Origin of the sequence: Brevibacterium luteolum (assembly GCF_025147615.1) — a bacterium.
GTDB lineage: Bacteria > Actinomycetota > Actinomycetes > Actinomycetales > Brevibacteriaceae > Brevibacterium > Brevibacterium luteolum.
In genome coordinates, this window is sequence record NZ_JALXPM010000013.1 from 1 (window position 1) to 55,853 (window position 55,853).

The window sequence follows — 55,853 nt, forward strand, 5'->3', positions numbered from 1 at the left end:
AGATCCGGCCAGCGGAGAAGGTATCGCACGCGGCGGGATCGCCGTCCTCATACCCGCGCATGAACCAGGTCTCGCGCTGTTCGGAGGACCCGTGTGTGAAGTTCTCCGGTGTCACCCGGCCCTGCGCCTTCTCCTGGATCCGGTCATCGCCGACCGCCTCGGCGGCCGAGACCGCCGAGCGGATGTCGGCGGCCGTCAGCGGCTGCAGATACGGCTGCCCTGTCCCGGAGTCCTTCGTCTTCGAAGCATTCGACGCCCACACCCCGGCATAGCAGTCGGCCTGCAGCTCCAGGCGCACCGCCGAGGACTGCGGGCCGGTGTCACCCTGCTGGGCACGGTTGATGTCACCGGTCAGGCGCTGGATGTGGTGGCCGAACTCATGGGCGATGACATACTCCTCAGCCAGCGGACCCTGACCGGCGCCGTACTGGCTGCGCAGCTGGTCGAAGAACCCGACGTCGAAGTAGGCTGTCTCATCAGCCGGGCAGTAGAACGGGCCCATCGCCGAACTGGCCGCGCCGCAGCCGGTCTGCCACGAACCAGACGTCAGTACCACCTCGGGCCGGTGATACCGCACCCCGAGCCGGGAGGCGCCGCCGTCCCAATAGGTGTTGAGCGAATTCACGGTGCCCACGACACGGCACTCGATGTTGCGGTTGGCGTCCTCACCGGTCTGGCACTGCTCGGCCAGTGACTGTCCGCCGTCCTGCTCACCGACCTGCGAGTAGTCGTAACTTGAGCCCTCGCCGAGGCCCTGGTTGATGAAACCGGGGCCGAAGAGAATGACGCCGAGGATGAGCACGGCGATCGAGCCGATGCCACCGCCGACCTTGATGGGACCGCCCATGCCGCCGCCGGAGCGGCGGGAGACCTGGGAGGTGTCGAGCTGACTGCCGGGATTGAAGGTCATGGCAGTAGCATAGTGTGGGCATCGCGCGCCGGGAATAGGCGCTTTCTGGCCTGACCAGCAATTTCGGAAGGACACATACGTGACGATCACTGTCGCCGTCGACGGTTCCGCCCTCGGCAACCCTGGGCCCGCTGGCTGGGCCTGGTACATCGACGACGACTGCTGGGATGCCGGCGGCTGGAAGAAGGCGACGAACAATCGCGGTGAGCTGCAGGCGGTCATCGAGATCCTCAACGCAACTGCGGATGCCGGCACGCCGCTGCATATCCTGTGCGACAGCCAGTACGTCATCAACTCGGTGACGAAGTGGATGCCGAACTGGAAGCGCCGCGGCTGGAAGAAGGCCGACGGCAAGGACGTGCAGAACCGCGACCTCATGGAGGCCCTCGACGCCGCGCTGGCTGGCCGGAGTGTCGAGTTCGAATGGGTCAAAGGTCACAGCAACCACACCCTCAACGATGCCGCCGACGAGCGCGCCCGAGCTGCCGCTGCTGCGTATAAAGACGACACGCCCGTGCCCACCGGCCCCGGCTTCACCGGTGCCGCACGTAAGTCACCGGCTGCCCCTGATACTGCGCCTGCCGCTCCCGAGGCGGTGGCCGCCGCGCCTGCGACCGTCCAGGTCTCATGTGAGCTCGAGCGCGATCTCGCTGACCGCATCGTCGCCGCCGCCCGGGCAGCCGAGCGCAGCCCGCAGGACGAACTCGCCCGGCTCATCCGCTCGGGCGCCCAGGCTGCCTACGGAGAGGACACGCGATGATCTCCGTGCACGATCTTGAGGTGATGGTCGGTGCCCGCACGCTCATGACCGAGGTGAGTTTCCGGGTCGACAAGGGCGACCGTGTCGGCCTCGTCGGCCGCAACGGTGCCGGCAAAACCACCCTGACGAAGGTGCTCATGGACGAAGTGCAGCCCAGCGCCGGCACCGTCTCACGCACCGGCACCGTCGGATACCTGCCGCAGGACCCGCGCACCGGCAATCCGAAGGCCACCGCCATCGAACGGATCCTCGCCGCCCGCGAACTCGACGTCATCGCCCGCCGGATGCGCAAAGCCGAAGCGCAGATGTCGGATCCGGACCCCGATGTCATGTCCAAGGCGATTGAGAAGTACCCGCGCATCGAAGCCGAATTCATCGCCGCCGGCGGGTACGCCGCCGAATCGGAGGCGCTGAGCATCGCCGCGAACCTCGGGCTCGACGAGGCGACGATCCGCCAGGAGCTGCAGACACTCTCGGGCGGTCAGCGCCGCCGCGTCGAACTCGCCCGGATCCTCTTCGAGGCACCGGACACGATGATCCTCGACGAGCCGACCAACCACCTCGACGCCGAATCGGTCGCCTGGCTGCGCGGCTACCTCAAAACGTACTCCGGTGGGCTCATCATCATCTCCCACGACCTCGACCTCATCGACGAAGTCGTCAACACCGTCTTCTTCCTCGACGCCACCCGGCAGTGCATCGACATCTACTCGATGACCTACCAGCAGTACCTCAAGCAGCGCGAAGCCGATGAGCGGCGCCGGCGCCGCGAACGCGCCAATGTCGAGAAGAAAGCCGCGGCACTGTCAGCGCAGGCCGACAAGATGCGAGCCAAGGCCACGAAGGCCGTCGCCGCCCAGCAGATGGCCAAGCGCGCCGAGCGGATGCTCTCGGGTCTGGAGTCCGAACGCCAATCGGAGAAGGTCGCGCATCTGCGCTTCCCGGCACCGACTGCCTGCGGCAGGGTGCCGCTGACGGCTGAGGGACTGTCGAAGAGCTACGGATCGACCGAGGTGTTCACCGGCGTCGACCTGGCCATCGACCGCGGCTCACGGGTCGTCGTGCTCGGCTTCAACGGTGCCGGCAAGACGACCCTGCTGACCCTGCTGGCCGGGCTTGAGAAGCCGGACTCCGGTGAGGTCATCGCCGGCCACGGCCTCAAGCTCGGCTACTACGCCCAGGAGCACGAAACCCTCGATGTCAACAAGACCGTGCTGGAGAACATGGTCGCCCACGCCGATCACCTCGATGACACGGCGGTGCGCAATGTGCTCGGCTCGTTCCTGTTCTCCGGCGACGACGTCTACAAGCCGGCCGGCGTTCTCTCCGGTGGTGAGAAGACCCGCCTGGCGCTGGCCACCCTCGTCGTCTCGAGCGCGAACGTGCTGCTGCTCGATGAGCCGACGAACAACCTCGATCCGGCCAGCCGCGAGGAGATCCTCTCAGCGATCCGCCGCTATGAGGGTGCGATCGTGCTCGTCACCCACGACGTCGGTGCTGTCGAGGCGCTGAATCCCGATCGGGTGCTCCTGCTGCCGGATGGCGATGAGGATCACTGGAGTGCCGACTACCTCGACCTCGTCACCCTCGCCTGAGGCGATCAGAACAGCCGCTCAGAAGCCCTGCTCGTCGAGCAGCGCGTCCTCAGCATCTTCAGCCGAGCCCTGCTTGCGACGCGCTGACACGGTTGTCGCTCCGGCCCGCAGACTGGCGGCTGCTGCGCTGCGGCGGGCAGCAGCTCTGGGCGGGCCGGCGCTGCCATAGCGCGAGGCACGGCCGGCTGGGGTGCTGGCACGCCCGCGGGAACGGCCGGCGGCAATCGTGTCCTTGTCGACGACGACGTACTCCGTGCGCGGAGCCCGGCCAGCCTGCTCGGCGGCTTCGAGATCACGGCTGATGCGCTCCCGGCGAGCGGCGTAGAAGACACCACCGAGGATCATGATCCCGAACACGATCCATTGGAACGTATACGACAGGTGGGAACCGGGATCGGTGCTCGGCGGCGGCAGGGATGTCAGGCGCTCAGCCGGGGCCGGGTCCTCGCCTTCGAGCTGCGCGTAGGCCCCGGTATACGGAGCGCTCATGCCCGGCACGATCGCCGGGTCGATGCTGCGGATGGTGTTCTCAGAGGCCGTCTCTCCCGAGGCCTCCTGCGGTGTGCGCAGCCAGCCAGTGATGCTGACCTCCCCAGCCGGGGGAGCAGGAAGAGCGGAGACGTCCGGGGCCTCACCCGTCTGGCCGGTGGGCACCCAGCCGCGCACGACAGCCAGCTCGCCTCCGGCCTCGGTGACCAGCGGCACGAGCACATAGAAACCTGCCTGCCCATCGAGGCTGCGGTTGCGCACGAGGATCGTCGAGGAGGCATCGTAGGTGCCGCGGGTCTCAAAGCGCTTCCAGTCGAGCTCATCGGGCAGCGCGGCATCACGCTGAGGCAGGATCGCTGAGAGCGGTTCGGCCTCGCCGTGGTAGTTCGCATTGATGTGGGCGATCTCAGCGTCGCGGGCCTCACGGCGGTTGTTCTGCCAGTTGGCGAGGAATCCGCAGGCGATCGCAGCGACAACCGCCAAGGCGATGTAGCGCAGCCAGCGGGAGGAGAGGATGAAGCGGTAGGAGCTAGCAGCCATTAGCCAGCCCCTGCTGGGATCTCATCGACCGGCACGTCGTCCTTAAGCAGGCCGCGCAGCTGCAGGTACTCGTGCAGGTAGGTCCGGTGATCATCACAGGCCAACCATACTTTTCGCCTCTCCGGGGTGTGAACCCGGGGGTTGTTCCACAGCATCGCGAAGGCCGCCGGGCGACTGCAGGCCCGGGCAGAGCAGCGCAGCTCACTCACGGGTCTCACCGTCCTCCTCACCGGCAGGCGGAGGAGTACCATCCGCATCGGGTTCGACCACTGTGCCCTCCACGACATCGAGCGTTTCCTCGTCGTCGACCTGCCCGCTGTCATGTGCGGGTGTGGAGGCGCTGCCGGGCGAGACCGTGTATCCGCCGATGACCTCCGCGTCGACGACGTCGGACTCGGCACGCCAGGCGCCTGCCGCCTCGGGACCGGAACCAGCGGCAGCATCGCTGCGGCATGCCTGCAGCTCCGGCAGCGGCGGCGCGTCGATCTGCGCCGTCTTCGTCCGGGTGATGTTCTCCTTGCCGGCATTGGCGATCTGCACAGCGATCCACGGGAGGAACACCGCACCGGCCACACACGCCCAGCGCACCCAGCCGGTCGTGACGATGGCCAGGACAAAGCAGGTGATGCGGATGGCCATGGACAGCAGGTAGCGGCGGGAGCGGGCGCGGGTGTCGGCTTCGTGAGACTCGTCGGCATCCGTGATGTGCGTGCGTGGTCTCTTCTGTGCCATAGCCTTCCATGACTCGTGCTTTCAGATACAAAAGCCTACCGCCCTATTGTCTCCCAGATACTTAAGGACTTCATCTGTACGTTAGGTTGGAGACATCACACTGCCCGCGCCGTTCCCACGCGGCGATCGCACGAAGAAGGAGCCTCCACACGTGTCTGAATCACGCGTCGTCCTCGTCACCGGCGGCAACCGCGGCATCGGCCGCACCATCGCCGAGGAATTCATCGCCGCAGGCCACAAGGTCGCTGTGACCTCCCGCAACGGCGAAGCCCCCGAGGGCGCGCTGGCCGTCAGCGCCGATGTCACTGACACGGCCTCGATCGACGCGGCCTTCACGCAGGTCGAAGACGAACTCGGCCCGGTCGAGATCGTCGTCGCCAACGCCGGCATCACCAAGGACAACCTGCTCATGCGCATGGACGACGAGGAGTTCGGTGCCGTCATCGACACCAACCTCACCGGCGCGTTCCGCACCGTCAAGCGCGGCATCACCTCGATGATCCGGGCGAAGTACGGCCGCATCGTGCTCATCTCCTCGGTCTCCGGCCTCCTCGGCGTGGCCGGGCAGGCGAACTACTCGTCCTCGAAGGCCGGCCTGGTCGGCCTGGCCCGCTCGATCACCCGCGAGCTCGGTTCGCGCGGCATCACCGCCAATGTCGTGGCACCGGGCTTCATCCGCACCGATATGACCGATGAGCTGCCGGAGAAACAGCAGAAGGAATACCTCGCGCAGATCCCGGCCAAGCGGTTCGCCGAAGCCGAGGAGGTCGCTCGCGTGGTGCGCTGGGTCGCCTCCGATGAGGCCGCCTACATCTCCGGGGCCGTCATTCCGGTTGACGGCGGCCTGGGTATGGGACACTGAACAACGGACTGACCACGGCAGCCTGGCGGCAGGACGCCGGCTGCGAGATCTTGAGAAGGATTGGGGAACATGGGAATTCTTGACGGCAAGCGCATTCTCGTCACCGGCGTGCTGACGGAGGCGTCGATCGCCTTCGCCGCCGCCCGGCTGGCACAGGAGCAGGGCGCAGAGGTCATCCTGTCGTCGTTCGGACGGCAGATGAAGATCACCTCGATCATCGCCGAACGGCTGCCGAAGCCCGCTGAGGTCATCGAACTCGACGCCACCAACGACGAGGACCTGGCCGCACTGCCCGAGCGCCTCGGCGGCAACATCGACGGCATCGTCCACGCGATCGCCTTCGCCCCGAAGGACGCCCTCGGCGGTGTCTTCCTCGAGACCCCGTTCGAGTCGGTCGCCAATGCCATGCAGGTCTCGGCGTTCTCGCTGAAGTCGATCGTCGTGGCCGCCAAGCCGGTCATGAACCCCGGCGCCGGCGTCGTCGGCCTGACCTTCGATGCAACCGTCGCCTGGCCGGCCTACGACTGGATGGGCGTGTGCAAGGCAGCACTCGAGTCGACCAACCGGTATCTCGCCAAGTACCTCGGCAAGGACCAGATCCGCTGCAACCTCGTCTCGGCAGGCCCGCTCAAGACGACGGCTGCCAAGTCGATCCCCGGCTTCGACGCCTTCGAAGACGTCTGGGGCGACCGGGCACCGCTCGGCTGGGACCAGACCGACACCGAACCGGCCGGCAAGGCGATCGTCGCGCTGCTCTCCGACTGGTTCCCGGCGACCACCGGTGAAATGGTCCACGTCGACGGCGGTCTCCATTCGACCGGCGCCTGATCACACGCTGGCCGGCCGACTGCGACCGGCTCAATGGCAGCGCCCGGAAAGCTTGTGCTTTCCGGGCGCTGTCGCGTGCACAGGCGAGGATAACTCGCGTACCGTGGGAATCACCTGCTCGTCTGTGAAAGGACACCATGCCGTATCTGGTGATCGGCCGACATGCCAAGGCCGACCGGCCGCCGGTGGACGACTTCGACCGCCCGCTGACCGACGGAGGCTTCGCCGAAGCCGCCCGACTCGGTGAGTTCCTCACCGACTACCCGCTCGACTGCCTCATCAGTTCCGCTGCGCTGCGCACCATGCAGACCGCACAGGGTGTCGCCGAAGCCTTCGCACAGGCCGGGACCCCGCTGGAGGTCCGTGCCGACCGAGCGCTGTACGATGCCGACGTCGATGACTGGGTGGAGGTCATCAGCACGATTCCGGCCGATTCGACCGGCGCCTACATCGCCGGGCACGAGCCGACGGTCTCGGAGGTCATCACCGAACTGTGCGCCGACTTCGAACTGAACACGAAGTTCAGGCCGTCGTCGATCGCGATCTTCGATCTTCCGGCCTGGGGAGTGGCCGCCGGCGGCTTCCCTCAACCTGAGATCCACTGTTTCCGCGACTGAGCGGGGCCTCGCTCAGTTCATGCGGCCGGTGACCGCTGCCCAGACGGCGTCGAGCCGGCGCACGGACACGGTCGCATCAGCCACCTCGGCCAGGGCCGGTTTTGGGCAGAACGCAATGCCGAGGCCGGCCTGCTGAACCATGAGGGCATCATTGGCGCCGTCGCCGATCGCCACCGATTCCTCGACCGGCACTCCGGCCGCCTCGCAGAGCTGCCGGAGGAAGCGGCGTTTGAACTTCGCGTCGACGACGCGGCCTTCGACCCTCCCGGTGAGCTTTCCGCCGGAGATCTCCAGAGTGTTGGCCGCATAGTCGGTGATCCCGAACTGCTCGGCCAGCGGCCCGAGGATCTGGGTGAAGCCCCCGGAGACCAGACCGACCCGGCCGCCGTTCGACTGCACGAGGCTCACGAGTTCGGCCGCCCCGCCGGTCGGGGTCACGGCTGCACGGACTTCGTCGAGGACCTTCTCCGGCAGGCCCTTGAGCGTCTTCACCCGGGCGCGCAGGCTGTCCTCGAAGTCGAGTTCGCCGCGCATCGCCTTCTCGGTGACCTTGGCGACTTCCTTCGCCGCCCCGGCCTCGGCGGCCAGCAGATCGATGACCTCGTCTTCGATGAATGTCGAGTCGACGTCCATGACGACGACCTTGGGTGTGGTGCGCGCCAGGGGAGCCGGGACGAGAACGACATCAGCGCCGTCGGCGATCTCATGTGCCCGGCTGAGCTGAGCCGGCAGCTGGTCGTCGGTCACAAGCTTGGAGGCAACGGAGAAGGCCGGCTCCTTGCCGCCTTCAACCGTGCGCACGATGCTGATCCTGTGCATGCGCACCAGTCTACGCACGCCAGCATCCGCGCTGTCAGGGAGCCGAGCCTTGCCTGGGTCCAGGGGCCTCGGCGGTCACCGCAGTGACAACCTCGACAGCGGCGGCGTGGACGCCGGCCAATGCGGCACCGAGCCGCGGAGGCTGCACGGTAGCCGGGACGAGGACACTGCGCATCGCCTCATGGATCTCAAGGGCGGTGATGAGCTGCTGGGCATCTGCCGGGTCGGGCACGAACGCCGCCACCGCCTCGGCGGCGGTCGGCGGGCCGGTGAGCTCGGCCTGCCAGTCCCGCCACTGCCAGCCACCGATCCCAGCCGGTACCTCAGGCAGGGACTCGACGGTCGCCAGCGCCTCCATCGTCGCCTGCCGCAGCTGCCGGGACGCCTCGGCGGCGCTGACCGCCCCGAGCCCGGCGGCGCGCACCGGGGCGCACGGGATGAAGCGCATCGCAGCCTTGGCATCGATGACGATGACCGCGCGAGCCTGGCCGCCAGCTTCGGCCACCGCCACCGACTGCGCGCCGGCCAGCAGCCGCCGGTGGGCCCGGTCGACCTTCGGGACGGTGATCGGCAGGCTCGGGTGGATGAGCACACAGCGGACCCGGTCGATGCCAGCTGCTCTCAGCCGCGGCAGGGTCAGGAGCATCCCAGCCGGCACCTCGGCGCCGGGATCGAGGGCGTCATCGGCGATCAGCAGCGGCACCGGGTGCCCAGATGTGAGGAACGCCTCAGCACAGTCATCAGGGCTCGCCCGCCCGGCCAGCCACGCGCTGGCCGTGAGCGCGAACAGCAGGCTCGGCAGGGTCGCATCGAGTTCGGTACGGGAGTGAGCGGACATTGTGCACACTGTAGAACATGCCCCTGCAGAGGCGAGGAACGGCAGTGTGTTCTGTACTAAGGTTTGGTCTATGAGCGATGTTCTGGTCCTTGACGATGTCCGTGTCCGCCGTGGGGAGAACCTCCTTCTCGACGGTCTGTCCCTGCAGGTGAGCGAAGGGCAGCATTGGACGATCCTCGGCCCCAACGGAGCCGGCAAGACCACCCTGCTCGAACTGGCCTCCGGGCGCATGCACCCCAGTTCGGGCTCGGTCGACATCCTCAGCCACCGCCTCGGGCGCGTCGACGTCTTCGAACTGCGTCCGCGCATCGGGTATGCCTCGCAGCATCTGGCTGCGCGCATGCCCAACTCCGAGAAGGTCATCGACATCATCCTCACCGCTGCCTACGGCGTCCTCGGTCGCTGGACCGAGGCCTACGACGAGGTCGACACGTCCCGAGCCGAGGACCTGCTCGCCGCCTTCGGGATGGAGCGGATGAGCGAGCGCCGCTTCGGCAGCCTGTCCGAAGGTGAGCGCAAGCGCGTACAGATCGCCCGGGCGCTCATGACCGACCCTGAGCTGCTGCTGCTCGACGAGCCGGCCAGCGGCCTCGACCTCGGCGGGCGCGAGGAGCTGCTCCAGGCGCTGACCGAGATCCTCTCCGCCCGCTACGCCCCGACGACTCTCATGGTCACCCACCATGTCGAGGAGATCCCGCAGGGCATCACGCATGCGCTCCTGCTCAAGGACGGCGACGCGGTCGCCGCCGGGCCGATCGAGGAGACCCTGACGGCGGAGAACCTCTCGGAGACGTTCTCGGTGCCTGTCCGCATCGGAGTGGAGGACGGCCGCTACCACGCCCAGGCACGGTACTGAGCCGCCGGCATGGAACTGCATCACATCCTGCTGACGCTGCTCGCCGGCGTCGGCGCCGGAGGGATCAACGCGATCGTCGGCTCCGGCACCCTCATCACCTTTCCGGCTCTCGTCGCCTTCGGCGTGCCCCCGGTGACGGCGACGATGAGCAATGCCGTGGGTCTCATCCCCGGCAACATCGCCTCCTCGTTCGGCTATCGCACGGAGCTGGCCGGGCAGAAGAAGCGGATGCTCCAGCTCATCCCGGCCAGCCTTCTCGGCGCGCTCACCGGTGCCTACCTGCTGCTGCACCTGCCCGAGGATGCGTTCATCACGATCGTGCCGGTGCTGCTCGTGCTCGCCCTGCTGCTTGTGATCTTCCAGCCGATGCTCCAACGACTGCTGCGCGACCGGGCGATGCGCTCAGCCGAGGAAGCCGCACCGGCACCAGAGGCTGCGGGGCATACCGGAACGCCGCCGATGTCGATCGGCCGGCACATCGCCGTGTTCATCGCCGTCTACGCCACAGCCGTCTACGGCGGATACTTCGCCGCCGCCCAGGGCATCATCCTCATCGCCCTGCTCGGCATGCTGCTGCCGGAGACCCTGCAGCGCATCAACGGCGCGAAGAACGTCCTCGTCCTGGTCGTCAACACGGTCGCGGCCAGCATCTACGTCATCGTCGGCTTCGACCGCATCAACTGGATGGCCGCCGGTCTCATCGCTGCCGGCTCGCTCATCGGCGGCTACCTCGGAGCGCGGGTGGGCCGGAAGTTCTCACCGGTGCTGCTGCGCAGCGTCATCGTCATCCTCGGCCTGGTGGCGCTGTGGAACATCCTGCAGATGTGATCCTGGTCCGAGGAATCTCGTCATGAACACTCCGCGCAAGGCCGAACCCACCGAAGCTGAGATCCGTGCGCTGGCAGCCGCATGCGGCATCGATGCTGGCCGCCTGCGGTTCTTCGACGATCTCGACGTCCCGGAGCTGGCCGCGTACACGCAGCTGACCGATGTGCGGCTGCGCTCAGCGGCCGAACCCGAATGGGGCATCTATCTGGCCGAGAGCACGAAGATCATCCGCCGTGCCCTGGCCGCCGGGCATAAGCCGCAGTCCTTCCTCATGAGCCGCAAATGGTTCGCCGGCATGACCGACATCCTCACCGAGACGACCGGGCCGATCTACATCGGCACCGAAGCCCGGATCGAGGACCTCACCGGCTTCCATCTGCACCGCGGGGCGCTGGCGGCGATGGCCCGTCCGGCTCCGCGCACCGCCGCCGAGGTGGTGGCTGAGGTGCTCGACGCCGGTGCGCCCAAGTGCCGGATCGCGGTGTTCGAAGGATTGGTCGATCACACGAACGTCGGGGCTGCCTTCCGTTCAGCTGCGGCACTCGGTGTCAATGCCGTGCTGGTGACACCGGAGTGTGCCGATCCGCTGTACCGGCGGTCGATCCGCGTGTCGATGGGCACGGTATTCCAGATCCCGTGGACGCGCATCGACCCGTGGCCAGCCGGCATCGACCTGCTCAAAGACGCAGGCTTCTACGTCGCTGGCATGTCACTGGGTGAAGGCGCGATCACCCTCGATGAGCTCGTGGCTGCCGAGCATGAGCGGCTGGCGCTCGTCTTCGGCACCGAAGGCGACGGGCTCAAGCGCGGTACCGACCGGAGCCTCGACGCACGGGTGACGATCCCGATGATGCACGGCGTTGACTCGCTCAACGTCGCAGCGAGCTCAGCCGTGGCGTTCTACGCCACCAAGTGAGAGCCCGATCAGCGCTGACGGGATGCGAACGGCCTCGAGTGATCGCTGTTCGGTCTCCGAGGTCGGCGCCTGATGAGCCGGCTGGTGACCAGTGCAGCGAGGACGAAGCAGGCGGAGATGAGCACATTCCACGGCGCATCGAAGTAGTAGAAGATGACGCTGACGAAGACGAACCCAACGGCAGCGAGGTACAGGGTGGTCAGCCATGGTGGCCGGCGCATGTCGAATCACTCCTCTTCTCCGCACGCTAACGAAAGACCAGCGGCTGTGCCATTGCTCGAGAGCATGAGGGCGATGTGACCCCGGTGCACCAGTCGAACGGGTGCCCTGCCAGTCGGCGGTTTCGATAGGCTGAGCTCTGGCAATGCTGACAGAGAAGGAGAGACGTCTGTGACCGAGGAGCAGAGTGTGCCGGCAGCCACCGGAAACGTACCCGGACCGCTGTGCGAGGAGCACCCGGAGCTGGCTGCGGCCCTGGAGGCCGGGCGGATCACCGGCGAGGTCGGCACTCCGCGGGAGAACAACCTCTCCCACATCCACCGGTTCCTCGACCAGGAGTGCCAGTTCGACTTCGGTGTCGAGCTGACCCAGGAGTGGGACTACGAGAAGGTCTTCGCGCTCATGGTGGAGAAGGTCGGGCTGCGTCCAGACCCGGAATTCACCGAAGGCGTCGACACAATCTCGACCGAACGCTGCATCGCAGCGCTGGCCCGCTTCGGCGATGTGCTCGGTTCGGCAGTCGCGGCCCAGGCACGGATCCTGTTCGCCACCGGACACCCCGGCGGGATGCTGCCGGTGCACATGGCTTTCGCCGCATGGGCAGCCGAAAACGGTGCCGAGGTGATCTCACCTGACGGGTATATCGCGGTCCCGGAGATCGGTGGGGACCTGCGGCGCATCAGCGGTGTGTGGGTATGGCACCAGCACGGCGGCGTGCCGCATACGCACTTGGCTGAGCCGATGGGAGCGCTGCTCGATGAGCTGACCATCAGGGGAGAAGATGTCCCGGATCTCGTCGTCGCCGATCACGGCTGGGCCGGATGCGCTGGCACCCGCGGGTTGCGTTCGATCGGGTTCGCTGACTGCAACGACCCTGCCCTCTTCGTCGCTGAGGCGCAGGGCCAGGTCGAGGTCAGCGTCCCGCTCGATGACGATGTCGTTCCGCAGCTGTACCAGCCGCTCATCGAATTCGTCCTCACCACCGCCGCCGGGCACCTCGAGGACTGAGCCGCCGCAGAGCCCGGCCTGCCGCGGGTGGTCAGACCTCGATTGCGAGGTCCTCGACCACCTCGGCACCGGGCAGCGCCGCCAGGGCCTGACCGGAGAGGATGATCTTCGAACCGCGGATGCCCGATCCGATCACCACCTCGGGTTCGGTGACGATGCGTGAGTCGATGAGGATCCGGTAGCCGGCCGGCAGACCGAAGGGTCCGATGCCGCCGTACTCCATGCCCGATTCGGCGCATGCCCGCTCCTGGTCCATGAACGAGGCCTTGCGCACATCGAGCAGCTTGCGCACTCGTTTGTTGACATCAGCGCGAGTGTGGGCGAGGACCATGCAGGCGGCGATGCGCTCCTCACCGGCTCGGGAACCTGCGACGATGACGCAGTTGGCCGAATGCTGGTCCTTGAGCCCATATGCTTCGGTCAGCGCGGCAGTGTCAGCCAGGTCCGGATCGATGGCGAACACGTCGACCGGATGCTCGGCCGGGAACCCGGCCACCGCCTCGGCGGTGGGAGCGGCGAGCAGCTCGGGGTGCTCGCGGGCTGGAACCGTCTCGACGGGGGCAGGAGCATGGGAGAGGATCGTCCAGGATGACATGGCTTCATGACAGCACACCGCCGGCGGGGGCCGGATCGCCGACCGCAGTGCGGACACCCTGCTTCTGCGGGGCCGAATCGCGTCCGGTGGCCGCGACCTGTATAGTTGGCTGGTGGCTCATTTCGGAGTCACACGTGAATTTGGGCACTGGCAGGCGGGGGAGGCTTCCGCATCAGGCGCCCTGACAATTCAAACAAAGGACATTCATGAAGAAGGACATCCACCCGGAGTACCGCACGGTCGTCTTCAACGACCTTGCCTCGGGCACCAAGTTCGTCACCCGCTCCACCGTTGAGAGCGAGAAGACCATCGAGTGGGAAGACGGCAACACCTACCCGCTCATCGACGTCGAGATCTCCTCGGCCTCGCACCCGTTCTACACCGGCAAGCAGCGCATCCTCGACTCCGCCGGCCGCGTGGAGAAGTTCAAGGACCGCTACAAGGGCTTCGGCAAGCGCCGCTGAGTGCGCGATGCGCTCCAGTGCGCATCCTGCAGCACCGTCGGCGATTGCGCCGCGACTTCTGGCCCGTGACACGCTGTCACGGGCCAGAAGTGTCTGCACAGCCGTTGTGTCTGTGTCAGCCGGCATCCGACAGGCGGGCCGTCAGATGTCTGACGGCCCGCCTTTGCAGTGCTTTATAGAGTTCTTACTGACTCAGTGCTGTTCGATGACGATGCCCTCATGCGGGTAGCAGCGGGCGGCCGGGTGCAGCAGTGAGCCGACGCCGGTGGCGTTCGGAACGGCGGCAGCGATGCCGTGGGCGACGGTCTCCTTGGACTTGCGCACCGCCTCGGGCACGGACAGGCCGGTGGCCAGGCCGGCGGCGATCGCGGCGGCGAAGGAGCAGCCGGCACCGTTGACGAGGTCGTTGGTGATCTTCTTGCTGCTGAAGGTCGTCAGGGTCTGCCCGTCGTAGAGGACGTCGATGGCCTCGTCGGTGTCGAGGCGCGCCCCGCCCTTGACGACGACGTTGTCAGCGCCCATCGCGTGGATCGCCTTGGCCGCCTCTGCCATCTCATCGACGTTCGTAAGCTCGGCAGCCCCGACGAGGGTTGCGGCCTCTTCGAGGTTCGGGGTGATGACGGTGGCCAGGGGCACGAGGTTCTCGATGAACAGGTCCTTGAGGTCGACCATCGAGCCCGTTCCCTTGCACACGAGCACGGGATCGAAGACGTAGGGCAGGTGGTTGTTCTTCAGCCGGTCGGCGAGCACGAGGGCGGAGTCGACGGAGCCGACCATGCCGGACTTGATGACGTCGTAGTCGTGGATCGCCAGGGTCGAGTCGAGCTGCTGGCGGATGAAGTCGGCGTCCTGGAACTCAGCGGAGTGGTAGAAGCCGTTGTCCGGGTCGAAGGTCACCACGCAGGTGATGACCGCTGCGCTGAAGACGCCGTACTCCTCGAACATCTTCATATCGGCGCCGAGGCCGGCGCCGCCGGAGACATCGAGTCCGGCCACCGTCAGGCCGCGAGGTGCTGTCATTGGGGTTCCTTTCCATCGGCCGCAGCCTCTGTCATGGCGGCTCCGGCGTATCCGTGCTGTCTCCATGCCTCGTACATCGCAATCGAAGCCGAGTTCGCCAGGTTGAGCGACCGGCGTGCCGGCAGCATCGGGATCCTGACCTGCTGTGCGATATGCGGATCGGCCAGCACATCGTCATCGAGGCCGGTCGACTCCTTGCCGAACAGGAGCACATCGCCGTCAGTGTAGGCGATCTCACCGAAACCGGTCTGTGCGTGCGTGGTGAAGCCGATGACCCGGCGGTCGCCGAGGTGCTCCCACAGGTGCGCGAGATCCGGGTGGACGGTGACGTGCGCGAGGTCGTGGTAGTCGAGTCCGGCCCGGCGCAGCTTGGCATCGGAGAGGTCGAATCCGAGGGGTTCGACCAGGTGCAGATGCGCTCCGGTGACCGCTGCCAGGCGGATGGCGTTTCCCGTGTTTCCCGGGATCTCCGGGGTGTGGAAGACGATGTCGATGTTCATGGCGTTCCAAGCTTAGCGGCTCAGCAGGCCGGTGCTGTGCACCCGTTCGAACAGCATTGCTCGCATTCGAATAGGTGTTCTATAGTTGTGGTTATGTCCGTCCACCATGCCGTCGCCGCCGACCCGCAGGCGCTCCGAGAGCAGCTCAGCCGCCTGCCGGGTGTCACGACCGCGCGCGAGCTCTTCACCGGCCCCGAACCGCTGCCGGTGGACGGCATACTGGCCCCGGTCTTCGCCCGCGGCGGCCTGCCGCGCGGGGAGATCCTCAGCGTCACCGGCACCCTCGCACTGTCCTTCGCGTGCGCGGCAGCAGCGAAGTCCACCCGCGAACAGCACTGGTGCGCAGCCGTCGACACCCCGGAGCTGGCCGTCGCCGGGCTGGCCGACCTCGGCATCGACCTGGAGCACTTTGTCCACGTGCGCACCCCGCCTGCGGACTGGCAGCGGGTCGTGTCGATCCTGCTGGAGACCTTCGACCTGCTCATCATCGCCCCGCCGGCTGCCCCGAGTCCACAGGAGCGTCAGCGCTTAGCCGCCAAGGTTCGCGAACGCCGCGCCAGCCTCATCGCCCTCGGCCCGATGCCCGGCAGCAGCGAAAGCTGCGAGGTCTCCGTCGCCGGCTGGGACGGCCTGCACGCAGGCACCGGACGGCTACGGGCCTGCACCGCGCGGGTGCGCCATCCGCGCACCGGCGAGCACCTGCTCACCTGGCCGCTCACCCCCGGTGCACCCAGCGTGCAGCACCTGCCCACCGCCTCGGGCGCGGAGGCTGTGGCCAGCCGGCCGGCACACCCGCAGATCCAGGTGATCGACGGTGCCGGCTGAGACCCAGCGGACCCTCGTGCTCACGGTCCCGGACTGGTCGGCGACCGCTGCAGCCGAAGCGCACGGCTGGGCGGCCCACGAACCGGTCGCCGTGCTGCGCGGCGGGCGGATCGTCTCCTGCAATGCCGCCGCCCGGGTTGCCGGCATCACGACCGGGATCAACAAGCGCGCCGCCCAGCTGCGCTGCCCGCAGGTGCGCATCACCGGCTGGGATGAGGACCTCGACCAGCGGATCTTCGCCACCGGGCTTGATGTGCTCGAGGCCAGCATCGCCCGCTTCACCGTGCTGACCCCGGGAGAGGTGAGCATCCCGCTGACCGCACTGGCGCGCACCTACCCGAGCGAGGACGCCGCGGTCGAGGAACTGCTCACGAGAGTCACCGACGCCACCGGCTGGGAGTTCTTCGCCGGCATCGCCGATTCGGTCTTCGCCGCGATGCTCGCCGCCCGCACCGCCACCCGGGTGCTGCCCGGGCAGACCGCCGACTTCCTCGCCACCCAGCCGACGACCGCGCTGGCCTATGCCGATGCCCACACCTACGGTGAGCTCGTCACCGTCTTCGAACGCCTCGGCCTCGACACGCTCGGATCGCTGGCGCAGCTGGGCGAGGGGCAGATGCGCACCCGGTTCGGCGCCCTCGGTGTGCAGGCCCACCGGCTGGCTCGCGGGCTGCCGGTCCACCGGCCGGTCGACCACGTCCGCCAGCGCGAGCACCTCATCGAGGTGCCGATCAGCCCACCGAGCTCGCGTGGCGATGAGCTGTCCTTCCACGCCCGTGCCGCTGCCGCTGAGCTGTTCACCGGGATCCGGTCAGCCGGGCTCGTGTGCCCGAGCCTGACGATCGAGCTCGTCGCCGCCGGCGGGCAGCGCAGCCAGCGGACCTGGCGGCTGGAGCTCATGGACGAGAACCTCGTCGCCGACCGGGTGCGCTGGCAGGCCGAAGGCTGGCTGGCCGGACAGTCAGCACCCGCCGCTGCCGAACCGGTCGATGAGGGGCTGGCGGAGGCCGATGGTGTCTGCGCGCTGGCGCTGACCGCGGCTGAGCTGCTCGCCCCGCTGGAGGCCCACACCTCGCTGTTCGCCCAGCGCTCGGGCTATGTCACCCACACCCTGGAGCGGCTGCAGGGCCTCTACGGGCCCGAGGCGGTGCGCGTGCCCCAGCTGCAGGGCGGCCGGGAGCCTGCGGAGACGAACCTGTGGACGCCGTGGCAGCAGCAGCCCCGCCCTGAGCGCAGCGCGTCTGCCCCATGGCCGGGCCGGCTGCCGGCCCCGCACCCGATGATCGTCGACCGCGCGCCTGTCGAGCTGCTCGATCGGCAGGGGATGAGCGTCATCGCCCGGCCCAGCGGACTCGACAGCACCCCGGTGCTCCTACGGCTGGAGTCCGGCGCCGAGTTCAGCATCGTCGATCACTCCTCGGCCTGGCCGGTCGAGGCCGGCTGGTGGGATCCGGCCCGGGCCCAGTACCGAGTGCGGCTGCAGGTCCTCACCGACTGCGGGCAGGCCTTCCTGCTGTGCAAGGAGCACGGCCGCTGGCACATCACCGGACGCTACGCCTAGAAGGAGGACCTGATGGGATACTGCAATCCGCCGATCCCGTGGTCGGAGCTCGAACGCCGCCTGTCCTCCCGCACCGCCGCCGAGGCGGTTCCCGAACCGCTGCAGCTGCGTCCCCCCGACCTGCGGGCCGGTGGGACAGGTGCCGGTGACGCTGGGAGGCAAGCGCCACCTCGGCGCCGGGGCCGGCCGTGGGCAGAGCTGCACGTGCATTCGACGATGAGCTTCCTCGACGGAGCCTCAGAACCCGAAGAGCTCATCGACGCTGCCGTCGACGCCGGGCTCGAGGCGATCGCGCTGACCGATCACAACGGCCTCTACGGGGCCGCCCGCTTCGCCCAGGCAGCCGCCGGGCGGGGGATCGGCACCGTGTACGGGGCAGAGATCTCCCTGGGCCTGAGAGCGAAGATCCCCGGCCAGATCGACCCGGAGGCCGCCCACGCCCTCGTCCTCGCCCGCGGGGTGCCCGGCTACCGGCACCTCTCGGCCACACTGACGCAGGCGCATATGGCCGGGACGAAGAACAAACCGGTCATCGACCTCGAAGGCCTGGCCGCGGCGGCCGAGCAGGGCGGCGGCGACTGGTATGTGCTCACCGGCTGCCGCAAGGGACTGCTCATCCCGCACCTGAGCGATCCCGACGGCGGGCTGGGCCGGCTGCGCCGGCTGGTGGCGATGTTCGGCCGCGAGAGGCTCATCGTCGAACTCACCCGCACCGGGCTGCCCGAAGACGATGAGCGCATCCGCCATCTGTGCGAACTCGCTGCGCGGGCTGGGGTGCGCACGGCGGCGACGAACCAGGTCCACTATGCCAGCCGGGAGCAGTTCCATGATGCGCAGGTGCGGGCGGCGGTGCGTGCGAACTCCAGCCTCGACGAGGTCGCCGGCTGGCTGCCGCCTGCAGCCCTGCAGCGCATCCACACCGGCGCGGAGATGGCCGGCCGGTTCCCCGCCGCTGCCCTTGATGCCGCCGTTGAGATCGCCGCTGACTGCGCCTTCGAGCTGCGTGCCGCCCGGGCCGGTCTGCCGCAGGCACCCGTGCCTGCCGGGCTGAGCGATGCCGAATTTCTGCGTCAGCTCGTCACCGCCGGCGGGCTCAGGCTCTACGGCACCCGCGAGCAGCGCCCGGATGCCTGGGAGCTGCTGGATCGCGAGCTGGCCACGATCGAGCAGATGGGCTTCTGCGGGTACTTCCTCATCGTCTACGACATCGCCCGGTTCTGCCGGGATAACGACATCTTCTGCCAGGGCCGGGGGTCGGCTGCGAACTCCGCGGTCTGCTACGTCCTCGGCATCACCGCCGTCGATGCGGTGCGCTTCGGGCTGCTGTTCGACAGGTTCCTCGCCCCTGAGCGCGAGGGCTATCCCGATATCGACGTCGACATCGAATCCGGCCGCCGCGAGGAGGTCATCCAGTACGTCTACGACCACTACGGCCGCGATCGGGCCGCCCAGGTCGCCAATGTCATCACCTACCGGGCCAAGTCCGCCGTCCGCGATGCCGCAGCCGCCCTCGGCTACGAGCCCGGCCAGCAGGACGCGTTCTCCAAAGGACTCGAGCGCTGGTCGCGGCTGCCCGAAGACGACGATGACGACGACAGCACTGGAGGAGCAGGCGGTCAGCAGGGGGTGCCCGGCCCGGTCATCATCGCCGCCCGCGGGCTGCTCGGCACACCCCGCCACCTGGGCATCCACTCCGGGGGCATGATCTTAGCCGACCGGCCGATCGGCGAGGTCGTGCCGATCGAACCGGCGACGATGGAGCGGCGCACCGTCGTGCAGTGGGATAAGGATGACTGCGCGCATATGGATCTGGTGAAGTTCGATCTGCTCGGCCTGGGCATGCTCACCGCCCTGCACGAGATGGTCGACCTCATCGCCGTCCACACCGGTGAGCGCATCGAGCGGGCGCTGCTGCCGCAGGAGGACCCGGAGGTCTTCGACATGCTGTGCGCAGGCGATGCGATCGGCGTCTTCCAGGTCGAATCTCGCGCCCAGATGGCCACCCTGCCGCGGATGCTGCCGCGCTGCTTCTACGATCTGGCCGTCCAGGTCGCACTCATCCGGCCAGGACCCATCCAGGGCGGGTCGGTCCATCCCTACATCCGCCGCCGGCAGGGACTCGAAGCCCCGGACTACCTGCATCCGCTGACCCGCTCGGCGCTGGAGAAGACGCTGGGGGTGCCGCTGTTCCAGGAGCAGCTCATGCAGCTGGCCATCGACGTCGCCGGGTTCACCGGCGGGGATGCCGACCAGCTGCGCCGGGCGATGGGTGCCAAACGCTCGAAGGAGCGGATGCGCCAGCTGGCCGACCGATTCCATGCCGGGGCAGCGGCCCGCGGGGTCGATGCGCAGACCTCGCAGGTGATCTTCGACAAGATCGCCGCCTTCGCCAACTACGGGTTCCCCGAAAGCCACGCGATCAGCTTCGCCAACCTCGTCTACGACTCCGCCTGGTTCAAGCGTTACCACCATGCCGCGTTCACCGCCGGGCTGCTGCGCGCCCAGCCGATGGGCTTCTACTCCGCTCAGTCGCTCATCGCCGATGCCCGCCGGCACGGGGTGCGGATCCTGCCGGTCGATGTGCAGGCCTCCAGCGCGCAGGCCGATCTGGAGGCTGATGCGGATTCGACCGGTGGGTTCGCCATCCGCATCGGGCTCTCAACGGTCCGCGGGGCCGATTCCGCTGCCGAGGCGATCGTCGCCGCGCGCGAGGCCGACGGCCCCTTCACCTCGGTCGGGGACCTCGCCCAGCGCACCGGCGTCGATGTCACCGTGCTCGAAAGCCTCGCCACCGCAGGCGCGTTCGCCTGCTTCGGCCTCGACCGCCGGCAGGCGCTGTGGGTCGCCGGCTCCCAGGGCGGGTCAGGCCCGGGCATGCTGCCGGGCACCGCCCCGGTCGCCGAGGCCCCGGCTCTGCCGCTCATGAACAGCTTCGACATCACCCTTGCCGAACTGTTCTCCACCGGCCTGACCGTCGACGGCTACCCGACCGAGCAGCTGCGCGGCAGGCTGCGCGAACGCGGCTACGCCTCGACCGCCGATGCCCAGCAGGCCGTCGACGGCCAGATGATCACCGTCGCCGGGCTGGTGACGCACCGGCAGCGGCCCGGCACCGCCTCAGGTGTGACGTTCATGAACCTCGAAGACGAGTTCGGAATGCTCAACATCGCCTGCTCACCAGGACTCATGCGCCGCTACCGGCCGATCTCCTACAGCCACAACGTCCTCGTCATCCGCGGCCGGGTGCAGCGGGCCGGCACGGTCGTCAGCGTCACAGCCGACAAGCTCATCCCACTCGACGTCAAGATGCCGGTGAAGTCACGGAACTTCCAGTGAGACAGGCGCTGCATGCCCCCTGTATGACGTCATATGACGACACATGACAGACAGATGACGAAAGCAGCCCACCCGGTGAGCCGGGCTCCCTAGCGTGGTGGACACCACGACCGACCTGTACCCGCTTGAAGGAGCACCCCATGAGCGAACTGAGCTTCGAGACCCGCCAGATCCACGCCGGCCAGTCACCGGATACGGCCACCGGCGCCCGCGCCCTGCCGATCTACCAGACCACCTCGTACGTCTTCGACAGCGCCGAGACCGCCGCCAACCGCTTCGCGCTGGCCGACCTCGGCCCGATCTACACCCGCATCGGCAACCCGACGGTCGCCGCCGTCGAAGACCGCATCGCCGACCTCGAAGGCGGAGTGCAGGGCCTGCTCGTGGCCTCCGGCCAGTCCGCGGAGTTCCTGGCCATCATCAACATCGCTGAAGCCGGCGATCACGTCGTGGCCAGCCCCAGCTTGTACGGCGGCACCTACAACCTCCTCGACGTCACCCTGCGCAAGCTCGGCATCGAGACGACCTTCGTCTCCGATCCCGGCGATGTCGAGGCATGGAAGGCAGCTGTCAAGCCCAACACCAAGCTGTTCTTCGCCGAAACCGTGGCCAACCCCCGCTCCGACGTCCTCGACATCGCCGCGGTGGCAGAGACCGCGCACGCCGCCGGGGTGCCGCTCATCATCGACAACACCCTCGCGACTCCTTACCTCGTCCGCCCGATCGAGCACGGTGCTGATGTCGTCATCCACTCCGCCACGAAGTACCTCGGCGGCCACGGCACCTCGATCGCCGGAATCATCGTCGACAGCGGCAACTTCGACTACAGTGCCGAGCCTGAGCGCTTCCCCGGCTTCAACCAGCCCGACGCCTCCTACAACGGCCTCGTCTACGCCCGCGACCTCGGCCCGGATTCACCGTTCGGCGCGAACGTCTCCTACGGCATCAAGGCCCGCGTGCAGCTGCTGCGCGACCTCGGACCGGCCGCCTCGCCGTTCAACGCCTTCCTCATCGCCCAGGGCCTGGAGACCCTCAGCCTGCGCATCGAACGCCATGTCGCCAACGCCCAGCGGGTCGCGGAGTTCCTGGAGAGCCACGCCCAGGTCGACAAGGTCCACTTCGCCGGCCTGCCCTCAAGCCCGTGGTACGAGCTCGGCCAGAAGTACCTGCCTAAGGGTGTCGGCTCCGTGCTCGGCTTCGAGATCGCAGACGGCTACGACGCTGCTGTGAAGTTCGTCGACGCCCTCGAGCTGCACTCGCATGTCGCCAACATCGGCGATGTCCGCTCACTGGTCATCCACCCGGCGTCGACGACCCACAGTCAGCTCGACGAGGACGCCCAGCGCGCCGCCGGAGTCAGCCCGGCCTTCGTCCGCCTGGCCGTCGGCATCGAGGGCATCGATGACATCATCGCCGATCTGGAGAAGGGATTCGCCGCCGCCCGCGGCTGATGCACGATGCAGGTCGCCAGCCGTACAGCCGTCGCCGAGTTCCACGATGTCGTGCTCGAATCCGGGTACGTCTTCGAGCAGCTGCACATCGCCTATGAGACCTATGGGCAGCTGAACGCGGAGAAGTCCAACGCCGTGCTCATCGAGCATGCGCTCACCGGGGATCCGCATGTCAGCTCCGGAGTGGCCAACCCGGCGGCGGCTGAGTCACCGCGGTCCTTCGCCCCCGGCTGGTGGGAAGACGTCGTCGGGCCGGGCAAGGCGATCGACACGAACGAGTTCTTCGTCGTGTGCGCCAATGCCATCGGCGGCTGCAACGGCTCGACGGGCCCGACCTCCCCGTCAGCCGATGGGCTGGCGCACGGCTCCCGGTTCCCGGCCGTGTCGATCCGCGATATGGCCGCAGCCGAGGTGCTGCTGAGCGACCGGCTCGGCATCCCGGCCTGGCATGCGGTCATCGGCGGGTCGATGGGCGGGGCGCGGGCGCTTGAGTTCGCGCTCGTGGCTCCCGAGCGGGTCAATCGCGCCACGATCCTGGCCGCGCCGGCGTTCTCGGACGCCGACCAGATCGCCTGGGCCTACACCCAGATCCAGGCGATCGAGCTCGATCCGGACTTCTGCGGCGGGGACTATGCCGTCATCGGCCGGTTCCCGCGCCGCGGCCTCGGTCTGGCCCGGCAGATCGCCCACCTGACCTACCGGGCGGACTCCGAGCTCAACGAGCGCTTCGCCAACACCCGCCAGGAGCAGTGGCCCGACCTCGCCCACCGGCCGCGGCCGGCCTCGGCAGGCGATGCCTACTACGCCATCCAGAGCTATCTCGACTACCAGGCGACCAAGCTCGTCGACCGGTTCGATGCGCAGTCCTACCGGATACTGACGCAGGCGCTGCGCGATCACGATGTGCGCCGCGGCCGCTCGACGAACCTCGCCGAGGCGCTGTCGGCAGCGCAGGCGAAGTTCCAGGTCATCAGCGTCTCCAGCGACCGTCTCTACCCGCCGGCCCAGGTGGCCCAGCTCGCCGCCGCGCTGCCGGGCGACGTCGAGACCCATGTGCTCGACTCGTGGGCAGGTCACGACGGGTTCCTCACCGAAGGCGCCCAGCTCTCACCGCACCTGCGCCGCTTCCTCACGTGATCAGCCGGCCACCCCATGCGGGGCGGCCGGCTGATCCGGTGCTATCACCGGGCCCGAGGCGGTGGGCCCGCTGGCATCAACCGCGCTTGGCCTTCTTCTCCTTGGCCTTGCGCTGCTTGTACAGGTGCCGCTCATCGACCGGGAAGTCGCGCTGGGCGCGGGCATTGCGGTAGTAGTCCATCGCCTCCTGCTGACGCTTCGCCTCGATGCCCTCGGCGATCGTGGCCCTGCGGTGCTTGGGCCCGTATCCGAAGGACTCGCAGATATCACCGGCGTTGGCAGCCAGCTTCGCACACAGGCTGTCGATGGTCGGCCCGATCTGGCGGGCCCTCGACATCGACAGGCGGCCGTACATGATGTGCCAGCCGATGTTGTCCTCGATGAGGCTCAGGCCGTAGAGGTCGCGGATGCGGCGTAGCAGCTTGGCCTCCTCCTCATGACCGGAGCGCTTCTGCACCTCGTGCATCGAATCGTTGAGAGCCTCCCACTTGAGCGCCTCGATGTAGGCACGAGCGGCCTCGATGAGCTGATGCTGCACACTGTTGAACACCTCGGCGGCCTTCGCCGGGGGCATCGAGGCGGCCGGGCGCAGGGTGCCGGCGAGGTCGGCGACCATGACCTCGACGCGATTGTGCAGCATCGCCTGCTGCACATGGCCTGAGCGCACCCGCTTGTTATTCAGCGCCGGAGTGAAGATGTCGCCGATGGTGCGCCCAACGTTGGCCAGACCGGAGCGGTACAGCGAGTGCTCGGCGGCCTGGGTGCCGATGTAGCGGGCAACACCGCCGAGGTCGATGTCCTTGAGTTCGGCGGCGTAGTCGCTCAGCAGGCGCTTGGCGACCAGCTGCAGCAGGACGGTGTTGTCGCCTTCGAACGTGACGTAGACGTCGAGGTCGCCGTAGAGGCCGACGAGTCGGTTCTCCCACATGTAGCCGGCGCCGCCGCAGGCCTCACGGCATTCCTGGATCGTGCACAGCGCATCCCAGGTGGTGATCGCCTTGAAACCGGCGGCCTGGGTCTCGAGTCGCTGGCGGGCCTCATCGGAGTCGTCCTCGCCGCCGAATACCAGCTGGAAGGACTCCAGCAGCTGATCGTGGGCCACCGCATTGGCGAACACGCGGGCGACCAGGGGCATGAGGCGGCGCTGGTGCTGCTGGTAGTCCATCAGCACCTCCTCGACGGCGTCGTCCCCACCGGTGAACTGGCGGCGCTGAAGCCCGTAGCGCATGGCGATGTCGAGAGCGAGCTTCGCTGCAGTGACACCGGAGCCGTCGAGTGAGACACGGCCCTGGACGAGGGTTCCGAGCATCGTGAAGAAGCGCCGGCCCGGGGATTCGATGTCCGAGGAGTAGGTGCCGTCGGCTGCGACGTCGCCGTAGCGGTTGAGCAGGTTGGTGCGCGGCACGCGCACGTTGTCGAAGGACAGGCGGCCGTTGTCGATGCCGAGCAGTCCGCCCTTGCGGCCGTCGTCCTCCGGGGTGACGCCGGGCAGCGGCTCACCCGCAGCGCCGTCGCGGATCGGGACGAAGAAGCAGTGCACGCCGTGGTTGACGCCGTTGGTGATGAGCTGGGCGAACACGACGGCGGCCTCACCGTGGACGGCGGCATTGCCGAGGTATTCCTTCGTCGCTGCCCGGAAGGGGGTGTTGATGACGAAGGTCTCATCGGATGGATCGTAGGTGGCCGTGGTGCCGATCGAGGCGACGTCGGAGCCGTGGCCGATCTCGGTCATCGCGAAGGCGCCGAGCAGCTCGCCGCGGACGGCGGGCTTGAGCCACTTGTCATGCTGTTCGGCATTGCCCAGATGCTGGATCGCCCCGGCGAAGAGCCCGAACTGCACACCAGCCTTGATCTGGATGCTCGGCTCTGCGGTCACGAGCTCCTCGAACGCGGCGACGTAGCCTGCGTGGTTGTTCTGACCGCCTTCGGATTCGGGCAGCGGCAGACCGGAGATGCCGGTGTCGATGAGCGCCTTGACTCCGGCGAGGGTCTCCTCGCGCAGCTGCTCGAGGTCACCGGTCTCGCTGAGCACGGCGTGTTCGCTGTCGATGAAGCTGCGGCCGATGTAGCGCTGCTCGGCCCACCGCCCGTCGAGGACGGCGCCGATGCGGGCGGGATCGATGGACAGCTGGTGCTTCTTGCTCATGGTCACTCCTTGGTCTCGGAATTCGGTGCGGGTGGAGTCGTGCGGGCGGACGCGCCCGAAGCAGTCTGGGATCGCTCGGCGATGCCGGTCAGGGCAGTGCTGCGGGAGCTCCACAGCCAGGTGGTCAGCTGGTCGACGAATGCCTCCTGGTCAGTCGGCCGCAGCAGCCAGCGCTCGGTGCTGGCGCGGACGAACCCGATGGCCCCGTAGGCCCACTGCACTTCGGCATCGCCGGAGAGCTGGAGCCTGCGGCACAGCAGCGCGGTGATGCCCTGGAAGAAGGTGTCGTAGTCGTTGTCGGCCTTCGGATCTGCGGTGCTGGTCACCGCGGCGTCGCAGAACCGGTAGACATTCGGGGCGCGCGCGGCGAGGTCGACGAACGCTGAGATCATCGCGCGCAGCGACTCGCGCGGGGTGTGCGGGCTGTAGTCAGCCCGGTCAAGCGAGCGTGTGATGACTTTCATCGCCCATTCGCCCATGGCGCGCTGCAACCCGCCCCGGTCGCCGAAGTACCGGTATAGCACCGTCTTAGTCGTCTGCGCCTGCACCGAAAGCTGCTCCATGGAGATCTCGGGTCCGTGGTCGGCCACGGCATGGCGCACAGTGCGCAGGAGCATCTTGCGACGCTCGCGGCGATGGGCGTCCCAGCGTGCGCTTCGGCCATCCTGAGTGACGGGTTTCATATGACGAACAGTATCAGGTACTGTCAGTAACAGGTATTCACGGTGCGCTCGCATCGACCTGACAACTACGACCCCCGGAGGAATCACATGACGCAGCGCAGAGCCGCAGTCCTGGGAGGCAACCGCATCCCGTTCGCCCGCAGCAACAAGCAGTACGCCCACGCCTCGAACCAGGACATGCTCACCAGCGCACTCGACGGTCTCGTCGCCCGCTACGGCATGGCCGGCGAACTCCTCGGCGAGGTCGCAGGCGGCGCCGTGCTCAAACACAGCAAGGACATCAACCTCACCCGCGAGGCGGTCCTCGGCTCCGCACTCGACCCCCACACCCCGGCTTTCGACATCGGACAGGCCTGCGCCACCGGCCTGGAGACTGTCGTATCGATCAGCCACAAGGTCATGCACGGCCAGATCGAATCCGGCATCGCCTGCGGTGTCGACTCCGCATCCGATGCCCCAATCGTCGTGACCGAAGAGCTGCGTTCGATCCTGCTGGACCTCTCGCGCGCGAAGTCGAACGGTCAGCGCCTCAAGACTCTGGCTCGGCTGCGGCCGCAGCACCTGGCTCCGCAGGCGCCGAGCACCGGCGAGGCCCGCACCGGCATGTCGATGGGCGATCACCAGGCCATCAGCACCGCAGTCTGGGGCATCAGCCGCGAAGACCAGGACGCACTGGCTGTGGAGTCGCACCGCAACCTCGCTGCCGCCTGGGACCGAGGATTCTTCGACGACCTCGTCACCTCCTACCAGGGTGTGAGCGTCGATACGAACCTGCGCCCGGACTCGACGATGGAGAAGCTCGCCGAGCTCAAGCCGGTCTTCGGCCGCAACCTGCCGGAGCCTGCCACGATGACGGCAGGCAATTCGACTCCGCTGACCGACGGCGCGTCTGCCGTGCTCATCGGCAGCGACGAGTACGCCGCCGCCCACGGTCTGGAGCCGCTGGCATACTTCCGCGACGCTGAGGCGGCCGCCGTTGACTTCGTCCACGGGGGAGAGGGACTGCTCATGGCTCCGGCCTACGCCGTTCCGCGTCTGCTGGCCCGCAACGGCCTGACGTTTGCCGACTTCGACTTCTTCGAGATCCACGAGGCCTTCGCCTCGACCGTGCTGTGCCACCTGGCGGCATGGGAATCAGAGGAGTTCTGCCGTGAGCGCCTCGGCCTCGACGGCGCACTCGGCTCGATCGACCGCACCAAGCTCAACCCCAACGGCTCGTCGCTGGCAGCCGGGCACCCGTTCGCCGCAACCGGCGGGCGCATCATCGCCACCGCAGCCAAGCACCTGAAGGAGACCGGCGGCACGCGCGCACTCATCTCGATCTGCGCTGCCGGCGGTCAGGGACTCACCGCGATCCTGGAGGCATGACCATGAACGACAAGTACATCTCGCTGGCCAACGGGCCGCTGAAGAAGATCGTCAAGACCCTCGGACTGCCGGCACCTGTGCCGCTGCGCCGCTTCGACCCGGCCGACAGCTCCCACGGCTACCTCAGCGAGCCGATCCTCGTGCTCGGTGAGACCAGCGGGGCCGACGCACTCAGCCAGCTGCTGCTCGACAACGGCTTCAGCGTCCACCGCACCCCGAACCCGGGTCTGCGCTACCAGGCGATCATCGCCGCCTACGACGGCCTGACCCACCCCGACCAGCTGCAGGACACGACCCTGGCCATCGGCTCGGCGCTGCGCCAGCTGACGAAATGCGGTCGGGTCATCACCGTCGCCGACGCCGGCGTCGTCTTCCCGCACACCACCGATGCCGACCCGGCGCTCAACGCCGTCCGCAACGCCGTCACCGGCATCACCCGCTCGCTTGCACACGAGATGCGCGCCGGCTCGACCGCCAACGGCATCGTCCTCGACGGCGTGCAGGCCACCGCTCCATCGGCTGTAGCCGCCCTGTGGTTCCTGCTTTCGGCGAAGTCCGCTTACGTCTCCGGGCAGTTCCTCACCGTCTCCAGCGACCGCGGAACCACCACCTCGGCCGCGGAGTTCGCCGCCACCGGCCAGACCGGACCACTCAACGGTGCAGTCGCTGTCGTCACCGGTGCCGCCCGCGGCATCGGCGCAGAGATCGCCCGTGTGCTCCACCGGGATGGGGCACAGGTCTACGGTGTCGATGTTCCGCAGGCCGGGCAGGCCCTGGCGCAGACGATGAACAGCATCGGCGGTGTCGCCATCCAGCTCGACATCACCGCCGAGGACACCGGCCAGCAGATCATGGAGCGCGTCGGTGCCCCGATCGACATCCTCATTCACAACGCCGGTATCACACGCGACAAGCTGCTGGCGAACATGGACGAATCCCGCTGGGCCTCAGCCATCGCTGTCAACATCTCCTCCCAGCTGCGCATCAACGAGACGATCACCGCTGCCAACGGCTGGGGTGAGGCTCCTCGTGTCGTGTCGCTGGCCTCGATCGCCGGTCTTGCCGGCAACCGCGGACAGACGAACTACTCGGCTTCGAAGGCCGCTGTCGTGGGAATGGTCGCGGCTGCCGCAGAGGACTTCGCTGCGCGCAGCGGCACGATCAACGCCGTGGCACCGGGCTTCATCGAAACGGATATGACGGCTGCGATGCCGATGGTCCCGCGTGAGCTCGGCCGGCGCCTGTCGAGCCTGCAGCAGGGTGGCAAGCCGCGCGACGTCGCCGAGGCGATCGCGTTCTTCGCTCAGCCGGCCGCCGGCGGCATCAACGGCAAGACGCTGCGCGTATGCGGCCAGAGCCTGCTGGGGGCGTGATGACGAAATTCACTCGCGGCGTACCGCAGCCCATCAACACCGGTGCAGTGCTCGGCAAGACCCTGCTGCGCCAGTTCAAGAAGCGCCCCCACAGCTCTGCTCATATGCCGACCCGCTCGGTGGAATCGACCACCACGCTCGATCCCGTCGAGGTGGCAGCGTTCCACCGCGTCGTTGAGGCACCGGTGACCGATGCGGTGCATCCGGGATACCTGCACAAGCTCGGCTTCCCGCTGGCGATGCAGCTCATGACCGACCCGGGCTTCCCGCTGCCCCTGCTGGGCCTGGTGCACATCGTCAACCGGTTCAGCCTGCACCGGCCGGTCCTCATCGGAGAAACCGTGACGACCTCGGTGCGGATCGGGCAGGCACGCAAGCACCGCAAGGGCACCGAGTTCGACGTGCTCGTCACGGGGGACGTCGACGGTGGGACGGTCTTCGAGGAGACCGCCACGTATCTGGCCGTCGGCAAGCACCTCAGCAGCGCCGAGGCCGAGCGCGAGGAGGCGCGCAGCGAGTTCGAGGCGCCTGGAGTGCCGTCTTCGATCTGGAAGCTGCCGCGCTCGATCGGCCCGACGTATGCGAAGGTCTCAGGGGACTACAACCCGATCCACCTGAATCCGCTGGCCGCCAAGGCCTTCGGGTTCCCGGCATCGATCGCCCACGGCATGTACACCGCCTCGCGTGCGCTCTCGGCCGCCCAGGCCCCGGCCGGCGGCTACGTGTGGGGGGCGCAGTTCGCCAAGCCGGTCATCCTGCCGGCGCGAGTGGGCTTCGGTGTCTTCGACGATCACGAAGGCGCTGCTCGCCGCTATGCGGTGTGGAGCGTCAAGAACGGCAAGCCGCACGTGCTCGGAAGCATCGCGCCGCTATCGTGAATGGAGTGTCTGAACGCCGCCTGACCTGCGTGGATGCCCGCATTCACGCAGGTTGGTGCGGCGTTCGTCACAGAGGGCGAATCCGATTTTGCAATCGGGTTCAGAGCATGTAATGTGTTCTCTGTTGCCCGCGCGGGTGGCGGAATTGGTAGACGCGCTAGCTTGAGGTGCTAGTGCCCACTATATCGGGCGTGGGGGTTCAAGTCCCCCCTCGCGCACAACCGGCTCAGGCCGTTGAAAGCCCCGGAACCATTGAGGTTCCGGGGCTTTCTGCATGTCGGCCGAGCCTCCGTCTGCACGGGATTCTGTGACATACTCGCCGGTGAGGATGCAGCCCATCCGAACCGTGTTCCCGGCAAGACAAGGAAGTCATCAGTGCCCTCTACGCGAAGTGAGCTCGTCACTGCCGCTGTCCACTATCTCTACGCGCTGTCACAGAACCTGACACCGGCAGAGGAGATCAGCGGTGCGGTCGAGTCCGAGGCTGCCGCGGAACTCGAAGAGGTCCTGCATGAGCAGGGCAGGACCCGTGCTGAAGTGCTCAACGTCTTCGCACTCATCGCTGCCACCCGCGCCGAGCTCACAGCAGGTTCGGCGGTGCCGTTCTCCAAGGACGCCTACGATGCCGCGCGTGCCCGCGCGGTGCGCGGTCTGGAGTTCGCGGGCCAGGCTGGGCACCAGATCTGGCCGCCGACGAGCCAGACAGTGCGCAAGCGGCTGGGCACGAACTTCTGGAACGACGCTCTGAGCTCGCTGGGCTTCCCCACCTCGGGCGGGGGCCGCAGACGGGGCGCCTTCCACTACTCACCTGAAGCATTCCGCAGCGCGGTCAGCGATTTCCTCACTGATGCGCACGCAGCCGGGGGAGCGGAGAGCTTCAGCCGCTATGAGGCATGGGCCAAGGACGAACGGGCCGCCGGCCGGGCCAGGCCGTCAGGCGCCTCGGTGCGCAATCACTTCGGCAGCTGGAACGACGCCAAGGCCGCAGCTGAGCAGGTTTGACCTCGGCTCGGTCAGGTTGCGCGCGGCATCGGCCGGCCGAACGTCTTGATCCGCCAGCGCGGGGGCACATAGTCCGACCAGTGCCGCTCGATGGCCAGCTCGTAGCTTTCGACGAGCTTCTCGGTCGCCGCCCGCCAGCTGTGCTGCTCCATCTCGGCCTGCCCGCCGGCGGCCAATGCTGAGCGCAGGCTCTCATCTGCCAGCAGACGGTTGACCTGAGCTGACATGTCCTCACTCGAATGGGGTTCGCACAGCAGCCCGCCGACACCGTCGGGCACGGCGAACGGGATGCCGCCTGCCCGCGCAGCGACGACCGGCACGCCTGAGGCCATCGACTCCAGCGCCACCAGCCCTAAGGTCTCAGTGGTCGAAGGGAAGACGAACACGTCGGCTGAGGCGTAGGCCTCGGCCAGCTCCTGACCGCTCATGTAGCCGGTGAACAGCGTCGGGGTGCCGGCGAACTCAGCCTCCAGCTGCTTGAGATGCGGTCCCGAGCCGACCATCGCCAGCCGGGTTCCCTCCGGTGCGCGGGCGATGACGCCGCGCAGCACGTCGAGATCCTTCTCTTTCGACATCCGCCCGACATAGACGAGCAGCCGGTCCTCCGGGTGCCCGTCGGTGAGCCGCTCGCGCATCCGCTGCGAGTAGTTGCCCGGATGGTAGGTCTGCGTGTCGACGGCCCGCGGCCACAGGTCGAGGTTCTTGATCCCAGCCGCCGCGGCCTGCTCGATCATCGGCTGCGAGGTGCACAGGTTGACCTCGGCGAGGTTGTGGATCCACGTGATCCACCGCTCGGTCGTGTCGGTGATCCACTCGAGCCCGAGCCGCTGCGTGTACTCCGGCACATTCGTATGGAAGGACGCGAGCATCGGCAGATCGCGCCGCTTCGAGGACATCGTGCCGTAGGCGGCCAGCCAGATTGGGTTGACCGCATGGACGACATGCGGGTGGAAGCGCTCCATCGTCTTGGCGATGTTCGACGTCGGCAGGCCGACCCGCAGCTCGGGGTACCACGGCTTGAAGGACACAGATCGCACCGGCACCACCCGGAACCCGGCATAGCGGGCCGGTGGGTGGCCTGGGGCGAACACGACGACCTCATGGCCCATATCGGCCAGGTGGTCGAGGGTGCCCATGAGCCGGGTGACGACTCCGTCGATCTTCGGCAGGAAGACTTCTGTGAAGAGGGCGATGCGCATCAGCTGCCGGATACCGCCGCCGTCTCGTCGTGGTCACCACTGGCCTGCGCATCGGCCAGGCCCGAGGTGTCGGCCGGGACGGTGGGCACACCCGGCTGCTGGTGCTTGGTCCAGACCGAGGACGCCGGGATCTTCGACAGGTCTGCCCGGTGGGCGTAGCGCTTGGCGGTCTCATTGACCTCCATGAGCAGCCCGTCGGACAGAGTCGTCGGCTTGAGCCCGAGTGCCAGGAACGTCGCGTTCGAGGCGTGCAGGTCGTTCTCTGCCGATTCGTGGCGCGGGTTGGGCACGTTCTCCAGGCGGGCGCCGGTGATCGAGCAGATGAGCTCGGCGAGTTCGCGCACCCGGTGGGTCTCGGTCAGCTGGTTGAAGATCTTGACCCGCTCACCGGCCTCAGGGGGATTGTCCACCGCGATCTCCACACAGCGGACCATGTCCTGGATGTGGATGAATGCGCGTGTCTGCCCGCCGGTGCCGTGGACGGTCAGCGGGTAGCCGACCGCCGACTGCATGAGGAACCGGTTGAGCACGGTGCCGTAGTCGCCGTCGTAGTCGAAGCGGTTGACCAGGCGCTCATCGAGCTTGGTCTCTGCGGTGTTCGTACCCCAGATGATGCCCTGGTGCAGGTCGGTGATGCGCAGCGCATCGTTCTTGGCGTAGTAGGCGAAGAGGTGCTGATCGAGCACCTTCGTCATGTGGTAGATCGAACCCGGGTTCGTCGGGTACAGGATCTGCTGTTCGACCTGGTACGGCTCGCACGGCCGTCCCTCGGCATCCTTGTCGGCGGTGACCTGCACATCGAGGTAGCCCTCGGGGATCTCCATGCCGGCGGTCCCGTAGCCGTAGACGCCCATCGTGCCCAGGTGCACGAGGTGGATGTCGGAGCCGTTCTCGACGATCGCAGCGAGCAGGTTGTGGGTGGCGTTGACGTTGTTGTCGACGGTGTAGCGCTTGTGCGCCGGGGACTTCATCGAGTACGGCGCTGCCCGCTGTTCGGCGAAGTGGATGACGGTGTCGGGTGCATACTCGCCGAGCAGGCGCAGCACGGCTTCGTAGTCCTGCGCCAGGTCGATCTGGGCGAAGCCGATCCGCTTGCCGGTCAGCTCCTCCCAGGCGTCGAGCCGTTCTTCGATCGAGGCGATCGGGGTCAGCGACTCCGCACCGAGCTCCTCGTCGATCGCCCGGCGGGACAGATTGTCGAGGATGACAACGTCGTGGCCTCGCGCTGAGAGATGCAGGGCTGTCGGCCAGCCGCAGAATCCGTCTCCACCGCAGACAACAGTCTTCATCTTGCTCCTCCTCGATCGACGACGGCGCGCTCGCGCCGGGACACTTAGTCGTAGTCTGCCATATGCACACGCCGCCCACGCACGCGCCGACGCGCCGGAGGGCTGCTGCTTCGAAGGCGTTACGGGGTATTCATCTGCGGTTCGCCGATTTCCGGATGACGAACGCTCGCGAACGTGCTTGCGCTTCCGGTGTACGCTCGGCTCAGGCCGGCCCGGCCGCACCGCCGCGAGTGAGAATGGAGAGTGCCGATGAGTCATCAGTTCGCCAGCGCCGAGGCAGAGGTCACCCGCCTGTGCCAGGAGCTCATCCGCATCGACACGCAGAACTGGGGCAACAACAAATGCAATCCCGAGCGTCCGGCCGCTGACCAGATCGCCGCCTGGTTCGCCGAGGTCGGCCTGGAGTCCCAGATCTACGAGTCCGCTCCCGGCCGCGCGACGCTGGTGACCCGGGTGCCGGGCACCGATCCCGAGGCGCCGGCGCTCGTCGTGCACGGTCACACCGATGTGGTTCCCGCCGATGCCTCCGAATGGTCTGTCGACCCGTTCGCCGGGGAGATCCGCGACGGTCTCGTCTGGGGTCGTGGGGCCGTTGACATGAAGGACATGGACGCGATGATCATCGCGGTCGTGCGTACGATGATGCGCGAGAATCTGCGCCCGCGCCGCGATCTCATCATCGTCTTCTTCGCTGATGAGGAGGCAGGCGGGCTCTACGGTTCGCAGTGGATGGCCAAGAACCATCCCGAGGTGTTCGACGGCGCCACCGAGGCGATCTCCGAGGTCGGCGGTTACTCCGTCGATATCCGCGGCCAGCGCGTGTATCTCGTCCAGACTGCGGAGAAGGGCATCGCCTGGCTCAAGCTCATCGCCCGCGGCACGGCCGGGCACGGCTCGCAGATCAACCGCGACAACCCGGTCACCAAGCTCGCCGAGGCGGTCGCGCGGATCGGCGCGTACGAGTGGCCTGAGCAGATGCCGCAGGCCACCCGCGACCTCCTCGTCGGCGTGTCCGAGCTCACCGGGATCCCCTTCAGTGCAGAGACCTACGGCGAGCTGCTCGACGAGCTCGGCTCGGTGGCCAAGTTCGTCGGCGCGACGTTCGCCAACACCTCGAACCCGTCGATGCTCGAAGCCGGGTATAAGCACAACGTCATCCCCTCGACCGCCTCGGCCTACATCGACTGCCGGCACCTGCCCGGTCAGTACGAGGACCTCAAGCTCAAGCTCAAGGAGCTCGCCGGCGAGGGTGTCGACATCGAAGAGGAGATCGTGGCCACCGCGCTCGAATCGCCCTTCGGCGGACGGCTCGTCGACACGATGGTCGCCTCCCTGCAGGAGGAGGACCCGGATGCCACAGTGCTGCCGTACACGCTCTCAGGCGGCACCGACAACAAGGCGCTCTCGCTGCTGGGGATCACCGGCTACGGCTTCGCACCGCTGCGCCTGACCCCGGATCTCGACTTCCCGGCGATGTTCCACGGTGTCGACGAGCGGGTGCCGGTCTCAGCTCTGGAATTCGGTGCCAGGGTGCTCGGCCGGTTCCTCATGGACGCCTGAGCCATCCGCACCTGTTCTCACTGCGGCAGCTGTCGCGGTGTCAGTCGTCGTCCTCCAACCAGCGCTGACGGCGCTGGATGGAGGCGACGACGACGCCGAGGAGCACAAGCCCGATCGCGATGAACGTCTGCGGGCCGATCGGCGCAGCCCCGACGGGGAAGAGCAGGTCGCTGACGAGTGAGCCGAGCAGATTGCCGAACAGCGCCAGCAGGCTGATGAGCAGCACCCCCAGCCGGCCGACGGCCACGGTGGAGAAGCCGATGTACATGACGCCGAGCACACCGCCGATGAGCATCCACCACTGACCCGGCAGCTGCGGGAACCCGCTGATCGGCACGCCGGACAGGCGCACGAGGACAGCTGCGGCGAAGAGGAACAGCGAACCGACGAGGAAGTTCGTGAACGTCGCTGCGAATGCCGAGCGGGAGGCGGTGTTGAGGTTGCCGTTGAAGGCCTGCTGGAATGCCGTGAGCGCACCGGAGGTCAGCGGCAGCAGCGGCGCCCACAGGGGAACGCCGTGCGACAGTGCCCCGGAGGAGGACACGACGACGCCGAGGAGGACGATGATGACGCCGGCGACGCGGGGGACGCTCGGTGCCCTGCGTCCGCCTGGGCTCAGGTGGGTGTTGTCGACGATGATCCCGCCGAGCAGCTGACCGCACACGAACGACATGATGAATGTCGCCACGCCGAACAGCGGGACCGTCAGCGACTGGGCGATGACGACAGAGGCGCCGCCGATGCCGCCGGTGAACATCCACCACGGGAACTCGCGGCGGCGCACGAGCTGCCAGGCGCGTCCGAGTCCACGTCGGGCGGCGGGGGCGAACGGAATGGCGAGGCACAGGACGACGAAGCCGCCGGTGAAGGAGATGAACGCGGAATACAGGCCGTGGCCGAGGGCGGCGGCGAGGTGGCCGTTGGTGGTGCCCTGGATGGACATCGCGATGCCGGCGGCGATCATCGCCGCGGCTGACAGCAGCGCCGGCCCGCGGGAAGCGGTGGCCGTCATGCGGAGTGCTTGATGCGGATGATGCGGCGACGCAGCCACACGGTCTTCGACCCGCCCATCCCGATCCGGGTGCGCGCCAGCTCCCAGCGGCCGTATTCGGCTTCCTCGGTCAGCAGGCGGGCGGCTTCGGATCGGGTCATCTCCCGATGCAGGCTCACGGTCCGGAACTCGTACTCCACAGGTGTACGACGTCGCTTCACATTCCCTCCTTCGCTCCGATGAGATTATCACCAGGCCAGCCCGATTCCCGGGCGGCTCGCAAGGCGGACACGGCGTGGCCGGCGTGCACTATCCTGAGGCGTATGGTCCATCTGGTTCTCATCCGGCATGGGGAGAGCGATGCCAACGCCGCCGGCCTGCTGGCCGGCCGCACACCCGGGGTCGCGCTCACCGAGGCCGGCCGTGCCCAGATCCGCAGTCTGGCCGGCATCCTGCCGTTCGCCACGATCACCGCGCTGCGGCACTCACCGCTCATGCGGTGTGTGCAGACGACCGAAGAGCTGCTCGGCATCATCACCGTCGGCCAGACACGCGAGGACCCGGGCCTGGCCGAAGTCGACTACGGGCAGTGGAGCGGCCAGCCGCTCACCTCGCTCAAGGAGCACCCTGAGTGGGCGCGGGTGGCCGAAAGCCCCTCGACGATGGTCTTCCCCGGCGGGGAGTCGCTGCAGGCGGCGGCCTCTCGGGGGATCGCCGCAGCCGAGGCGCTGGTCGCCGAGCTGCGGCAGCGCACCGTGGCCAGTGGCGAGGATGAGAAGACCCAGGAGGACAGCGTCGGGATCATCGTCAGCCACGGTGACATCATCAAAGCGATCCTCGCCGATGCCCTCGGCAGCCCGCTCGACCGCTTCCAGCGCATCGCGGTGGCCCCGGGATCCTTCAGCGTCATCTCCTACCCGGCCACCGGGCATCCGGTCGTGACCGCCATGTCGGTCACCGCCGGCGGACGCCAAGCCGCCCCCGACCTCGGCGGCGGCCGATGACCGCTCCCGGTCAGGGGAGCGGCGGGCCAGGGGAGCGGCGGGCCAGGGGAGCGGCGGGCCGGTCAGATCGCGGAGATGACTCCGGCACCCAGCAGTGCGTAGATGACCAGGCCGATGATGACGCGGTACCACACGAAGACGGCGAACGAGCGGGTGGAGATGAACTTGAGGAACCCGACGATGACGACGTAGCCGACGACGAAGCTCACGAGTGTCGCCAGCGCGGTCGGGCCCCAGCCGAGCACCATCGGCTCGCCGATGCTCTTGAACAGGCCGTAGAAGCCCGAGGCCATGACGGCCGGGACGGCGAGCAGGAACGAGTAGCGGGCAGCGGCTTCGCGCTTGAAGCCCATGAGGCGGCCGGCGATGATCGTGCCGCCGGAGCGCGAGACACCGGGGATGAGGGCCATCGCCTGCGCGAGGCCGTAGAGGATGCCCTGACCCCAGGTCATGTCCTTGAGCTCATAGGTGCGCGAACCGTACTTGTCGGCCACGCCGAGGATGATGCCGAAGACGATGAGCATCGTCGCGGTGATCCACAGGCTGCGCAGCACAGTCTCGATCTGGCTTTCGAACAGCAAGCCGAGCACAGCGATCGGGATCGAGCCGAGGATGATGAGCCAGCCGAGCCGGACCTTCGGGTCGTCCTTGGGACCGCGTCCCACAAGCGCTTTGCACCAGGCGACGATAATGCTGGTGATGTCCTTCCAGAAGTACACGAGCACCGCGGTCTCGGTGCCAATCTGCACGATGGCGGTGAAGAACGCTCCCGGGTCCTCACCCGGCAGCAGGAACTCGCCGACGATCCGCAGATGTGCTGATGAGGAGATCGGCAGGAACTCCGTGAGTCCCTGCACGACTCCGAGGATCGCGGCGATGAGCCAATCCATGCACTTACTCCTAGCTGTAGGCACCCGCCAGCGGCGGTGTGGGCAGACTCCCGCGCCGGGGATCTGGCGGCGGGGTTGGGGTCAGCTCGGGGGATTCGTCACATGGCGGCGACGACGCACCGGCGGGCAGACCCACATCAGGGTAGACCCACTGATCAGGTAACCTCAAGGACTATGCACGTTCACCGCGTCGGAACATCAGGTCTGGAGCTCTCCGAGCTCGGACTCGGCACCTTCGACTGGGGTAGCAGGGTTGAGGCGGAGACCGCTCAGCAGCTCCTCGATTCCTACAGTGAGGCCGGAGGCACGACTCTTGAGCTGCCGTCGTTCGCCTCGCCGGCGGCCGATCTGCTCGGGAAGCTGACAGTCAGCCCCGAAGTCACTGTGTGCGCCCGTGTCGGCGTCGCCCAGCGCGGTGATGAACCGGTCCTCAGCCTGTCCCGGCAACAGGTGCTCAGACAGACCCGCGAGCTCCTACAGCGGATGCACCGGGACCACATCGAGGTCCTCGTCCTCGACGGCTTCGACGTGACCACGCCGCTGGAGGAGACCGCCTCAGCACTCGAGACGCTGCTGAGCGCCGGGGACATCGGCTATGTCGCCTGCGCTTATCATTCCGGCTGGCAGCTGGCCGCTGTCGCCGGCGCCGGCATCCCGGTGGTCGCTGCGTTCAACGAGCATTCGCTGCTCGAGCGCTCGGCAGAGACCGATGTCGCCCCGGCCGCTGACTATCTGGGCATCGGGATGGTCGCCGGTGCCGCGCTCGGCCGCGGCGTGCTCTCAGGCCAGTACGCCAGGGCCGTTCCGGCGGATTCGCGGGCAGCCGTCCACCGGGATGGCTATATGCAGGGGTATCTGAGCGATGATGCGCAGCGGATCGTGGCCGGCGTGAGCAAGGCCGCTTCGAGCCTGGAGATCGCCCCGGTCGATGTCGCGCTGGCCTGGATGCGCTCACAGGCGCCGGCCTGCAGCCTCATCAGCCCGCGTACGACCGATCAGCTCACGCAGCTGCTCAACAGCGATGCCGAACTGCAGCCGGAGATCCTCCAGGTCCTCGACCAGATCTCCGAACCCAGCTGACACCTCGGGCACGGCAACAGGCGCTGTTCAGGTGAGGGTGGGGCAGCAGCGCTCAGCGCTCACTGCTTGACGGTGACCTCATCGTCGTAATCGTCGTCGAAGTCGTCATCATCATCGTCTTCGTCGTAGTCATCGTCGTCATCGTCGAAATCATCATCGAAGTCGTCGTCATCGTCATCGTCGCCGAGGTCGGCCTTGGCATCTTCCTGATCATCGAAGAGCTCAAAGGGCGTGACCTCCTCGAATGCGCGATAGAGGGCGTCCTCGTAGATGTCGAAAGCCTCGGCCAAGGCCATGTAGGTGGCTTCGACTCGCGGGTCCTCATCGGAGGAACGGTGGGCCGCTGCAGCGTAGTGCTCGCGGATTGCCGAAAGGAACTCTTCCAGGGCCACATCGGGTTCAAGGCTCATGCCTCCAATGTACCCCCCTTCTGCTGGCCGCGTCACCAGTTCGAGCCGATGACGAGGGGAATCGAATGTCATAGGGTAAGGACTATGGCCGTCCCGATCTTCGAACACCCGTCACCCGACCGGTTCATCGCCGGGACCGTCGGCCTGCCGGGTGAGCGCACCTTCTTCCTCCAGGCTGCCTCCGAGGGGGTCGTCACCTCGGTGACGCTGGAGAAGGAGCAGGTCGAGATGCTCGGAGAGCGGATGGACGAACTGCTCGACATGGTCCGGGCCAAGGGGGCCAGCACCGTGCCGATCCCCGTCGGCCCTCTCGAGGAGCTCATCGACAACGCCGGGCTGGCGATGCCGGTCGACGCCGAGTTCATCGTCGGCACGATGAGCCTGGGCTGGGACACCCAGGCCGGGCTGCTCATCGTCGAATGCTTCGAACTCACCCAGCAGGATGCCGAGTCCGGCACGAGCGGCGACCCGGATGACGACTCCCAGGAGCGCCGCTCACTCAAGGTGACGCTGACCGCCGGCCAGGCCCGCGAGTTCGCCCGCCGCGCTGATCAGGTCGTCAATGCCGGACGCTCGGACTGCCCCTTCTGCGCGCTGCCGCTCGACCCGGCTGGCCACATGTGCCCGCGCGCCAACGGAATCGCGCGCTAATGCCGGATATGACCACCCGCAGCGGGCACAGCGACTCCAGTCCCGACTGGCCGGAGATCTCCGTCCGCATCGACACTCCGACGCACCTGTCCGAGGCTGACGACACCGCCAGCATCGTCGAAGTGCTCGCCGCCGGCGAGGTCCACCAGCTCGGGCGCATCCCGCATGCGTCGAACGACACCCGGCTCATCACCGTATCAGCCGGTGACACGGTGCTGCGCGCAGTGTACAAGCCCGCCGCGGGGGAGCGGCCGCTGCACGACTTCCCGCACCAGTCCCTGGCCGGCCGGGAGGTCGCCTGCTTCGAACTCGGGCAGGCCATCGGCCTGCCGGTCGCCCCGCCGACGGTCATGCGCACCGACATGCCGGCCGGGCCGGGCTCGGTGCAGGCCTATGTCGAGACGCTCAGCCCCGGTGATGCGCTCGTCGACATCTTCGAACCCGACGAGGTGCCTGAGGGCTGGGCTGCGATCTTCGCGGCCATGTCCGAAGACGGAGAGGACCTCATCGTCGCCCACGCCCTGGCACCGGCGCTGCGGCAGATCGCGCTATTCGACCTCATCGTCAACAACGCCGACCGCAAGGCCTCGCACATCCTCAGCGGCCACTACCGCTTCGACGGCACCGCCCCCGGTGTGTTCGGCATCGACCACGGCCTGACCTTCCACGCCGAACCGAAGCTGCGCACGGTGCTGTGGGGCTTCTGCGGCGAACCGTTCACCCCAGCCGAAGCCCGGCTGCTGGCCGAGGTTGCTGAGAGCACCGAACTCCACCACCGCCTCGGGAACTGGCTCACCGATGCCGAGGCAGACGCCACCGCTGCACGTGCTGCCGGCCTGGTTGATCTCGGGGCGTTCCCGCTGCCACCGGCGACCCGGACGCCGATTCCGTGGCCTCCGCTGTGACCTGGGCACGCTGACGCCTCCCGTTCCCGCGGGCCGGGATTTCGGCCGTGTTGAGGTCGCTGATTACTCACTCGTATGCTGGGAGCGTGAAACCATGGCAATCTCCTGATGTTCCCAGGCTCTCCAGCTCCGGCCGCGGCCCCGACGTCTACTGCACTGCAGAGCAGGGACCCGTACAGGCGCCAGGCAAGGAGAAGGTCGCGCGACTCTACGTCTGCGGGATCACCCCCTACGACTCGACACACCTCGGTCACGCCGCCACCTATGTGGCCTTCGACGTGCTGCAGCGAGTGTGGCGCGATGCCGGTGTGGAGGTGTCCTACGTCCAGAACATCACCGACATCGACGACCCGCTGCTCGAGCGGGCCGACGCCACCGGCGTCGACTGGCGGGATCTGGCCGACGGTGAGATCGAGCGGTTCCGCGGCGACATGGAAGCGCTGCGCGTCATCGCCCCCGACCACTACATCGGCGCCGTCGAGAGCATCGACCTCGTCGTCTCAGCCGTGACCGAGCTGCTGCACAACGGCTACGCCTACCGGCTCGACAACGGCGACGTGTACTACCGTGTCAACGCCGCGATCAAACCGGCCTTTGGCTCGGAATCGCACTACGACCGCGAGACGATGATGCGGCTGTTCGGCGAACGCGGAGGAGACCCGGACACACCCGGCAAGGAGGACCCGCTCGATGCGCTGCTGTGGCGCGCCGAACGCGAAGGCGAACCGTCCTGGGACGGCGGCGAGCTCGGTCCCGGCCGACCCGGCTGGCACATCGAATGCGCGGCCATCGCCAATGAGTACCTCGGCTTCCCGCTCACCATCCAGGGCGGCGGCTCAGACCTCATCTTCCCGCACCACGAGATGTGCGCAGCCCATGCGACCGCGCTGACCGGTGAGCCGTTCGCGCAGGTGTTCATGCACACCGGCATGGTCGGCTACGAGGGCGAGAAGATGAGCAAGTCCCGCGGCAACCTCGTCTTCGTCTCCAAGCTGCGCGAATCCGGTGTCGACCCGATGGCCGTGCGGCTGACCCTGCTGGCCCACCACTACCGCTGCGACTGGAGCTACTCCGACGAGGTGCTCGAGCAGGCCCAGCAGCGCCTGGCCACGTGGCGCAAGGCCGCCGAACTCGGCTCGACGGTCAGCGCCGCTGACGTCATCGACGATGTGCGCCACGACCTCAGCGACGACCTCGACACGCCCTCAGCCCTGTCGACCCTCGACCGGTGGGCTGCCACGACGAGCAGCGAGGGCTCACGGGCCGACACCGAGGAGATCGTCGAGGCCATCGACGCGCTCCTTGGCATCAAGCTCTGAGGGCTTCTGCCTCGGAACTGACGACCGGCCCTGCACCTGATGGTGCCGGGCCGGTGCCGTCTCAGCTTCCGTCGCGGCGCCGGTGCTGCAGGTAGCGCTCGAACTCGCGGGCGATCGCCTCGCCCTTGGCTTCGGGCAGCTCGGAGGTCTCAGCGACCGATTCGAGGTGCTCGACGTGATCCTGCAGGTCGGGGTTGGCCTCGACGAACTCCTCGACACCGAACTCCCAGGCGCGGGCATCCTCGACGAGATCGTGCTGGGGGACGACGAACCCGGTCAGGTCCTCAAAAGCACCGAGCAGCGACAGGATCGCCTTCGGCGAGGTGGTGCCGGCGACATATCCGGGCACGGACACCGTCAGGGTGACCGCCGGGATGCGCTGCTCGGCGAGCATGACGGCGAAGATCTCCAGCAGGCCAGCGGTTCCTTCACCGTAGGCCGATTCGACGCCGTCGTAGGCGGAGACGATGTCGGACTGCTCGCTCGTGACCGCCACCGGCAGCGGCCGGCGGTGGGAGACCGCCGCGGCGGCACCGCTGATGAGCACCACCCGGTCGCCGGAACGCGCGCCGTCGAGCAGCACCTCGAAGGCATCAGCCCAGTAGAAGGTCGGTTCCGGTCCGATCATGACGATGACGTTGATCGGCGTGCCCGGCACCGTCCCGGTATAGGTCTCGATGCACGGCCATTCGACTTCAGCGCTCATACCGGAGCGGCGCAGCCGCGGGCGCACCAGCGTGTAGTCGTAGTAGCCATCGGTCAGCAGGTCCTCAGCCGGGCGCAGATCCCACGCCTCGACGAGGTGGTGCGCGGCGTCAACGGCGCTCTGACCTGCGTCATCCATACCTTCGACGGCGATGATCCGCAGCCAGCGATCGGAGGGAGGCAGAAAGTCCATGGGCACAGACTACGCTAGGAGGCATGCGACATTACTCGGCAGTCCTGTGGGACATGGACGGCACTCTCGTCGACACCGAACCGTACTGGATCACCGCCGAAACGGAGCTCATGCACGCCCACGGCCTCGACTGGGACGAGGAGAAGGGCATGCTCATGGTCGGCAACGAGCTGCTGACCTCTGCCCACATCCTCATCGCCCACGGCCTGACGCTGCCGGCTGAGGAGATCGTCGAACTGCTCCTCGACCGGGTCATCGAGCTCATCGGCGAGCATGTGCCGTTCCGGCCCGGAGCCCGTGAGCTGCTGGCAGACCTGCAGGCCAACAATGTGCCGTGCGCGCTGGTGACGATGTCGTATCGGCGGCTCGCCGAGGCCGTCGCCGCCGCCTGCCCGGAGGGTGCGTTCGCAGCCTTGGTCACCGGCGACGAGGTGCCGGCCGGCAAACCGGATCCGGCGCCGTATCTCATCGGCGCCGCACACCTCGGCGTGGCACCTGAGGCGTGTGTGGCGTTCGAGGACTCCGTCCCAGGACTCACGAGTGCCGAGTCCGCAGGCACCATCGCCTTCGGGGTGCCGCATCTGGTGCCGATTCCCGAACAGCCTGGCCGGCGCCTCGTGCCGACCCTGGAGGGGATGAGCGCCCAGTCGCTCGACGGTCTCATCGGCGAAGCCGTCCCGCACGGGCCCGGCGTCGCTGACGCCCAGCAGTCCGACGACGGCCACTGAGGCTGCAGGATCCTGCAGCCTGGCTCAGTCGGTGGTGCCTGAGAGCAGGTCGGCACCGGCGATCTCGGTGATCGCCGGAGCCTCTGGAGGTGTATTGCCCCATGCCGGGCACATCGGCTTGAACGAGCACCAGTTGCACAGCGGGGAACGCCGCGGACGCCAGCGCCCGGTCTGAGCGGCATCGGTGATCTCATTCCAGATGCCGCGAACTTCGAACTCGGTGCGCTCGATGTCACCCATCGTCGGCTGCATGTCGATCGAGCTGCGCGAACCGAGGTAGAGCAGCTTGAGGGTGTGCACAAGCTGGCCCTCTGCCAGGTAGTGCATGAGGGCATAGAAGCGCATCTGGAAATCAGCCTCACGGCCGTACTGCGGTTTGGGCTGCTTGCCGGTCTTGTAGTCGACGAGCCGCACCGCCCCGCCCGGGGCGGCATCGACGCGGTCGATGAACCCGCGTAGCACCGGACCGCCTTCGAGCGGCACCTGCACGAACTCCTCACGCCGATCCGGTTCGAGCATCTGCGGGATCTCCAACGCGAAGTACGACCGGCACAGCTCGGCTGACTCGTTGAGCAGCCGGCGGCGATCCTCCTCATCGGGGAAGAGCTCAGCGACGCGCCCGTCCTCGTCAGTCAGCCGGTTCAGCTCGATGGGAAGCAGCTCAATCGTCTTCTCCCACGTCCGTTCGGGAGCGACCGCGTCGAAGAGGCGTTCGAGCACCGCGTGGACGAGGGTGCCGCGGAAGGCGACCGGTGACAGCGGCTCGGGAATCTTGTCGACCGTGCGGAAGCGGAACTTCAGCGGGCACTGGACGAAGTCATTGGCCCGGGACGGAGAGAGCGCGACGAGTTTGGCCATACCCGAAACCCTACCGGCCACCGCTGACATCACTGACCGGTCTGTCCTCGGCATGGGCGCTCAAAGTCAGCAGGGCATCCCCTTTAGGATGGTGGACATGACTGAGGCGAGCACGAAGCCAAACCCCCCGGCCAAACGCACCGGGGCGTCGAACGGGCTCATCATCGGCCGGGTCTTCGGCGCTCCCGTCGTCCTCGCCTGGTCCTGGTTCATCGCCGCAGTCATCATCACGGTGCTCTTCGCCCCATGGGTCTCCAGCGTCCGGCCCGACCTCGGGATCCTCGCCTGGATCGTCGCATTCGCCTACGCGGTGTTCCTCTTCGCTTCCGTCTTCCTCCACGAACTCGCCCACGCCATCGCAGGAGCTGCTGTCGGGCAGAAGGTCGCTGCGATCGAGCTGAACATCTGGGGCGGCTTCACCCGGTTCGAACCCAAGATCGAAGAGGATCCGAAGCGAGCGGCCTCGACGAGCTTCATCATCTCCGTCGTCGGCCCGGTCATCAACCTCGTCCTCGCCGGTCTCGGCTGGCTGGCCATGGGCGCCTTCGAACAGTCATCGGTGGCGTGGCTGCTGCTCATCGCCGTCACGTTCGCCAATGCGGCACTGGGCATCATCAACCTGCTGCCGGGCATCCCGCTCGACGGCGGCTGGGCGATCCAGGCGCTCATCTGGCGCGGCACCAGCAGCCAGTACCTCGGCACCGTCATCGCCGCCTGGATCGGGCGGATCATCGCCACCGGATTCGTCTTCTGGGCTGTCGTCACCCCGCTGCTGCGCGGTGAGCGCCCCGACCTCATCACCGTGCTGTGGATGTCGGCGATCGCGTTCATGCTGTGGTTCTCCGCCAGCGACGCCGTCACCCAAGCCAAACGCGCCCGCCGCATGGAGACCTACGATCTGCGCTCCGTCATCCAGCCGGCGATCGCCGCCACCCACGATTCGACCATCGAGCAGACCCTCGGCTTCGCCGACTCGCTGGGCAAGGGCCCCTCAGTGATCATCGTCGTGCTCAACGAGCGCGGGCTGCCGTATGCGTTCCTCGATCGCCACGCCGCTTCGCAGGTGCCGATCGGGGCGCAGCGCACTGAGATGATCGCCGATTTCGCCCGGCCCTTCGGCGGGTGGATCGGCGTACCGGAAGACATCACGGCCCCGCACCTGCTCGAATCGCTGACCCACCGGCCGAAGGCCGCGTACTGCATGGTGATGCGCGGCTCGACCCTCACCGGTGTCATCGACTTACAGGAGTTCTTCGACGAACTCCTCGCCGACTGAGCTGCCAGCCACCGCGACGCCTGCGTTCACGCAGTGAGAGACCTGACCAGGCGGTCGGGCCAGGGACTAGAGTGGAGAGCATATGAATGCACAGCAGGCTTCCGGCGCGCCCGTGCGGCGCGGCCCCTTCCGGATCGGCGACAAGGTCCAGCTGACCGACCCGAAGGGTCGACTGCAGACGATCGTGCTGACTCCAGACGGCACCACCCACGCCCACACCGGCACGCTCGACCACGCCCAGCTCATCGGCCAGCCCGAGGGCGTCGTCGTGCGCAACTCCAGCGGCACCGCCTACCAGGCGCTGCGCCCGCTGCTGGAGGACTTCGTGCTGTCGATGCCGCGCGGAGCGGCCGTCATCTACCCGAAGGACGCCGCGCTCATCACCACGCTCGGCGACATCTTCCCCGGCGCAGTCGTCGTCGAAGCCGGTGTCGGCTCCGGTGCCCTGACCCTGTCGCTGCTGCGCGCGGTCGGCGACCAGGGCCGCGTCCACTCCTTCGAAATGCGTCCGGACTTCGCAGAGATCGCCGCCGGCAACATCGCTGACTTCTTCGGCGGGGAGCACCCGGCATGGTCGTGCACCACCGGCGATCTCGCCCAGGAGCTGCCGAAGGCCTTCGGACCCGGCGAAGTCGACCGGGTCGTCCTCGACATGCTCGCCCCATGGGAATGCCTGTCGGCCGTCACCGAGGCCCTCATTCCCGGGGGAGTGCTGACCATCTACGTCGCCACCGCCACCCAGCTCTCGCGCACCGCCGAGGCGATCCGCGCCACCCGCATGTACACCGAACCGCACGCGATGGAGTCGATGATCCGCGACTGGCACCTCGAAGGACTGGCGGTGCGCCCAGTCCACCGGATGATCGGCCACACCGGGTTCCTGCTCTTCGCCCGCCGGCTCGCTCCCGGCGTCGACCCGCTCAAGCGCAAGAAGCGCCCGCAGGGCTCCGAACCCAGTGCTGAGGACCGCGCCCACTGGGAAGGCGGAGAGTTCACCGACGAGACCATCGGCCACCGGTACGCAACCGGCAAGAAGATGCGCCGCCTCAAGCGCGAGGTCGGATCCCGGCAGAAGGCCGAGGACGCCGCCGAAGAGACGGCGGCAGCCGCCAACGACGACCCCACCGCGAAGGAGGACCAGTGAGCCCCACCACCCCGGATCCCACCGCGGATCTTGCCAAGCTGCGCAAGGACTCAGCCCAGCTGCGCCAGCAGCTGTTCAACGCCTCGAAGCGCAACGAGGCTCTGGCGAAGACACTGCGCCAGGCACGCGACGAACTCGCCCGGATCCGCACCGAAGCCGAGCGGATGTCCGATCCGCCGAACTCCTTCGGCACCGTCCTGGAAGTCGTCACCGACGCTGAAGGCGTCCCCGAACTCGACGTCCACGTCTCCGGGCGCCGGATGCGCGTGGCGATCTCGACAGAGCTCGACACCGCTGAGCTGCGCCCGGGCATCCAGGTGCGCCTGTCCGAAGGGCTCGTCGCGCTCGAAGCCTGTGACTACAACCGGGTCGGCGATGTCGTCACCGTCCGCGAGGTGATGAGCGATGACCGGATCCTCATCGGCACCCCCGGAGACGACGAGCAGGTCTACATTCTCTCAGCTGTGCTGCAGGAGGAGGGCGTGCGTCCCGGTGACGCCGTGCTCGTCGACACCCGCACCCGGTTCGCTTACGAGAAGATCGCCAAGCCCGAGGTGTCCTCGCTGCTGCTCGAGGCCGTCCCGGACATCTCGTACAACGACATCGGCGGTCTGGAAGCCCAGATCGACATGATCCAGGATGCTGTCGAAATGCCCTTCGAGCATCCGGAACTCTACACCGAGCACGGCCTCAAGCCGCCCAAGGGCATCCTGCTCTACGGTCCGCCCGGCTGCGGCAAGACGCTCATCGCCAAGGCCGTTGCCCACTCCCTGGCTCAGCGCCGCGGAGATGCGACGACGCGTTCGTACTTCCTCAACATCAAGGGCCCTGAGCTGCTCGACAAGTACGTCGGCGAGACCGAACGCCAGCTGCGGCTCATCTTCGCCCGGGCACGGGAGAAGGCGACAGCCGGTTCACCGGTCGTTGTGTTCTTCGATGAGATGGAGTCGCTGTTCCGCACTCGCGGCACCGGCAAGTCGTCCGATGTCGAGACGACGATCGTCCCGCAGCTGCTGGCCGAGATCGACGGTGTCGAGCAGCTAGAGAACGTCATCGTCATCGGTGCCTCGAACCGCGAGGACCTCATCGACCCAGCGATCCTGCGCCCAGGCCGGCTCGACGTCAAGATCCGCATCCAGCGCCCGGACCGCTCTGGTGCTGCCGAGATCTTTTCGAAGTACCTCGTGCCGGAGCTTCCGCTGCACGAGACGGTGCTCGACGCTGACGAGGGCTCACGCGTGCAGGCCGTCGAGGCGCTCATCTGGCGGTGTGTGGAGCGGATGTACGCCCACAGCGAGGAGAACGAGTTCGTCGAGGTCACCTACGCTGACGGCAGCACCGAAGTGCTGTACTACTCCGACTTCGCCTCCGGGGCGATGATCTCCAACATCGTCGACCGGGCGAAGAAGCATGCGATCAAGGCGCTGCTGGCCGACGGGCAGCGCGGCATCAGCTGGGAGCACCTTGAACAGGCGATCGTCGAGGAGTTCTCCGAACACGAGGACCTGCCCAACACCTCGAACCCGGACGAATGGTCCCGGATCTCCGGACGCAAGGGCGAGCGCGTCACCCACCTGCGGATGCTCGGCCAGCAGCGCTCACAGGCTGCTGAGGCCGATGCGCGAGCCGAACGCGACCGGCAGCTCGACGCCGAGGTGCGCGCCGCCCCGGGCACGGTGGGCGAACCGGAGACCGCGACCCCGGACCCGGACCTGCTGTGAGCCGGGGCTGCCGGTCAGCTCAGCGCGCCGAGCGTCCGGCTACGGCGGTGGCGATGACCCGCCAGCCAACGAGGGTGACGAGGTTGAGGCTGGCGGCCACGACGATGAACGGGCCCTCGGTGCCCTCGCCAGTCAGCGCCCGGATCACAAGACCGAGCAGCACGGTCGTCGCCCACAGGCCGGTGCCGGTGCGCAGCGGCGCGAGCGGGGCGGCCCAGACGGCGTTGAGCAGCCAGGCGATGACGAGCCCGGCGAGGAACGGCCAGGCGGTGCCAAGGATCTGCTCGGGCACCAGCGACTGGTGGTGCGTGTAGTGGCCGACGACCGTGAACAGCGCGACCAGGCACGCGTCGACGACGATGGCGATGAACAGGTGAGATGATTTCTTTGCAGCCACGCAACGATTCTACGTCCGCGCCGGCGGCAGACAGGAGGAGGACATGCTGAGTGTCACACGGGTCATGGGAGCGGAGACCGAGTTCGGGATCTCTCAGCCCGGTCGCCCGCACGCCAACCCGATGCGCGATTCCGCCCGCGTCATCGACGCCTACGCAGGTCCGCGGGGCCTGAAGTCCTCTCAGAGCTTCTGGGACTTCGACACCGAATCGCCGCTGGCTGACGCCCGCGGCTTCATCATGAACGAAGCCCAGGCCCACATCTCGCAGCTGACCCACCTGCCGCAGGCGCAGCCGGACGCCCAGTACCTGGCCAACGTGGTGCTGGAGAACGGCGCCCGCTACTACGTCGACCACGCCCACCCCGAGTACTCCTCACCGGAGACGCTGACCCCGCGCGATGTGGTGCTGTGGGACCGGGCCGGGGATGTCGTGGCGCTGCGCTCGGTCGAGGCGCTGGCCGGTGGCGAGGAGCCGGTCAATCTGTACAAGAACAACACCGACTCCAAGGGCGCAAGCTACGGCGCGCACGAGAACTACCTCGTCGACCGGAATGTCGACTTCGATGAGCTGGCCGCCTGCCTCATCCCGTTCTTCACCACCCGGCAGATCCTCTGCGGAGCCGGCCGGGTCGGGATCGGTGCCTCGGGGGAGGAGCCGGGCTATCAGATCTCCTCGCGGGCGGACTTCTTCGAAGCCGAGATCGGGCTCGAGACGACGCTGCGCCGGCCGATCGTCAACACCCGCGACGAACCGCACGCCGATCCGCTGCTCTACCGGCGCCTGCACGTCATCATCGGCGATGCGACCATGGCCGAGCCGGCCACCCTTGTGCGCTTCGGTTCGACCTCGCTCGTCCTCGGTCTCATCGAGTCTGGCCGGTGCCCGCGCATCGAACTCGCCGACCCGGTCGCAGCCCTGCAGCAGGTGTCCCATGACCTGAGCCTGTCCGCCCCGCTGGAGCTGGCCGACGGATCGCATATGACCGCCATTGAGATCCAGCGGCTGTACTGGCAGGCCGCCGCCGAGGCGGTGGGCGCCTCAGCAGATAAGGACACTGCCGAGGTGGTCGAGATGTGGGATAGATTCCTCACCGAGCTGGCCGAGGACCCGATGCGGCTTGCCGCCGAGATCGACTGGGTCGCCAAACTGCAGCTGCTGACCCGCTATCAGGAACGCGAATCGCTGCCGTGGAACCACCCGAAGCTCGCCCTCATCGACGTGCAGTACCACGACGTGCGCCCGGCCAAGGGCCTGTTCTACAAGCTCGAGGCAGCCGGGCGGATCCGGCGGTTCACCACCGATGAGCAGGTCGCCCACGCCGTGGAGAACCCGCCGGAGGACACGCGCGCCTACCTGCGCGGGCGGGTGGTCGAGAAGTTCACCGACTCCCTCATCTCCGCCAGCTGGGACTCCCTCGTCTTCACCACCGGCGGCGAACGGCTGGTCCGGGTGCCGATGAAGTACCCGCTCAAGGGCACCAAGGAGCTCGTCGGCGAGATCGTCGAGTCAGCCGGCAGCGTGGATGAGCTGTTGAAATCATTGGGCATCACTACACTTGAGGACAGCAGTCCCCGAGTCCACCGCGACAGGAATGAGGTGTGAGATGAGCGGCCAGGAGCAGATCCGCCACAATCGCAAGGACGGTGCCGAACCGCCGGAGGAGGCACCGGTCGCCCCGCAGGCGCAGACCCAGATCAGCACCGAGGCCGTCGACTCGATCCTCGACGACATCGACTCGGTGCTGGAGACGAACGCCGAGGAGTTCGTCCGCAACTTCGTGCAGAAGGGCGGCCAGTGAACACCGGCTTCGATCCCGCCTTCCTGTCAGCGACGACGAACTCGTTCACCGACTACGCCCGCACCGTCGCCCCCGATGTGCTGCCGCACATCTCACCTGAGCAGCTCGTCGCCGGCTCCGGTGAGCGGGCCGGTGTGCCAGACGGTACGACGATCATCGCGTTCAAGACCGCCCACGGTGTGCTCATGGCCGGTGATCGGCGGGCCACAGTCGGCAACCTCATCGCCAGCCACATCATCGAAAAGGTCCACGCCGCCGACTCCGCCTCGGTCATCGGCATCGCCGGCACCGCCGGCCTGGCGCTCGAGCTCATCCGCCTCTTCCAGCTCGAACTCGAGCACTACGAGAAGATCGAGGGCACCCCGCTGTCCCTGGAGGGCAAGGCCAACCGGCTGGCCTCGATGCTGCGCGCCGGACTCGGGCTTGCGATGCAGGGCCTGGCGGTCGTGCCCCTGTTTGCCGGCGTCGAACCCGGCCGGGACTCCGGACGGATCTTCAGCTTCGACGTCACCGGCGGCAAATACGAGGAAGTGAACTTCCACTCGATCGGCTCCGGTTCCGGGTTCGCCCGCGGTGCGCTCAAGAAGCTGTGGTCGCCTGGCCTGTCCGAGGCCGGGGGAGTGCGGGTCGCTGTCGAGGCGCTCATCGATGCCGCTGATGACGACTCGGCCACCGGCGGACCGGACTTCGTCCGCCAGGTCGCCCCGGTCGTGCGCGTCGTCGACGCCGACGGCGTGCGCCGGATCCCCGAATCCGAGGTGCTGCAGTACGCCACTGCGGTCGTCGCCTCCCGTGCAGAAGGAGACCGCCCATGAGCGCACCGTTCTATGTCTCTCCCGAACAGCTGATGAAGGACCGGGCGGAGTTCGCCCGCAAGGGCATCGCCCGCGGCCGCTCGGTCGTCGTGCTGCGCTACGACGACGGGATCCTGCTGCTGGCCGAGAACCCGTCGGCGACCCTGCACAAGATCGCCGAGATCTACGACCGGATCGCCTTCGCCGCTGTTGGGAAGTACAACGAGTTCGAGACGCTGCGGCAGGCAGGCGTGCGCTACGCCGATCTGCGCGGCTTCTCCTACGACCGCGCTGATGTCACCGCCCGGGGGCTGACGAACGCCTACGCCCAGACCCTGGCGAGTGTCTTCACCACCGAGTCGAAGCCCTTCGAGGTCGAGCTCGTTGTCGCCGAGATCGGCGAGCATCCCTCCAGCGACCGGCTCTTCCGCCTGTCCTATGACGGATCGGTCGCCGATGAGAACGAGCATGTCGCCATCGGCGGGCAGGCCGAGGAGATCGGCAAGCGGCTGTCCGGGCTGCGCACTGCCGGCAAACCGCTGGCCGAGGTGCTCGCCATCGGCCACACGGTGCTGGGCACCGGACGCGACGAGGACGTCGACCTCGACGATCTCGAAGCCGCCGTGCTCGAACGCTCCGCGTCCTCGCACCGCACGTTCCGCCGCCTGCAGCCTGATGATCTGCGCGCCCTGCTCGCAGCCCCGGCCACCGGCGAGGCGACCGGCAGCGAGGCAACCGGGAGCGGCGAGGCGACCACCGCCTCGGGCACGGACACCCAAACCCGGGAGGACGAGGGCCAGTGAAGCGGATCTTCGGACTCGAAACCGAGTACGGGCTGGCATACACGCAGGGGCAGTCCCGGCGGGTCGGGCCCGAGGAGATCGCCCGGTACCTGTTCCGCCCGGTCGTCGAATGGGGCCGGTCGTCGAACGTGTTCCTGCCCAACGGCGCGAGGCTGTACCTCGACGTCGGCTCGCACCCGGAATACGCGACGGCCGAATGCGACCGGCTGCCCGATCTGCTCGCCCAGGACGCCGCCGGCGACCAGATCATGGTCGAGCTGCTGGCACAGGCGCAGGAGGCGCTGGCTGCCGACGGGATCGACGGCCGCGCCCACCTAGTGAAGAACAACGTCGACTCCGCAGGCAACTCCTACGGCAGCCACGAGAACTTCCTCATCCGCCGCTCGATGGACTTCTCCCATCTCACCAGCGTGCTGCTGCCCTTCCTCGTCACCCGCCAGCTGCTCGTCGGCGCCGGAGCGATCATCCCGGCGAAGGTGACGACCGAGCTCAAGCCAGCCGATTCGAACCGCGCGAACCCCCACGCCCCGGCCCGCACCCCGCAGCTGAACCCCGGACAGCTGCAGTTCGGGCTCTCCGCCCGCTCCGACGTCATGTGGGAGGGCGTGTCATCGGCTACGACGCGGTCGCGGCCGATCATCAACGCCCGTGACGAACCCCATGCCGATGCCGAGAAGTACCGGCGCCTGCACGTCATCGTCGGCGACTCGTCGATGTCGCAGACGACGACCGAGCTCAAGGTTGGCTCCGCGGCCCTCGTCCTCGACCTCATCGAGACCGGGGTGCCGATCGAGGACCTGAGCCTGCGCAATCCGATCCGCGACATCCGCCGGGTGGCCCGCGACCTGACCGGCCGCACCGAACTCGAACTCGCCTCAGGGCAGACGATGACGACCCTGGAGCTGCTCGGCATCTACCTGCGCCGGGCACAGAAGCTCGTCGCCAAGGGCGACCACAGCCTCGGCGACGATGCGACCGCCGAGCGTGTCATCGACCGGTGGCAGCGCATGCTCACCGCCGTGGACACCGGTGACTTCGCACCCGTGGCAGGCGAGATCGACTGGGTCATCAAGCGCCAGCTCTTCGACCGTTACGTCGCCCGCGGGGACATCGAACTGTCTGATCCGCGCATCGCCCGGCTCGACTTCGCCTACCACGACCTGACCCCGCAGACCTCGATCTTCAAGCAGTTCGAGGACAAGGGCGCAGCCGCCCGCGCCGTCACTCCTGAAGCCGTCGAGCAGGCACGCCACCATCCACCGGCGACCACGCGGGCGCACCTGCGCGGCCGGTTCGTCTCCGGAGCCCAGGGTGCGGGCAAGGACTACACGGTCGACTGGGTGCACCTGCGGCTCAACGACCAGCTGCAGCGGGCGATCGTGCTCAAGGACCCGTTCTCCGCTGAGCACGAACAGGCCGAGAAGCTCATCGCCGGACTCGACGGCCAGCCTGCCTCGTTCGACGTCTGACCGCCCCTGCCGGTCATCAGAGAGCATCAAGCCTGTGTGGGTGTGACGCACAGTGCCATGCCAGTAAGATTCTGTACGTTTGTGGAGATCACTCCGACCTGAGAGGAATGCCCGTGCGAAGAACCCTCATCGGCGCGCTTGCCGTTTCAGCGCTGCTGCTCACCGGCTGCGGTGCCGACGACAGCGCCGAAGGCAATCCGGCTGAGAACCCGACCGTCGACGCGTCGAATGCGAAGTCCACCTCGCTTGACGACGTCGAGGTCACCGGCGAACCCGACCAGAAGCCGGAGGTCTCCTTCGAGGCCCCGCTGGTCATCGAGAAGCCGGAGAGCACCGTCGTCTCCGAAGGCGACGGGCCCAAGGTCGAAGAGGGCCAGCAGGTGACAGCGAACATGACGCTCGTGTCGGGCAACTCCGGTGAGATCGTCGAATCCGGCTACGACACCAAGCAGCCCTCCGGCTTCCCCGTTGACAAGGCCCAGATCAACGAAGCGCTCTACGACGCCGTCATCGACGTGCCGGTCGGATCTCGGGTGCTCATGAGCCTCAACGGGGCAGCGAAGTCCGGCGATGATCCGGAGACGCTCGTCTACGTCATCGACATCGTCAACGCCGAGAAGCTGCCCGAGCCGCTGGAGAAGGCCGAGGGCACCGAGAAGGAGCTGCCGGCTGGCCTGCCGAAGGTCACCCGCGACGACACCGGCAAGCCCAGTGTCGAAGCCCCTGAGGGCGACGCGCCCAAGGAGCTCGTCGTCGAGCCGACGATCGAAGGCGACGGACCGGTCGTCGAAGAGGGCCAGACCGTCCAGGCCCATTACTCAGGCTGGCTGTACGACGATGTGACGAAGACCTTCGACTCCAGCTGGGACCGCGGCGAGCCGTTCTCCTTCAACGTCGGTGCCGGTGAGGTCATCAAGGGCTGGGACGAGGCCGTGGCCGGCCAGAAGGTCGGCTCGCAGCTGCTCGTCATCGTGCCCCCGGACAAGGGCTACGGCGAGCAGGGCTCGCCGCCGAGCATCCCCGGCAACGCCACGCTCATCTTCGTCGTCGACATCCTGTCCGCCACCGGCGGCAAGTGATCCGAGAACTGCAACCGATCTACGAGAAGAGGAATCATGGCCAAGACGAAACCCGAAGTCGACTTCCCCGGTGAGAACCCGCCGAGTCAGCTCGAGATCATCGACGACATCGTCGGTGAGGGCCCCGAGGCGAAGGCCGGCGATACCGTGTCCGTCCACTACGTCGGGGTGGCCCATTCCACCGGCGAGCAGTTCGACGCCTCCTGGGACCGCGGCCAGCCGCTGCAGTTCAAGCTCGGCGTCGGCATGGTCATCCGGGGCTGGGACGAAGGCGTGCAGGGCATGAAGGTCGGCGGACGCCGCACCCTGCGCATCCCGCCGCACATGGCCTACGGCCCCTCGGGGGTCCCCGGGGCGATCGCACCGAACGAGAGCCTCATCTTCGTGTGCGACCTCGAAGGCGTCAGCTGAACCGCTGAACCAGCCTCAGCGG

56 protein-coding genes and 1 tRNA gene are annotated in these 55,853 nt (G+C 67.6%); 37 read left to right on the forward strand and 20 right to left on the reverse strand.

The features are described from left to right. Positions 1-910 (reverse strand): KPN_02809 family neutral zinc metallopeptidase (gene ypfJ, locus M3C25_RS04855; RefSeq protein WP_102160191.1); only part of this gene is annotated, 910 nt, incomplete at its 3' end. A gap of 79 nt (positions 911-989) precedes the next feature. Here ypfJ and M3C25_RS13105 point away from each other — a divergent pair. Together M3C25_RS13105 and M3C25_RS04865 are read left to right on the forward strand one after the other, a co-directional pair. Beyond that, positions 990-1,670 carry a ribonuclease H family protein gene (locus M3C25_RS13105; protein WP_311200498.1) on the forward strand — a complete coding sequence of 227 codons (681 nt, stop codon included), beginning with the start codon at positions 990-992 and terminating at the stop codon, positions 1,668-1,670. Then, the gene (locus M3C25_RS04865) at positions 1,667-3,265 is read left to right on the forward strand and encodes an ABC-F family ATP-binding cassette domain-containing protein (protein ID WP_259855227.1); all 1,599 of its coding nucleotides are present in this window, start codon (positions 1,667-1,669) and stop codon (positions 3,263-3,265) included. Before M3C25_RS13105 ends, M3C25_RS04865 begins: the two co-directional genes overlap by 4 nt. An 18-nt stretch (positions 3,266-3,283) precedes the next feature. Here M3C25_RS04865 and M3C25_RS04870 read toward each other — a convergent pair whose 3' ends face one another. Together M3C25_RS04870 and M3C25_RS04880 are read right to left on the reverse strand one after the other, a co-directional pair. Then, the gene (locus M3C25_RS04870; protein ID WP_259855228.1) at positions 3,284-4,294 is read right to left on the reverse strand and encodes an SURF1 family cytochrome oxidase biogenesis protein; all 1,011 of its coding nucleotides are present in this window, start codon (positions 4,292-4,294) and stop codon (positions 3,284-3,286) included. 201 nt (positions 4,295-4,495) lie between these two features. After that, positions 4,496-5,026 (reverse strand): DUF3099 domain-containing protein, encoded by a 531-nt coding sequence (locus M3C25_RS04880; protein ID WP_259855229.1) that lies wholly within the window; start codon positions 5,024-5,026, stop codon positions 4,496-4,498. A gap of 151 nt (positions 5,027-5,177) precedes the next feature. Between M3C25_RS04880 and M3C25_RS04885 the strand changes: the two genes are divergently transcribed. The 3 genes from M3C25_RS04885 (at position 5,178) to M3C25_RS04895 (ending at position 7,333) form a co-directional block, all read left to right on the forward strand. Then, entirely contained in the window at positions 5,178-5,888 is a 711-nt protein-coding gene (locus M3C25_RS04885; RefSeq protein WP_102160179.1) for a beta-ketoacyl-ACP reductase, read from the forward strand. A gap of 69 nt (positions 5,889-5,957) precedes the next feature. Beyond that, positions 5,958-6,716 carry an enoyl-ACP reductase FabI gene (gene fabI / locus M3C25_RS04890; RefSeq protein WP_259855230.1) on the forward strand — a complete coding sequence of 253 codons (759 nt, stop codon included), beginning with the start codon at positions 5,958-5,960 and terminating at the stop codon, positions 6,714-6,716. 137 nt (positions 6,717-6,853) lie between these two features. Next, positions 6,854-7,333 carry a SixA phosphatase family protein gene (locus M3C25_RS04895; RefSeq protein ID WP_259855231.1) on the forward strand — a complete coding sequence of 160 codons (480 nt, stop codon included), beginning with the start codon at positions 6,854-6,856 and terminating at the stop codon, positions 7,331-7,333. A 12-nt stretch (positions 7,334-7,345) separates the two neighbouring features. On the opposite strand, the gene serB is transcribed toward M3C25_RS04895, so the two are convergent. After that, positions 7,346-8,152, reverse strand: coding sequence for a phosphoserine phosphatase SerB (gene serB / locus M3C25_RS04900; protein ID WP_259855232.1), 807 nt, complete (start codon positions 8,150-8,152; stop codon positions 7,346-7,348). Positions 8,153-8,186: 34 nt separating this feature from the next. After that, positions 8,187-8,990 carry an Rv1486c family protein gene (locus tag M3C25_RS04905; RefSeq protein WP_259855233.1) on the reverse strand — a complete coding sequence of 268 codons (804 nt, stop codon included), beginning with the start codon at positions 8,988-8,990 and terminating at the stop codon, positions 8,187-8,189. Between the two features lie 70 nt (positions 8,991-9,060). On the opposite strand from M3C25_RS04905, the gene M3C25_RS04910 reads away from it, so the two are divergent. The 3 genes from M3C25_RS04910 to M3C25_RS04920 are packed head-to-tail and all read left to right on the forward strand — an operon-like array spanning position 9,061 to position 11,590. After that, a complete protein-coding gene (locus M3C25_RS04910) occupies positions 9,061-9,846 on the forward strand; it encodes an ABC transporter ATP-binding protein (RefSeq protein WP_259855234.1) in 786 nt (261 codons plus the stop codon). A gap of 9 nt (positions 9,847-9,855) precedes the next feature. After that, positions 9,856-10,674: a sulfite exporter TauE/SafE family protein gene (locus tag M3C25_RS04915; RefSeq protein ID WP_102160167.1), complete on the forward strand. Its 819-nt coding sequence runs from the start codon at positions 9,856-9,858 to the stop codon at positions 10,672-10,674. A gap of 22 nt (positions 10,675-10,696) precedes the next feature. Beyond that, positions 10,697-11,590 (forward strand): TrmH family RNA methyltransferase, encoded by an 894-nt coding sequence (locus tag M3C25_RS04920; RefSeq protein ID WP_259855235.1) that lies wholly within the window; start codon positions 10,697-10,699, stop codon positions 11,588-11,590. 8 nt (positions 11,591-11,598) lie between these two features. Here the strand turns inward: M3C25_RS04920 and M3C25_RS04925 are convergent, their stop codons facing one another. After that, positions 11,599-11,811: a hypothetical protein gene (locus M3C25_RS04925; protein ID WP_259833494.1), complete on the reverse strand. Its 213-nt coding sequence runs from the start codon at positions 11,809-11,811 to the stop codon at positions 11,599-11,601. Positions 11,812-11,980: 169 nt separating this feature from the next. Between M3C25_RS04925 and M3C25_RS04930 the strand changes: the two genes are divergently transcribed. Then, positions 11,981-12,817 carry a phosphatase gene (locus M3C25_RS04930; protein WP_311200499.1) on the forward strand — a complete coding sequence of 279 codons (837 nt, stop codon included), beginning with the start codon at positions 11,981-11,983 and terminating at the stop codon, positions 12,815-12,817. Positions 12,818-12,848: 31 nt separating this feature from the next. Here the strand turns inward: M3C25_RS04930 and M3C25_RS04935 are convergent, their stop codons facing one another. After that, the gene (locus M3C25_RS04935; protein ID WP_259833493.1) at positions 12,849-13,412 is read right to left on the reverse strand and encodes a YbaK/EbsC family protein; all 564 of its coding nucleotides are present in this window, start codon (positions 13,410-13,412) and stop codon (positions 12,849-12,851) included. Between the two features lie 206 nt (positions 13,413-13,618). Here M3C25_RS04935 and M3C25_RS04940 point away from each other — a divergent pair, with 206 nt between their 5' ends. Further along, the gene (locus M3C25_RS04940; protein ID WP_102160149.1) at positions 13,619-13,876 is read left to right on the forward strand and encodes a type B 50S ribosomal protein L31; all 258 of its coding nucleotides are present in this window, start codon (positions 13,619-13,621) and stop codon (positions 13,874-13,876) included. Positions 13,877-14,068: 192 nt separating this feature from the next. Here the strand turns inward: M3C25_RS04940 and M3C25_RS04945 are convergent, their stop codons facing one another. Together M3C25_RS04945 and M3C25_RS04950 are read right to left on the reverse strand one after the other, a co-directional pair. Continuing rightward, positions 14,069-14,896 carry a PfkB family carbohydrate kinase gene (locus M3C25_RS04945; protein WP_259855236.1) on the reverse strand — a complete coding sequence of 276 codons (828 nt, stop codon included), beginning with the start codon at positions 14,894-14,896 and terminating at the stop codon, positions 14,069-14,071. Continuing rightward, the gene (locus M3C25_RS04950; RefSeq protein WP_259855237.1) at positions 14,893-15,396 is read right to left on the reverse strand and encodes a tRNA (cytidine(34)-2'-O)-methyltransferase; all 504 of its coding nucleotides are present in this window, start codon (positions 15,394-15,396) and stop codon (positions 14,893-14,895) included. Before M3C25_RS04950 ends, M3C25_RS04945 begins: the two co-directional genes overlap by 4 nt. 93 nt (positions 15,397-15,489) lie before the next feature. On the opposite strand from M3C25_RS04950, the gene imuA' reads away from it, so the two are divergent. The 5 genes from imuA' (at position 15,490) to metX (ending at position 23,706) form a co-directional block, all read left to right on the forward strand. Next, positions 15,490-16,221, forward strand: coding sequence for a DnaE2-dependent mutagenesis accessory factor ImuA' (gene imuA' / locus M3C25_RS04955; RefSeq protein WP_259855238.1), 732 nt, complete (start codon positions 15,490-15,492; stop codon positions 16,219-16,221). Continuing rightward, positions 16,211-17,782: a DNA polymerase Y family protein gene (locus M3C25_RS04960; protein WP_259855239.1), complete on the forward strand. Its 1,572-nt coding sequence runs from the start codon at positions 16,211-16,213 to the stop codon at positions 17,780-17,782. The genes imuA' and M3C25_RS04960 overlap by 11 nt, the downstream gene beginning before the upstream one ends. Positions 17,783-17,794: 12 nt before the next feature. Further along, positions 17,795-21,118, forward strand: a complete 3,324-nt coding sequence (locus tag M3C25_RS04965; RefSeq protein WP_259855240.1) for an error-prone DNA polymerase — start codon at positions 17,795-17,797, stop codon at positions 21,116-21,118. A 140-nt stretch (positions 21,119-21,258) separates the two neighbouring features. Continuing rightward, positions 21,259-22,569 carry a bifunctional o-acetylhomoserine/o-acetylserine sulfhydrylase gene (locus tag M3C25_RS04970; protein ID WP_259855241.1) on the forward strand — a complete coding sequence of 437 codons (1,311 nt, stop codon included), beginning with the start codon at positions 21,259-21,261 and terminating at the stop codon, positions 22,567-22,569. A 6-nt stretch (positions 22,570-22,575) separates the two neighbouring features. Then, positions 22,576-23,706, forward strand: a complete 1,131-nt coding sequence (gene metX, locus M3C25_RS04975; RefSeq protein WP_259855242.1) for a homoserine O-acetyltransferase MetX — start codon at positions 22,576-22,578, stop codon at positions 23,704-23,706. A gap of 76 nt (positions 23,707-23,782) precedes the next feature. Here the strand turns inward: metX and M3C25_RS04980 are convergent, their stop codons facing one another. Beyond that, positions 23,783-25,852 (reverse strand): acyl-CoA dehydrogenase family protein, encoded by a 2,070-nt coding sequence (locus M3C25_RS04980; protein ID WP_259855243.1) that lies wholly within the window; start codon positions 25,850-25,852, stop codon positions 23,783-23,785. A gap of 2 nt (positions 25,853-25,854) precedes the next feature. Beyond that, positions 25,855-26,535, reverse strand: a complete 681-nt coding sequence (locus M3C25_RS04985; RefSeq protein ID WP_259855244.1) for a TetR/AcrR family transcriptional regulator — start codon at positions 26,533-26,535, stop codon at positions 25,855-25,857. Between the two features lie 87 nt (positions 26,536-26,622). Here M3C25_RS04985 and M3C25_RS04990 point away from each other — a divergent pair, with 87 nt between their 5' ends. From M3C25_RS04990 to M3C25_RS05010, 5 genes are all read left to right on the forward strand, one after another. Next, the gene (locus M3C25_RS04990) at positions 26,623-27,903 is read left to right on the forward strand and encodes an acetyl-CoA C-acetyltransferase (protein WP_165882928.1); all 1,281 of its coding nucleotides are present in this window, start codon (positions 26,623-26,625) and stop codon (positions 27,901-27,903) included. A gap of 2 nt (positions 27,904-27,905) precedes the next feature. Beyond that, positions 27,906-29,276 (forward strand): 3-oxoacyl-ACP reductase, encoded by a 1,371-nt coding sequence (locus M3C25_RS04995; RefSeq protein WP_259855252.1) that lies wholly within the window; start codon positions 27,906-27,908, stop codon positions 29,274-29,276. Then, on the forward strand, positions 29,276-30,154 hold the full coding sequence (locus M3C25_RS05000) for a MaoC/PaaZ C-terminal domain-containing protein (RefSeq protein ID WP_259844457.1): 879 nt from the start codon (positions 29,276-29,278) through the stop codon (positions 30,152-30,154). The genes M3C25_RS04995 and M3C25_RS05000 overlap by 1 nt, the downstream gene beginning before the upstream one ends. Positions 30,155-30,284: 130 nt before the next feature. Then, positions 30,285-30,372, forward strand: a tRNA-Leu gene (locus M3C25_RS05005). Between the two features lie 157 nt (positions 30,373-30,529). Continuing rightward, positions 30,530-31,156, forward strand: coding sequence for a hypothetical protein (locus M3C25_RS05010; RefSeq protein ID WP_165882930.1), 627 nt, complete (start codon positions 30,530-30,532; stop codon positions 31,154-31,156). An 11-nt stretch (positions 31,157-31,167) separates the two neighbouring features. Here the strand turns inward: M3C25_RS05010 and M3C25_RS05015 are convergent, their stop codons facing one another. Then, positions 31,168-32,355, reverse strand: a complete 1,188-nt coding sequence (locus M3C25_RS05015) for a glycosyltransferase family 4 protein (protein WP_102160119.1) — start codon at positions 32,353-32,355, stop codon at positions 31,168-31,170. After that, entirely contained in the window at positions 32,355-33,644 is a 1,290-nt protein-coding gene (locus M3C25_RS05020) for an NAD-dependent epimerase/dehydratase family protein (protein ID WP_259855245.1), read from the reverse strand. Before M3C25_RS05020 ends, M3C25_RS05015 begins: the two co-directional genes overlap by 1 nt. Positions 33,645-33,893: 249 nt before the next feature. On the opposite strand from M3C25_RS05020, the gene M3C25_RS05025 reads away from it, so the two are divergent. Then, positions 33,894-35,204: a M20/M25/M40 family metallo-hydrolase gene (locus M3C25_RS05025; RefSeq protein WP_170274105.1), complete on the forward strand. Its 1,311-nt coding sequence runs from the start codon at positions 33,894-33,896 to the stop codon at positions 35,202-35,204. A gap of 40 nt (positions 35,205-35,244) precedes the next feature. Here M3C25_RS05025 and M3C25_RS05030 read toward each other — a convergent pair whose 3' ends face one another. Then, on the reverse strand, positions 35,245-36,216 hold the full coding sequence (locus tag M3C25_RS05030) for a DMT family transporter (protein ID WP_259844463.1): 972 nt from the start codon (positions 36,214-36,216) through the stop codon (positions 35,245-35,247). Further along, positions 36,213-36,416, reverse strand: coding sequence for a DUF5703 family protein (locus M3C25_RS05035; protein ID WP_102160111.1), 204 nt, complete (start codon positions 36,414-36,416; stop codon positions 36,213-36,215). Before M3C25_RS05035 ends, M3C25_RS05030 begins: the two co-directional genes overlap by 4 nt. A 102-nt stretch (positions 36,417-36,518) precedes the next feature. Between M3C25_RS05035 and M3C25_RS05040 the strand changes: the two genes are divergently transcribed. Then, a complete protein-coding gene (locus tag M3C25_RS05040; protein WP_102160109.1) occupies positions 36,519-37,199 on the forward strand; it encodes a histidine phosphatase family protein in 681 nt (226 codons plus the stop codon). Positions 37,200-37,261: 62 nt separating this feature from the next. Here M3C25_RS05040 and M3C25_RS05045 read toward each other — a convergent pair whose 3' ends face one another. Next, positions 37,262-38,089: an undecaprenyl-diphosphate phosphatase gene (locus tag M3C25_RS05045; protein ID WP_259855246.1), complete on the reverse strand. Its 828-nt coding sequence runs from the start codon at positions 38,087-38,089 to the stop codon at positions 37,262-37,264. Between the two features lie 174 nt (positions 38,090-38,263). Between M3C25_RS05045 and M3C25_RS05050 the strand changes: the two genes are divergently transcribed. Then, the gene (locus M3C25_RS05050) at positions 38,264-39,169 is read left to right on the forward strand and encodes an aldo/keto reductase (protein WP_217004871.1); all 906 of its coding nucleotides are present in this window, start codon (positions 38,264-38,266) and stop codon (positions 39,167-39,169) included. Positions 39,170-39,228: 59 nt separating this feature from the next. On the opposite strand, the gene M3C25_RS05055 is transcribed toward M3C25_RS05050, so the two are convergent. After that, positions 39,229-39,579, reverse strand: coding sequence for a hypothetical protein (locus M3C25_RS05055; protein ID WP_217004873.1), 351 nt, complete (start codon positions 39,577-39,579; stop codon positions 39,229-39,231). Between the two features lie 84 nt (positions 39,580-39,663). On the opposite strand from M3C25_RS05055, the gene M3C25_RS05060 reads away from it, so the two are divergent. The 3 genes from M3C25_RS05060 to mshC all read left to right on the forward strand — a co-directional run bounded on the left by M3C25_RS05060 (position 39,664) and on the right by mshC (position 42,454). Then, positions 39,664-40,230 carry an Rv2134c family protein gene (locus M3C25_RS05060; protein ID WP_146004287.1) on the forward strand — a complete coding sequence of 189 codons (567 nt, stop codon included), beginning with the start codon at positions 39,664-39,666 and terminating at the stop codon, positions 40,228-40,230. 8 nt (positions 40,231-40,238) lie between these two features. After that, positions 40,239-41,135, forward strand: a complete 897-nt coding sequence (locus M3C25_RS05065; protein ID WP_170274099.1) for an Rv2133c family protein — start codon at positions 40,239-40,241, stop codon at positions 41,133-41,135. Positions 41,136-41,221: 86 nt separating this feature from the next. Next, positions 41,222-42,454, forward strand: coding sequence for a cysteine--1-D-myo-inosityl 2-amino-2-deoxy-alpha-D-glucopyranoside ligase (gene mshC / locus M3C25_RS05070; RefSeq protein ID WP_102160101.1), 1,233 nt, complete (start codon positions 41,222-41,224; stop codon positions 42,452-42,454). A gap of 61 nt (positions 42,455-42,515) precedes the next feature. Here the strand turns inward: mshC and M3C25_RS05075 are convergent, their stop codons facing one another. Then, positions 42,516-43,352: a PAC2 family protein gene (locus M3C25_RS05075; RefSeq protein ID WP_102160099.1), complete on the reverse strand. Its 837-nt coding sequence runs from the start codon at positions 43,350-43,352 to the stop codon at positions 42,516-42,518. A gap of 23 nt (positions 43,353-43,375) precedes the next feature. Here M3C25_RS05075 and M3C25_RS05080 point away from each other — a divergent pair, with 23 nt between their 5' ends. Next, the gene (locus tag M3C25_RS05080; RefSeq protein WP_102160097.1) at positions 43,376-44,080 is read left to right on the forward strand and encodes an HAD family hydrolase; all 705 of its coding nucleotides are present in this window, start codon (positions 43,376-43,378) and stop codon (positions 44,078-44,080) included. Positions 44,081-44,104: 24 nt separating this feature from the next. On the opposite strand, the gene M3C25_RS05085 is transcribed toward M3C25_RS05080, so the two are convergent. Further along, positions 44,105-44,938, reverse strand: a complete 834-nt coding sequence (locus M3C25_RS05085) for a RecB family exonuclease (protein WP_102160095.1) — start codon at positions 44,936-44,938, stop codon at positions 44,105-44,107. Between the two features lie 97 nt (positions 44,939-45,035). Here M3C25_RS05085 and M3C25_RS05090 point away from each other — a divergent pair, with 97 nt between their 5' ends. The 3 genes from M3C25_RS05090 (at position 45,036) to arc (ending at position 49,079) form a co-directional block, all read left to right on the forward strand. After that, a complete protein-coding gene (locus M3C25_RS05090) occupies positions 45,036-46,214 on the forward strand; it encodes a site-2 protease family protein (RefSeq protein WP_170274098.1) in 1,179 nt (392 codons plus the stop codon). 82 nt (positions 46,215-46,296) lie between these two features. Continuing rightward, positions 46,297-47,358: a tRNA (adenine-N1)-methyltransferase gene (locus M3C25_RS05095; RefSeq protein ID WP_259855247.1), complete on the forward strand. Its 1,062-nt coding sequence runs from the start codon at positions 46,297-46,299 to the stop codon at positions 47,356-47,358. Then, entirely contained in the window at positions 47,277-49,079 is a 1,803-nt protein-coding gene (gene arc / locus M3C25_RS05100; protein ID WP_375545096.1) for a proteasome ATPase, read from the forward strand. Before M3C25_RS05095 ends, arc begins: the two co-directional genes overlap by 82 nt. Positions 49,080-49,098: 19 nt before the next feature. Here the strand turns inward: arc and M3C25_RS05105 are convergent, their stop codons facing one another. Then, positions 49,099-49,476, reverse strand: a complete 378-nt coding sequence (locus tag M3C25_RS05105; RefSeq protein WP_170274096.1) for a DUF3054 domain-containing protein — start codon at positions 49,474-49,476, stop codon at positions 49,099-49,101. 43 nt (positions 49,477-49,519) lie between these two features. On the opposite strand from M3C25_RS05105, the gene dop reads away from it, so the two are divergent. The 7 genes from dop to M3C25_RS05140 all read left to right on the forward strand — a co-directional run bounded on the left by dop (position 49,520) and on the right by M3C25_RS05140 (position 55,831). Beyond that, complete coding sequence (dop, locus tag M3C25_RS05110; protein WP_259844487.1) at positions 49,520-51,079, forward strand: depupylase/deamidase Dop; 1,560 nt, start codon at positions 49,520-49,522, stop codon at positions 51,077-51,079. Between the two features lies 1 nt (position 51,080). Then, on the forward strand, positions 51,081-51,275 hold the full coding sequence (locus tag M3C25_RS05115; protein WP_102160085.1) for a ubiquitin-like protein Pup: 195 nt from the start codon (positions 51,081-51,083) through the stop codon (positions 51,273-51,275). Further along, entirely contained in the window at positions 51,272-52,090 is an 819-nt protein-coding gene (gene prcB / locus M3C25_RS05120) for a proteasome subunit beta (protein ID WP_259855249.1), read from the forward strand. The genes M3C25_RS05115 and prcB overlap by 4 nt, the downstream gene beginning before the upstream one ends. Continuing rightward, positions 52,087-52,872, forward strand: a complete 786-nt coding sequence (gene prcA, locus M3C25_RS05125; protein WP_165882948.1) for a proteasome subunit alpha — start codon at positions 52,087-52,089, stop codon at positions 52,870-52,872. Before prcB ends, prcA begins: the two co-directional genes overlap by 4 nt. Continuing rightward, positions 52,869-54,341, forward strand: coding sequence for a Pup--protein ligase (pafA, locus tag M3C25_RS05130; RefSeq protein ID WP_259855250.1), 1,473 nt, complete (start codon positions 52,869-52,871; stop codon positions 54,339-54,341). The genes prcA and pafA overlap by 4 nt, the downstream gene beginning before the upstream one ends. Positions 54,342-54,454: 113 nt before the next feature. Then, on the forward strand, positions 54,455-55,420 hold the full coding sequence (locus M3C25_RS05135; RefSeq protein WP_259797221.1) for an FKBP-type peptidyl-prolyl cis-trans isomerase: 966 nt from the start codon (positions 54,455-54,457) through the stop codon (positions 55,418-55,420). A gap of 36 nt (positions 55,421-55,456) precedes the next feature. Beyond that, complete coding sequence (locus M3C25_RS05140) at positions 55,457-55,831, forward strand: FKBP-type peptidyl-prolyl cis-trans isomerase (RefSeq protein WP_259797223.1); 375 nt, start codon at positions 55,457-55,459, stop codon at positions 55,829-55,831. The last annotated feature ends 22 nt before the right edge of the window (positions 55,832-55,853 follow it).

Bases quoted from the DNA above. Each gene is read 5' to 3' on its own strand.
- M3C25_RS04865 (WP_259855227.1), top strand. From the start codon at position 1,667: ATGATCTCCGTGCACGATCTTGAGGTGATGGTCGGTGCCCGCACGCTC.
- M3C25_RS04870 (WP_259855228.1), bottom strand. From the start codon at position 4,294: ATGGCTGCTAGCTCCTACCGCTTCATCCTCTCCTCCCGCTGGCTGCGC.
- M3C25_RS04880 (WP_259855229.1), bottom strand. From the start codon at position 5,026: ATGGCACAGAAGAGACCACGCACGCACATCACGGATGCCGACGAGTCT.
- fabI (WP_259855230.1), top strand. From the start codon at position 5,958: ATGGGAATTCTTGACGGCAAGCGCATTCTCGTCACCGGCGTGCTGACG.
- M3C25_RS04895 (WP_259855231.1), top strand. From the start codon at position 6,854: ATGCCGTATCTGGTGATCGGCCGACATGCCAAGGCCGACCGGCCGCCG.
- serB (WP_259855232.1), bottom strand. From the start codon at position 8,152: ATGCACAGGATCAGCATCGTGCGCACGGTTGAAGGCGGCAAGGAGCCG.
- M3C25_RS04905 (WP_259855233.1), bottom strand. From the start codon at position 8,990: ATGTCCGCTCACTCCCGTACCGAACTCGATGCGACCCTGCCGAGCCTG.
- M3C25_RS04910 (WP_259855234.1), top strand. From the start codon at position 9,061: ATGAGCGATGTTCTGGTCCTTGACGATGTCCGTGTCCGCCGTGGGGAG.
- M3C25_RS04915 (WP_102160167.1), top strand. From the start codon at position 9,856: ATGGAACTGCATCACATCCTGCTGACGCTGCTCGCCGGCGTCGGCGCC.
- M3C25_RS04920 (WP_259855235.1), top strand. From the start codon at position 10,697: ATGAACACTCCGCGCAAGGCCGAACCCACCGAAGCTGAGATCCGTGCG.
- M3C25_RS04925 (WP_259833494.1), bottom strand. From the start codon at position 11,811: ATGCGCCGGCCACCATGGCTGACCACCCTGTACCTCGCTGCCGTTGGG.
- M3C25_RS04935 (WP_259833493.1), bottom strand. From the start codon at position 13,412: ATGTCATCCTGGACGATCCTCTCCCATGCTCCTGCCCCCGTCGAGACG.
- M3C25_RS04940 (WP_102160149.1), top strand. From the start codon at position 13,619: ATGAAGAAGGACATCCACCCGGAGTACCGCACGGTCGTCTTCAACGAC.
- M3C25_RS04945 (WP_259855236.1), bottom strand. From the start codon at position 14,896: ATGACAGCACCTCGCGGCCTGACGGTGGCCGGACTCGATGTCTCCGGC.
- M3C25_RS04950 (WP_259855237.1), bottom strand. From the start codon at position 15,396: ATGAACATCGACATCGTCTTCCACACCCCGGAGATCCCGGGAAACACG.
- imuA' (WP_259855238.1), top strand. From the start codon at position 15,490: ATGTCCGTCCACCATGCCGTCGCCGCCGACCCGCAGGCGCTCCGAGAG.
- M3C25_RS04965 (WP_259855240.1), top strand. From the start codon at position 17,795: ATGGGATACTGCAATCCGCCGATCCCGTGGTCGGAGCTCGAACGCCGC.
- M3C25_RS04970 (WP_259855241.1), top strand. From the start codon at position 21,259: ATGAGCGAACTGAGCTTCGAGACCCGCCAGATCCACGCCGGCCAGTCA.
- metX (WP_259855242.1), top strand. From the start codon at position 22,576: ATGCAGGTCGCCAGCCGTACAGCCGTCGCCGAGTTCCACGATGTCGTG.
- M3C25_RS04980 (WP_259855243.1), bottom strand. From the start codon at position 25,852: ATGAGCAAGAAGCACCAGCTGTCCATCGATCCCGCCCGCATCGGCGCC.
- M3C25_RS04985 (WP_259855244.1), bottom strand. From the start codon at position 26,535: ATGAAACCCGTCACTCAGGATGGCCGAAGCGCACGCTGGGACGCCCAT.
- M3C25_RS04990 (WP_165882928.1), top strand. From the start codon at position 26,623: ATGACGCAGCGCAGAGCCGCAGTCCTGGGAGGCAACCGCATCCCGTTC.
- M3C25_RS04995 (WP_259855252.1), top strand. From the start codon at position 27,906: ATGAACGACAAGTACATCTCGCTGGCCAACGGGCCGCTGAAGAAGATC.
- M3C25_RS05000 (WP_259844457.1), top strand. From the start codon at position 29,276: ATGACGAAATTCACTCGCGGCGTACCGCAGCCCATCAACACCGGTGCA.
- M3C25_RS05015 (WP_102160119.1), bottom strand. From the start codon at position 32,355: ATGCGCATCGCCCTCTTCACAGAAGTCTTCCTGCCGAAGATCGACGGA.
- M3C25_RS05020 (WP_259855245.1), bottom strand. From the start codon at position 33,644: ATGAAGACTGTTGTCTGCGGTGGAGACGGATTCTGCGGCTGGCCGACA.
- M3C25_RS05025 (WP_170274105.1), top strand. From the start codon at position 33,894: ATGAGTCATCAGTTCGCCAGCGCCGAGGCAGAGGTCACCCGCCTGTGC.
- M3C25_RS05030 (WP_259844463.1), bottom strand. From the start codon at position 36,216: ATGACGGCCACCGCTTCCCGCGGGCCGGCGCTGCTGTCAGCCGCGGCG.
- M3C25_RS05040 (WP_102160109.1), top strand. From the start codon at position 36,519: ATGGTCCATCTGGTTCTCATCCGGCATGGGGAGAGCGATGCCAACGCC.
- M3C25_RS05045 (WP_259855246.1), bottom strand. From the start codon at position 38,089: ATGGATTGGCTCATCGCCGCGATCCTCGGAGTCGTGCAGGGACTCACG.
- M3C25_RS05050 (WP_217004871.1), top strand. From the start codon at position 38,264: ATGCACGTTCACCGCGTCGGAACATCAGGTCTGGAGCTCTCCGAGCTC.
- M3C25_RS05055 (WP_217004873.1), bottom strand. From the start codon at position 39,579: ATGAGCCTTGAACCCGATGTGGCCCTGGAAGAGTTCCTTTCGGCAATC.
- M3C25_RS05060 (WP_146004287.1), top strand. From the start codon at position 39,664: ATGGCCGTCCCGATCTTCGAACACCCGTCACCCGACCGGTTCATCGCC.
- M3C25_RS05065 (WP_170274099.1), top strand. From the start codon at position 40,239: ATGACCACCCGCAGCGGGCACAGCGACTCCAGTCCCGACTGGCCGGAG.
- M3C25_RS05075 (WP_102160099.1), bottom strand. From the start codon at position 43,352: ATGGACTTTCTGCCTCCCTCCGATCGCTGGCTGCGGATCATCGCCGTC.
- M3C25_RS05080 (WP_102160097.1), top strand. From the start codon at position 43,376: ATGCGACATTACTCGGCAGTCCTGTGGGACATGGACGGCACTCTCGTC.
- M3C25_RS05085 (WP_102160095.1), bottom strand. From the start codon at position 44,938: ATGGCCAAACTCGTCGCGCTCTCTCCGTCCCGGGCCAATGACTTCGTC.
- M3C25_RS05090 (WP_170274098.1), top strand. From the start codon at position 45,036: ATGACTGAGGCGAGCACGAAGCCAAACCCCCCGGCCAAACGCACCGGG.
- M3C25_RS05095 (WP_259855247.1), top strand. From the start codon at position 46,297: ATGAATGCACAGCAGGCTTCCGGCGCGCCCGTGCGGCGCGGCCCCTTC.
- dop (WP_259844487.1), top strand. From the start codon at position 49,520: ATGCTGAGTGTCACACGGGTCATGGGAGCGGAGACCGAGTTCGGGATC.
- M3C25_RS05115 (WP_102160085.1), top strand. From the start codon at position 51,081: ATGAGCGGCCAGGAGCAGATCCGCCACAATCGCAAGGACGGTGCCGAA.
- prcA (WP_165882948.1), top strand. From the start codon at position 52,087: ATGAGCGCACCGTTCTATGTCTCTCCCGAACAGCTGATGAAGGACCGG.
- M3C25_RS05140 (WP_259797223.1), top strand. From the start codon at position 55,457: ATGGCCAAGACGAAACCCGAAGTCGACTTCCCCGGTGAGAACCCGCCG.